This is a genomic window from Streptomyces macrolidinus, from assembly GCF_023887685.1.
Classification (GTDB): domain Bacteria; phylum Actinomycetota; class Actinomycetes; order Streptomycetales; family Streptomycetaceae; genus Streptomyces; species Streptomyces macrolidinus.
The window spans coordinates 1-54858 of the sequence record NZ_JAMWMR010000031.1 but is presented as its reverse complement, the minus strand read 5'-3'; the positions used below and the strand labels follow the sequence as shown (position 1 = coordinate 54858).

The following is a 54858-nucleotide window of genomic DNA, read 5'->3' as shown; positions in this document are numbered from 1 at the left end:
ATATGCCGCTTCCTCCCGATTTATCGTTTCTGCGAGTGAAGGCAGGGCCATCGCGGGAACCACTCATACAGAACAGATGTATGGAGGCGAGAGGAATGGCTCAGCAGAAGTCGTCGTCGGACCTTCCCGAGCCGCTGCGGACCATGGTCTCCGCGCTGCGCAGGGTGCCCGGTGCGGAGACCGTCGGCAGGGCCACCGAAGGTGCGCTGAACGCGGTCGGATCCGTGTCTCCGCGCGGGCGGCGGCTGGCCGTGTACACAGGCGCCGGGGTGCTCGGTGCCGTAGGCCTCGTGGAGTGGCCCGTCGCGGTCACCGGTGCGGCCGTGGCCTGGCTGACCCAGTCGCGGCCCGAGCAGTCGGAGCGGTCCGCGCAGGCGGACGGCTCCCGGAGCGCCCAGCGCTCGGCGTCCGGCGCGCGCAAGGCCGCCTCGGCTCGCAGCACCGCCTCCGGCCGCAGTGCCGCGAAGAGCGCAGCGAGGAGTGCCACGAGGAACGCCGCGAAGGCGGCGAAGGCCGCGAAGAGTGCTGACAGCGCCAGTACGACGCGGCACCGCCGTACCGCCGTCGCCAGCTGAGGGCGCGCGATGGGGCCAGGAGCGGGGGTGATGCTTCCCTCGACCGCCACCGGCCTCGTCCGGGCCGCCCCCGGGCGGCTGGTGCGCGGCGCCCCGGCCGCGGTGGGAGCGGCGGCAGGGGCCCTCACGGCGGCGGCGCGGGCCGGGGTCCGCGGCGCCGACAGCGCGGTACGGGTCGCCCGGGTGGTGCGCAACGCTCTGCCCGGCGACACCGGCCAGTGGCGGTCCGGTGCGAGGGCCCACCTGGCGCTGCGGCTCGCCGAACCCGGCCGCGCCGGGCGCGGGAACGCCGTACGACGCGTGGCACAGGCGTCCCGCAAGGTGGCCGAGGTGCTGGCCGAGCGGTCGGACGTGGTGTCCGCGTACTGGGACGGCGGGCTGACCCGGCTGGTGATCACGGCCACCGAGGCGGAGCTGACCGACCAGGTGGTGGAGCGCGCCACCGGCCTCGCCGGACGGTGGGGGCTCGCCGTCGCGGCCGACCCGGAGGAGGAGTTCTCCCACCCCGGCGACCCCGCCGCCGTACGGACCGCCGCGGCGGCGCTCGCGGCCGACGTCCTCGGCGCGGGCACCGCGATCGCCGGAGCCGTCCTGCGGCTGCCGCACACCCCGCGCGTCCTGACCGCGGTGGTGACCCTGCTGCGCGAGAACCCGCGCTTTCGCACCTGGCTCACCGGCCGCCTCGGCCGCTCCGGGATGGATCTGGCGCTCGGCCTCGCCAACGCGGCGGCGCACACCGCGGGCGGTACGCCGACCGCGCTGGTGCTCGACGGCGGGCTGCGCGCCTGCCAGTTGACCGAGCGGGTGGCGCGCGCGGTCGCGTTCGAGGCGACGCACGACCAGTGGTGCGGGCCCGAGCGGACCGGCGTGCCCGCCGATCACCATCCGCGCCCGCCGCTGCGCATCTCCCCGACCCAGGAGTACGCCGCCCACACCTCCGTCGGCAGCGTGCTCGCGGCGGTGGCGACGGAACTGGTCAAGCGTGACATCGAGGAGGCCGCGGAGGCGGTGCTCGCGGGCTCGCCCAAGGCCGCCCGCTACGGCCCCGCCGCCTTCCACTCCGTCCTGAGCGGCGCCCTGGCCAGGCAGGGCGTACTGGTCCGGGAGCCCGAACGGCTGCGCCACCTGGAACTGGCCGAGACGCTCGTCCTGCACCCCAGCGCGCTGCTGACCTCGGGCGGCGCGGACCCGTGGATCGAGGCCGTCCTGGACGCGGCGCGCCACGCCGGGCTGCGGGTGGTGATGGTCGACCATCCGGCGCTGGCTGACTTCACGGGGCTCGCCGACCGGGTCGTCGGCGGCGACCGGCCGCTGGACGAGGTGGTGGAGGAGCTGAGCGAGGGCGGCGAGGGCGGGACCGTCGTCACCGTCGCCCGGCCCGCCTCGGCCGAGCAGGACGAGGTGCTCGCCGGTCTGCTGGGCAGTGATGTCGCCCTCGCGCTCACGGACCGGGACGGGGTGGTCGTCTGGGGCGCGGATGTGCTCGCCCCGCACGGTCTGGCCGACGCCTGGCGGGTGTTGACCGCGATTCCGGCCGCGCGGAGGGTCGCCGGCCGGTCGCAGACGCTCGCCCGGTCCGGGGCGGCCCTGTCCGGGCTGCTGGTGGCCGTGCGCGGGGCCCGTCCCTCGCCCCGCTGGCCCCTGCCCGGACTGCGGCACATCCCGGTCGACGCGGCCACGGCCGCCGCCCTGCTGATGGGCGTACGGGCGGCGCTCCGCGTGGCCGCGGCCCCGCCTCCGCAGCCGCGCCCGCGGATCGCCTGGCACGAGCTGGAGCCCGAGGAGGTCCAGGAGCGGCTGGAGCGGCAGCCCGAACCGGAGGCCGAGCGCGCGAGCGACCGGGCGCGGAGCATGGCGCGGGCCCTGGCCCGGCACCCCTGGCTGCGGCCCGCGAGCGGCCCGGTGCGCTGGACGGTGCGGCTGGCCCGCGCCGTCCGCAGAGAACTCGACGATCCGCTCACCCCGGTGCTGGCGGTCGGCTCGGCCGCGTCGGCGATCCTCGGCTCCGCCGCGGACGCGCTGCTGGTCGTCGGCGCACTCGATCTGAACGCCCTGGTCGGCGGCGTCCAGCGGCTGCGGGCGGAGCGGGCGCTGTCCGGGCTGGTGGCCGAGCAGAAGCGCAAGGCCCGCCTGCGGCAGCGGCGAGGGGCGCACCGGCCCCGCAGACGGGGCGCGCGGACGGTGGACGCCGCCGAGCTGCGCCCGGGGGACATCATCGAGCTCGAGGGCGACGACGTCGTACCGGCCGACGCGCGGCTGCTGTGGGAGGACGGCCTGGAGATCGACGAGTCCGCGCTGACCGGGGAGTCCCTGCCCGCCGACAAGCAGACCGACTCGACCCCGCGCGCCGCCGTCGCCGACCGCCGCTGCATGGTCTTCGAGGGCACCACCGTGGTGGCCGGGCGCGCCCGCGCGGTCGTGGTGGAGGCCGGCGACCGCACCGAGGCGGCCCGTGCCGTCTCCCTCGCCGCCCGCAAGCCCGCGGCAGCCGGGGTGCAGGCCAGGCTCCAGGAACTCACCCGCAAGGCACTGCCGTTGACGCTCGCGGGCGGGGCCGCGGTGACCGGCCTGTCCCTGCTGCACGGCACACCGATCCGGCGGGCGGTCAGCGGCGGGGTGTCGGTGGCCGTCGCCGCCGTTCCCGAGGGGCTGCCGCTGGTGGCGACGGTGGCCCAGCTCGCCGCCGCCCGGCGGCTGAGCAGACAGGGCGTCCTGGTCCGTACCCCGCGCACGCTGGAGGCGCTCGGCCGGATGGACACGCTCTGCTTCGACAAGACCGGCACGCTCACCGAGAACCGGCTGCGGGTGGTGCGGGCCGCGGACGCCGACGGCGCCGTACGGGCGGCCGATCACCCCGGATCGGCGCGGACCCTGTGCGTCGCCGCGCGTGCCTGCCCACGCCTGACCGGCGAGGAGGACGGCAGGCCGGCTCACGCCACCGACGAGGCCGTCCTGGACGCGGCCGGGTCCGATCCGCACTGGACGCAGACCGAGGGGCGCCCCTTCGAGGCCGGTCGCGGGTACGCCGCCGCGGTGGGGCGGCCCGACGACAGCGACGACGGCACCCGGGTGCTCGTGGTCAAGGGCGCCCCCGAGATCGTGCTGCCCGCCTGCGCCGGGCTGCCGGACCGGGTCTTCGCCGCGGCTCAGGCGCTGGCCGGCGCGGGGCTGCGCGTGCTGGCGGTGGCCGAGCGCCCGCTGACCGGGGACGAGAACGACGAGGAGGTGCTGGAGCAGGCCCTCGCGGGGCTCCGGTGCACCGGACTGCTGGCCCTGTCGGACGTGCCCCGGGAGACGTCCACCGCCCTCGTCCAGGGCCTGCGGCGCATCGGCGTACGGCCCGTCATGCTCACCGGCGACCATCCGCAGACCGCGCGGGCGATCGCCGTGGAACTGGGCTGGCCCGGGGACACGGCCGTGGTCACCGGTGACGAACTGGCCGCCGCGGACCGGGCGGCACGGGCCCGGATGCTGCGGGACGCGGACGTCGTGGCCCGGGTCGCGCCCGAGCAGAAGCTCCAGGTGATCGAGGCGCTGCGGGACGCGGGCCGGGTCGTCGGGATGGTGGGCGACGGCGCCAACGACGCCGCGGCCATCCGCGCCGCCGACGTCGGCGTGGGCATCAGCGCCCGCGGCTCGGCCGCCGCCCGCAACGCCGCCGACCTCGTCCTCGTCGACTCCGATCTGACCGTGCTGATCGAGACGGTGGCCGAGGGCCGCGCGCTCTGGCACGGCGTCGCCGACGCCATCGCCATCCTCATCGGCGGCAACGCGGGCGAGGTCGGCTTCGGCATCCTCGGCGGGCTGCTGTGGGGCGCGTCCCCGCTCTCCACCCGCCAGATGCTGCTGGTCAACCTGTTCACGGACCTGTTCCCGGCGGTCGCGGTGGCGGTGACCCCCGACCGGGAGCGGCGGAACGGGGCCGAGCCCGGGAGCGAGCCGGGCGGACGGCTGCTCACCTCTCTCCTCGGGCCCGCGCTGATCCGGCAGATCCGCCACCGCGCCCTGGCCACCTGCCTGGGCGCGAGCGTGGCCTGGCTGATCGGCCGCTTCACCCCGGGCACCGCCCGCCGCGCCACCACGATGGCCCTGTGCGCGCTCGTGGGCACCCAGCTCGCCCAGACCATGGCCGACCGCCGGGACAGCCTGCTGGTGCGGGCCACGGCCCTCGGTTCGGCCGCGGCACTCGTCGCCCTGGTGCAGACCCCGGGCGTCAGCCAGGCCCTCGGCTGCACCCCGCTCGGCCCGGTCGCCTGGGCGGGCGTGGTGGCGGCCATCGCGGTCGCCGTGGCCGGGCACCGGACGCTGCCGGGGGTGGAGCGGGCCGTCCTGCGGTGGTGGCGCTCCTCCGAGAGCGCCCCGCCCGAGACACCGGCGGGCAACGCGGCGCGGTCCGTCTCGGAGGCGGCACGGTCGGTCTCCCACCTGGCGCGCAACGCCTCGGACATCCTGCGCAAGGCCTCCAGCGCCGGTCCGCCGCCCACCGCCGAGCCCACGGACGACAGGTGAGGAGCCCGCGCAGCCGCGGCCCGAGGCCGCCCCGGACGGGCCGGTGGCCGTCGGGCGCCCCCGAAAGGGGGGAAGCAGCCGTGGGCCGAATGCGCGCGGCACTCCGCGCCGGTGCACCCTCACAGTGGAATTTCACGTCGCTCACGGCGAAATTCCCCCCGGTGTGGTTCACAGTAAGAGGCGATGAACGCCATCAGACGCCCCCACGGCAACCGCCGGCTCGCCTTCCTCGGTGCCCTGGTCCTGCTGGCCGTCACGACGTCCTCCGTGGCGGCGGCCGACGGCGGCAGCGGACCGCTGGGCGCGACCGTCCAGGCGGAGGCCGGTCTGGACAACGCGCGCATCGGACCGCTCTTCGGCTCCAGCGCCCTGGAGGGCGGCCACTTCTGCACCGCCTCCGTGGTGCACAGCGAGCGCGGCAACCTCATCGTCACCGCGGCGCACTGCCTGATGAGCAAGGGCGCGCTCTGGTTCGCCCCCGGCTACCGGGACGGCAAGGCGCCGTACGGGGTGTGGAAGGTGACCAAGACGTTCCTCGGCGGCGGCTGGAGCAGCGGCGACCCGGACGAGAACAGCGACGTCGCCTTCGCCGCCCTGGAGTCCGTCGGCGGCGCGAACGTCGAGGACATCGTCGGCGGCAACAAGTTCGTCACCGGGCGGAAGACCGGCGCCACCGCCGTCACCGTCACGGGATACCCCAACTCCGAGGAATCCCCGATCACCTGCACGAACAAGCCGACCGCCCAGACACCGACCCAACAGCGCATCGAATGCCCCGAGTTCACCGGCGGCACCAGCGGCAGCCCCTGGGTGAACAGCGACGGTGAGGTCGTCGGCATCCTCGGCGGCCATGAACAGGGCGGCTCCACCTCCGACATCTCCTACAGCGTCGTCCTCGGCAGCGAGGCCGCGGCCCTGTACCGGACCGCCTTGCGCGGCTGACACCGGCCGCACCCGCCACCGCGGTTCCCACACAGGCTCTGTTCGTCCTGGTCCCCTCCGCACACGCGCCCCTACACTGACCGTCGGCGTACTCCCAGGCGGCGAGGGGCGGTTGACGGTGCGTAAGGCGTGGGTGTGGGGCACCGCTACCGTCGGCGCCGGGCTCGGCTTCGTGCTGCTGCTCGTCATCGGGGTCTATCTGAACGCCGCGAACCTCTCGGGTGGCGGCGGCGCCCAGGGGTCCGTCGGGCTCGCCAAGAACGCCGTGCCCGCCGCGTACTCCTCGCTCGTACAGCGCTGGGGCAATCTGTGCGGCGCGATCAACCCCGCGCTGCTCGCCGCCCAGCTCTATCAGGAGAGCGGCTTCAACCCGAGCGCCAAGAGCCCCGCGCAGGCCGAAGGGATAGCGCAGTTCATGCCCGGCACCTGGGCCACCCACGGCCTCGACGCCAACGGCGACGGGAACGCCGACGTCTGGGACCCGGCCGACGCGATCCCGTCGGCCGCCTCGTACGACTGCAAGCTCGCCTCGTACGTGAAGGACGTGCCCGGCGACCCGACGAAGAACATGCTGGCGTCGTACAACGCGGGGGCGTACGCGGTCATCAAGTACGGCGGTGTGCCGCCGTACAAGGAGACCCAGAACTACGTGAAGACCATCACCACCCTGGCGCAGAGCTTCGCCGCGCCCGTGCGCCGGGTCGACCCCTCCAAGCAGGCGGCCGGCGCGATCTACTACGCCCAGAAGAAGCTCGGCACGCCCTATCTGTGGGGCGGCAACGGCACCAGGGACCAGGGCGGGCGCTTCGACTGCTCCGGGCTGACCAAGGCCGCGTACGACAGCGTCGGCATCACACTGCCACGCGTCGCCAACGACCAGTACAACGCGGGGCCGCACCCGAAGCGGAACGAACTGCTCCCGGGCGACCTGGTGTTCTTCTCGGACGACGCGACCGATTCGCGGGCCATCCGGCACGTCGGGATCTACGTCGGCGGCGGTTACATGATCGACGCGCCCCGGCCGGGGGCCGTGATCCGTTTCGACCCCATCGACACCCCGGACTACTTCGGCGCGACGCGGGTCACCCAGGACGGCGCGAAGGCACTGCCGACGACGGTGTGAACCGGACGACGGTGTGAACCGGGGGGCGCGAACGGCGCGTGCGAGGGCGCACGCATCCGTAACCCTCCGCCGCGCCCCTTCTTCTGAGCTGCGAGGACGAGTCTCTCTTCGGTAACGTCTGCGTGATCGTTCGGTTGAGTGCGGAACGCGGACCACCGGCCTGTGCGTTGCTTCTCACGTAGAGCGTCGACGTACGGCAACCGGTCTGACGTGAAGCGGATCTACGACCACGGGGGTGGTGGGCGGCGCGCACAGGCGCGTCCGCGGTACAGGGACAGACGAAGGGGCCGCACACGATGGCTGGACTCGCCGCATCCGGTTCGAACCCCGACGTCGAACTGCTCTACGACATCAACGGCCTGGCCCAGGACGCCCCGCACTGGCTCGACCGCGTCGTGACGTTCATCGGCGAGTACGGTCTGCTGCTCGCGATGGTCCTGCTGGTGCTCGGTTGCTGGTGGAGCCTGCGCCGACGCGGCGGCGAGCACGCGGCACCGTCCATGGCCGCGCTGCTCTGGGCCCCGCTCGCCGCGGGCGTGGCAGTCCTGGTGAACGTGCCGATCCGGGGCTTCGTGGAACGTCCCCGGCCGTTCGTCGACCATCAGGGACTCGATGTCCTCGTCAGCGGCAAGAACGACTACTCCTTCGTCAGCGACCACGCCACGCTCACGATGGCGATGGCGGCCGGACTGTTCCTGGCGCACCGTAAGTTCGGGATCATCGGCCTCGGGCTCGCGCTGCTCGAAGGGTTCTGCCGGGTCTACCTGGGCGTGCACTACCCGACGGACGTCATCGGCGGCTTCGCCCTCGGCACGGCCGTGGCCCTGCTGCTCTCGCCGCTCGCCACGGCCCTGTTGACCCCGCTCGCCGAGGCGGCCGAACGCTCGTCCCGCTTCGGCACGCTGATCCGGGCACGCGGGGCGCATCCCGCGCGGGCCGTGATCCCGGGCGCGCGGACGGAGGCGGCGGCCGAGGAGCGGGATCTGGCGGCCTGATCAGTACGTCGGGCCGTCGGCGTGACCCTGCGCGTCCGTCCTGGCGAGGCTGCGGGCCCTGCGGGCCGGGCCGCGCCAGCCGCAGGCGCAGCGAGCGAAACAGAAGCGGCCCTGTTCGACCGTGGTCGTGCGATGCTCGCCATGAGAGGCGGCGCTGTCCTGCTGGTCCACTCCCGCAGGTTACCCAAGGCAGATACGGCCGGTGCGCCGACCGCGTGACGGGTGCCGTCGGCCGTCGTTAAGCGGAACGACAGGAGGGACACCGGGACGGACCTGCTGGGGGTAGGGCGATGGTGGTGCGGCGGCTGCATGGTCGGGCGAGCGCGGCATGCGCCACGACGGTGGCACTCCTGGTCTGCGCCGCCTCGGCCACGGGCTGCTCGAACAGCGGCGCCGCCGCCGAGGACGCGCGCTCGGCCAGCGGCTCGCTCGCCCTGCTGCGTCAGGCCTCCGCGGCCCTGGTGCGCGCGGGCAGCTCCCGGGCCCGTACGTCGATGGAGATGGCCACGGGCGGCACCCGCGTCACCATCCGCGGCGAGGGCGTGTACGACTTCCGCGGCCGGCTCGGCCGACTGACGGTGACCCTGCCGCAGGACCCCACGGGCGCCCAGGAACACCGCCCGATCACCGAACTGCTCGCCGCGGGCGCCCTGTTCATGAAGAACCGGGGCGCGGGCGTGCCCCCGGACAAATGGGTACGGGTCGACACGGCCACGCTCTCCGACGGCAACCTCGTCACCGGCGGCGCCACCGACCCGTACACCGCGGCCGAACTGCTGCGCGGGGTGCGCGAGGCGACGTACGTCGGGCGGACCGAGATCGACGGGACGGCCGTGCGGCACTATCGGGGGATCACGGACATCGGGCGCGCGGCGCGCCGCGCGGCCGAGGGGGACAAGGGGGCGTTGCGCGCGGCGGCGCGGGGGTTCGCCACGGCCGAGGTCCCCTTCGACGCCTATCTCGACGCCGAGGGGCGTATCCGCAAGCTCCGCCAGCGGTTCGGCTTCGTCAACGGCGACCGCAAGACCACGGTCGCTGTGACCTCGACCACTGTGCTGTACGGCTTCGGGGCACCGGCCGAGGTGGTGCTCCCGGCGGCGGGGGACATCTTCGCCGGGAAGATCGCGGAGCGGTGAGGGGGCCCGTGGGGCCGGTGGGCGGGTCCGGAAGTGGCGCGGCTGAGGGGCTGGAAATGGTCCGTCCGTGCCATGCGCCGGGCGTGGGCCGCTCCCTACCCTAGGAGGTCGGTGGCGGCAGAAAGAGGTGATGCGCGTGGCTTTGCTGGGCGGTACGGCAGTTCATGACCACGTGGCCCTCGCCGAGATCGAGCTGTGCGGCGACCTGATCATCGCGGCCTCGAGCGCGCGCGAGGACCGGCTGAGTCTGGAAAGCATCGACGAGGTGCTGCGGGTGGCCAAGGAGCGGGACCGCTTCGGCGGCTGAGCCGCCGAAGCGGTCCCGCCCGCGCAGCGCCGTCGTACAGCGGCCAGAGGCGTCAGGTCCGCAGCAGGCGCGCGATCGCCTTCGTCGCCTCCTCGACCTTCGCGTCGATCTCCGTGCCGCCCTTGAGCGCGGCGTCCGCGACGCAGTGGCGCAGATGCTCGTCGAGGAGCTGGAGCGCGAAGGACTGCAGGGCCTTCGTCGAGGCGGAGACCTGCGTGAGTATGTCGATGCAGTACACGTCCTCGTCGACCATCCGCTGCAGCCCGCGGATCTGGCCCTCGATACGGCGCAGCCGCTTGAGGTGCTCGTCCTTCTGGTGGTGGTAGCCGTGGACGCCGTGGTCGTGGTCGGTCATCACGGCCTCGGCACCCTCGGAGGGCGCCGGCGCGCCGGCCTCGGTGGTCGTCATCGCGTCCTCCTGGAGACGGTGGGCCCGGCGAACCGGGCGTGGGACGGTGCACCCGCGGACGCGGCTCCCGCGTCGCGAAACGGACATATACCCCTGACGGGTATATGGTAACGAACTTTGCCGAGGAGCAGGATCCCTTCGTAGGCCCTGGCCACGGGCCTCGGCCGCCCTCGGACCCCCCTCGTACGGCCCCCGTGCCGACCACGACGGCCGATGGGCGACACTGGAGACGACCCGTAGCCGTGGCCGGATGATGTGCTTAGCATCAGCCTGACCGAAACCGAAGCATCTGAGGACCCCACGTGCGCTTTCGTCTGACCCCCAGGGAGACGAGCTTCTACGACATGTTCGCCGCATCCGCGGACAACATCGTCACGGGCTCGAAACTCCTGATGGAACTGCTCGGGGCTGACCCCTCCGACCGGGCCGAGATCGCAGAGCGTATGCGGGCCGCGGAACACGCCGGTGACGACGCCACACACGCGATCTTCCACCAGCTGAACTCCTCGTTCATCACGCCCTTCGACCGCGAGGACATCTACGCCCTCGCCTCGTCCCTCGACGACATCATGGACTTCATGGAGGAGGCCGTCGACCTCGTCGTCCTCTACAACGTCGAGGAACTGCCCAAGGGCGTCGCCCAGCAGATCGAGGTGCTGGCGCGGGCGGCGGAGCTGACGGCCGAGGCGATGCCCAACCTCCGCACGATGCAGAACCTCACCGAGTACTGGATCGAGGTGAACCGCCTGGAGAACCAGGCGGACCAGATCCACCGCAAGCTGCTCGCCCATCTCTTCAACGGCAAGTACGACGCGATCGAGGTGCTGAAGCTCAAGCAGATCGTGGATGTGCTGGAGGAGGCCGCGGACGCTTTCGAGCACGTGGCCAACACGGTGGAGACCATCGCGGTCAAGGAGTCCTGAGGCGTCGATGGACACCTTTGCTCTGATCCTGACCATCCTGGTCGCACTCTTCTTCACCTATACGAACGGCTTCCACGACTCGGCGAACGCGATCGCGACGTCGGTGTCGACGCGCGCGCTGACCCCGCGGGCGGCGTTGGCCATGGCCGCGGCGATGAACCTCGCCGGAGCGTTCATCGGCACCGGGGTCGCGGTGACGGTCAGCAAGGGCCTGATCCAGACGCCCGAGGGCGGGAAGGGGATGGCGATCCTCTTCGCGGCGCTGGTCGGTGCCATCTCCTGGAACCTGACCACCTGGTACTTCGGGCTGCCCTCGTCGTCCTCGCACGCGCTGTTCGGCGGCATGGTCGGCGCGGCGCTCGCGGGCGGTACGACGGTGTACTGGTCCGGCGTCATGAACAAGATCGTCATCCCCATGTTCCTGTCCCCGGTGGTCGGCCTGATCGTCGGCTACCTGGTGATGACGCTGATCATGTGGATCTTCCGGCGGACCAACCCGCACAAGGCCAAGCGGGGCTTCCGCATAGCGCAGACCGTGTCGGCGGCCGGTATGGCCCTCGGTCACGGTCTCCAGGACGCGCAGAAGACGATGGGCATCGTGGTGATGGCACTGGTCATCGCCGATGTCGAGGAGTACGGGGATCCGATCCCGGTGTGGGTGAAGATCGTCTGCGCGATGATGCTGTCGCTGGGCACGTACGCGGGCGGCTGGCGCATCATGCGCACCCTGGGCCGCAAGATCATCGAGCTGGACCCGCCGCAGGGCTTCGCCGCGGAGGCGACGGGGGCCTCGATCATGTTCACGACGGCGTACCTGTTCCGGGCGCCGATCTCGACGACGCATGTGATCACCTCGGCGATCATGGGTGTGGGCGCGACGAAGCGCGTGAACGCCGTGCGCTGGGGCGTCGCGAAGAACATCGTCCTGGGCTGGTTCATCACCATGCCGGCCGCGGCGATCGTCGCGGCGTGCGGGTACTGGCTGATCGATCTGGCGGTCCTGTAACGCCCGAGATGCGGTGGTCGGCGGCGCGAGAAGACTGGACCTATGACTACCAAGGCACTCCTCGAAGGCGGGCCGGACGATCTGGCGGGCACCCTGGCGCCGATCGTTCCGCCGGGACAAGAGCTGAAGATCCCTCACCGCGGCGGATACGAGCACTACAAGGTCACGTCGCGCCACGAGGACAGCCAGGAAGGTCGGGTCACCGTCTACCAGTGGTGGGAACGCACGGAAGTAGCCGAGTAGGAGGAGCAGAGGAGGAGAGGGCCCGCCCCTGGGAGCCAGGGGCGGGCCCTCCTTCCTCGCGGTGGCACCGCCATGCAGCACCGCGAGGGGTCTTCCGCCGCCGCGGCTCAGCCGAAGCGGCCCGAGATGTAGTCCTCGGTCGCCTGCACCGACGGGTTGGAGAAGATCCGCTCCGTCTCGTCGATCTCGATCAGCTTGCCCGGCTGGCCCACGCCCGCCAGGTTGAAGAACGCCGTACGGTCCGAGACGCGCGCGGCCTGCTGCATGTTGTGCGTCACGATGACGATCGTGAAGCGTTCCTTCAGCTCGCCGATCAGGTCCTCGATGGCCAGCGTCGAGATCGGGTCCAGGGCCGAGCAGGGCTCGTCCATCAGCAGGACCTTCGGCTCGACGGCGATCGCGCGGGCGATGCACAGCCGCTGCTGCTGACCGCCCGACAGCCCCGAGCCCGGCTTGTTCAGGCGGTCCTTGACCTCGTTCCAGAGGTTCGCGCCCTTGAGGGACCTCTCGACGATGTCGTTCAGCTCCGACTTGCGGTGGTCGCCGTTCAGCCGCAGGCCCGCCGCCACGTTGTCGAAGATCGACATCGTGGGGAAGGGGTTGGGGCGCTGGAAGACCATGCCCACCTCGCGGCGGACGGCGACCGGGTCGACGCCCGCGCCGTACAGGTCCTCGTCGTCCAGGAGCACCTTGCCCTCGACGCGTCCGCCCGGCGTCACCTCGTGCATACGGTTGAGCGTGCGCAGGAACGTCGACTTGCCGCAGCCGGAGGGGCCGATGAACGCCGTCACCGACCGCGGCTCGACCGTCATCGAGATGTCCTCGATCGCCTTGTGGGAGCCGTAGTAGGCGGTGAGTCCGCTGACGTCGATTCGCTTGGCCATGTCACTTCCAAAGTCTGATGGTTCGTAAGGGTCCGCGTGGCGGCAGCGGCACCTCGGTGCCCCACGCGGTGGGGGCCGCTGACGGTCAGCGTGGGGACTTCCAGCGGGCGATTCCGCGAGCCACCAGGTTGAGGATCATCACGAAGGCGATCAGTGCGAGCGAGGCCGCCCAGGCACGGTCGTACGCCGGCTCGGCGCCCGCACCGTACTGCTGATAGATGTACAGCGGCAGCGACGCCTGCGCACCGTCGAAGGGGTTGGCGTTGATGAACCGGTTGCCGAAGACCAGCAGCAGGACCGGCGCGGTCTCACCGGCGATACGGGCGATCGCCAGCATGACGCCGGTGGTGATACCGCCGAGGGAGGTCGGCAGGACCACCTTCAGGATGGTGCGCCACTTGGGGACACCCAGCGCGAGGGAGGCCTCGCGCAGCTCGTTCGGGACGAGCTTGAGCATCTCCTCCGTGGAGCGGACCACGACCGGCATCATCAGGATGGCCAGGGCGAGCGATCCGGCGAAGCCGAACGGCTGCATGTCGAGGATCAGCATCAGGCTGAGGATGAACAGACCGGCGACGATCGACGGGATACCCGTCATCACGTCCACGAAGAAGGTGACGGCACGGGCGAGCCGGCCGCGGCCGTACTCCACCAGGTAGACGGCGGTGAGCACACCGATCGGCGCGCCGAGCAGGGTGGCGAGGCCGACCTGCTCCAGGCTGCCGAGGATCGCGTGGTAGATGCCGCCGCCCGGCTGGGAGTCGGCGACCACGCCCATCGAGTGGCTCAGGAAGTAGAAGTCGAGGACCTTCACACCGCGCTGCACGGTCACCCAGATCAGGGAGACCAGCGGCACCACGGCGAGCAGGAAGGCGACCCACACCAGGGAGGTCGCGACCCGGTCCTTGGCCTGGCGGCGGCCCTCGACGCGGGCCGCGATGCCGTAGGTGGCCAGGACGAAGAGGAGTGCGGCGATCAGGCCCCACTGGACGTGGCTGTGCAGTCCGGCGGCGGCGCCGATGCCGATCGCGACGGCGACGGAGCCCGCGGCGATGGCCCAGGGGGACCAGCGCGGAAGGGTGGCGCCGCGCAGGGTGCTGCGCTTGTCGGTGACGGCTGCGGTGCTCATGCGTTGGCCCCCGAGTACTCCTTGCGACGGGCGATGATCATGCGGGCCGCGCCGTTGACCAGCAGGGTGATGACGAACAGGACCAGACCGGAGGCGATCAGCGCGTCACGGCCGAACTCCGAGGCCTCGCTGAACTTGCTGGCGATGTTCTGGGCGAAGGTGCCGCCGCCCGGGTTGAGCAGGCTGCCGTGGATGAGGAAGTCCGGGGAGAGCACGGTGGCGACGGCCATCGTCTCGCCGAGCGCGCGGCCGAGGCCGAGCATGGAGGCGGAGACGACGCCGGAGCGGCCGAAGGGCAGGACGGCCATGCGGACGACCTCCCAGCGCGTGGCGCCGAGGGCCAGGGCCGCCTCCTCGTGCATCCGCGGGACCTGCCGGAAGACCTCACGGCTCACATTGGTGATGATCGGCAGGATCATGATCGCGAGCAGGATGCCGACGGTGAGCATCGAGCGGGGCGCGCCGCCGTCCCAGGAGAAGACGCCGGTCCAGCCGAGGTAGGTGTCCAGCCAGCCGAACAGGCCGTTCAGGTTCGGTACGAGGACCAGGGCGCCCCACAGGCCGTAGACGATGGACGGCACGGCGGCGAGCAGGTCGATCACGTACGCGATGGGGCCGGAGACCTTGCGCGGGGCGTAGTGCGTGAGGAAGAGCGCGATGGCGACCGCGACCGGGACCGCGAGGACCATGGCGATGACCGAGGAGACCACCGTGCCGAAGGCCAGTACGGCGATGCCGAAGACCGGCGGGGTGACGCCGGTGTTCCACTCGAGGGTGGTGAGGAAGTTGCCGTGGTCCTTGGTGATGGCCAGGGACGCGCGGTAGGCGAGGAAGGCCGCGATCGCGGCCATGATCACCAGGAGCAGGATGCCCGCCCCGCGGGAGAGGCCGAGGAAGATGCGGTCTCCGGGCCGGGTGGCGGTGTGCTTGCGCCCGGGCGCGGGAGGCCGCGGAGCGGGGTGGGGCTCTTGGGTGTCGGGTGTTGTTATGTCCATCGGGTTCTCCGGTCTGCGGAGCCGCACGCGGTGTGCGGCTCCAGGCGGCGGTGCACCGGACGGTGCGGTCCGGTCTCTTGGGGGGACCGGACCGCACACTCAGGTCAGCTCAGGCCCTCGATGGTGCTGCGGACCTTGGTGATGATGGCGTCGGGGATCGGGGCGTAGTCGTTCTGGCTCAGCACCGACTGGCCTTCCGTGCCGGCGAGGTAGCGCAGGAAGGCCTTGGTGGCGGGCAGGGTGTCCGCCTTGTTGCCCTTGTCGCAGGCGATCTCGTAGGTGACCAGGACGATCGGGTAGGCGCCGTCGGCCTTGGTGCCGTAGTTCAGCTCCAGCGCGAGGTCCTTGCCGGTGCCGACGACCTTGGCGTCCGCGATGGCCTTGGTGGCGTTGTCGACGGTGGCCTTGACCGGGGCGGAGGCGCCCGTGGCGATGGACACCGTGGACATGTCCTTGGCGTACGACAGCTCGAAGTAGCCGATGGCGCCCGCGGTCTGCTTGACCTGCGCGGCCACACCCGAGGACTGCGGAGCGGACTGGCCGCCCTTGGCCTCCCATGCCTTGCCACCGGCGTACTTGCCCCAGACGGACGGGGCGGCGGCCTTCAGGTACTTGGTGAAGTTGTCCGTGGTGCCGGACTCGTCCGAGCGGTGGAAGGCCTGGATCTTGGTGGAGGGCAGCTTGGCGTCGGGGTTCAGCTTCTTGATCGCCGCGTCGTCCCACGTCTTGATCTGGCCGTCGAAGATCTTGGCCAGGGTCTCGGCGTCCAGCACCAGGTTGTCGACGCCCGGCAGGTTGTAGCCGACCGCGATCGGGCCGCCGACCATCGGCAGGTCGATGGCCTGGCCGCCCTTGCAGACCTGCTTGGAGGCCTCGATCTCCTCGGGCTTCAGCGCGGAGTCCGAACCGGCGAAGGCGACCTGGCCCTGGGTGAACGCGGTGACGCCCGCGCCGGAGCCGCCGCCCTTGTAGTTGATCTGCACACCGGAGCAGGCCTGGGAGAACTGCGCCACCCAGGCGTCGATCGCGTTCTTCTGCGCCGAGGAGCCGTCGGCGAGGAGCTGGCCCTTGGCGTCGTCGCACTTGATCGAGCCGGCCTTCGCCGCCGAGGAGGCCGACGGGCTGCTCTTGTCCCCCGTGTCGTCGGAGCCGCACGCCGTGAGGGCCAGGGCGCCGGAGACGGCGAGAGCACCGAGGGTGAGGGCCCGCCGGTTCATGCGCTGAAGCTTCACTTTCGGGTGTTCCTTCCAGGAGCCGCCATCCTGTTCGGCGGCGTGCGAAGTGGGGGAGGGGCGTCCGCGTCCTCGACGAGGCCGCGCCCGCTTCCTCTGGTAAGGCCGAAATTAGGCAGTTCAGGTGAAGGCGCCGATGGACGTGAGTGAACGGAGGGTGAACCCCTGCGGACGGTGTGGTGAGGTCACGGAACGCTTACGTCCGCGGCCGGGTACGCGGGGGCGACACGGGAGGACACCGCGGTGCGCGGGGCACGACCGTGGCCTATATCGGGTTCAACGCCTGGAGAACGATGTCCATGAGTTCGCGGTCACGCGGCCGTGTGAGACGGGTCCGGGTCGCGGCCGGCGGAAGCCACAGGATCCGGTCCACCTCACGGCTGGGCCTGAAGGAGCCGTCGCCCGCCTCGGCCGCCCAGTAGTAGACCTGCTTGGGGCGGCCGTTCGCCACGTAATGGACCGTGGGCAGGGCGGCGCCGGGCAGCGCGGCGTACCCCGTCTCCTCCGCCACCTCCCGCAGCGCGCCCGCGAGCGGGTCCTCGCCCGGCTTGAGCTTGCCCTTCGGATGCGACCAGTCGTCGTACTTCGGCCGGTGGACCAGGCAGATCTCCACCTCGCCGTCGACGGGGGAGCGGCGCCACAGGACACAGCCCGCCGCGCGGATGATGTCGTCGCTCATCGGGTGCTCACGGCTCCTTCCTCGTGACCGCGGCGCGCCGCGCCGCCGTACGGGTGCCTACGCGGTCCCCACCGTCTGCCTCTGCCACGACTGCTGGAAGGCGAAACGGGCGGCCTCCACTTCATGACGCTGGTCGGCATGCAGCACGCCGAGGGCGTACGCCGTGGCCGGGGCGATGCGCGGGGTACGCGCCGCCCCGGCCGCCGCGGCTGCTGCCTCCGCGGCGTCCCGGTGCCGCTCCAGGGCCTGGCCCGCGGCGGGCAGCCGTACGTCGACGGGCGTGTCCTCGCCCTGGACCTCCCGGGCGTAGCGGTACAGCCGCAGCAGCAGCCGGGCCTGATGCCAGGGGCCGTCCTGCGGATGCGGGGCCGGGTCCGGGGACAGGCTGCCGACCAGGGCCGCGGCGGTGTACGGCTGGCCCGAGGTGATCAGCGGCAGCGCGGCCACCGCCTCGTACAGCCGCTCCTGTGCCGCTGCGACGGGTCTGCACAGATCGGCCCCGGCCGCGGCGGACGTGAGCGGGACCTCGCTGGCGAGGACGGCGACGCTGTCGGCCACCGCGTGGAAGCGGCTGGACCCGAGGGCCTGGAGGGCCGCCGAGTGCGCGCGTGTGCGGGCCAGGGTGAGCTGGCGGTCCAGCAGGGCGCCCGCCTTTGCCGCGCCGACGGTCAGGGCGCCGCGCTCGGGGGCGCCGGATGTCCTGCCCGTGCTCCCCGGCTGTGCGGGAAGCGCCGAGGAGCCGGACAGCCGGTGCAGGGCGGTCAGCAGCCGTTCGAGCCGGGCCGCGTAGGCGTGCTCGCGGGCCAGCGTGCCCGACAGCCAGGCCAGTTCGGCGCGCATCCGCTCGGACCAGTCGGCGTCGAGCAGGGGGCGGAACGTGTGGAGCGTGCCGCTGATGCGGCGGGCCGAGCGGCGCAGCGCGAGCGCCGCGTCCCCGAGGTCCTCCGCGCTCCCGGCCTCCCCGCTGTCCTGGTGATGGCGCAGCGCGCGGAGGAACCCCGTGGCCTGGGCCCTCAGATAGTCGGCGAGAGCCTCCCCGGGCCGGTCCTCCCCGGGCAGGGTCGGGGCCGCGCGGCCGATGGTGGACGGATCAAGGTGCTGCTGTGCCACGCCGGCGCCTCCGGGCGTCAATGAGCATCTCCTGGATGTTGCGCAGGGGCTGGCCGTCCGCGTCGGTCGCGTGCCGGGTCCACTCGCCGTCCGCCCCCAGGTGCCAGGAGGAGGTGGTGTCGGACATGCCGGTCTCCAGGAGCCGGTTGAGGGTCGCCCGGTGCGCCGGGTCGGTGACCCTGACGAGTGCCTCGATACGGCGGTCGAGGTTGCGGTGCATCATGTCGGCGCTGCCGATCCACACCTCGGGTTCGCCGCCGCCCGCGAAGACGAAGACGCGGGAGTGTTCGAGGAAGCGGCCGAGGACGGACCGTACGCGGATGTTCTCGGACAGACCGGGGACGCCGGGCCGCAGCGCGCAGATGCCGCGCACCCAGACGTCGACCGGGACACCGGCCTTGGACGCCCGGTAGAGCGCGTCGACGACCGCCTCGTCCACCATCGAGTTGACCTTGATACGGACGTACGCGGGCCGTCCGGCGTTGTGGTGCTGGATCTCCTTGTCGATCCGGGAGATCAGACCGTCGCGCAGGGACCTCGGGGCGACGAGCAGGCGGCGGTAGGTCTCGCGGCGCGAGTAGCCCGAGAGCCGGTTGAAGAGGTCGGACAGATCCGCGCCGACCTGCGGATCGGCGGTCAACAGCCCCAGGTCCTCGTACAGACGTGCGGTCTTGGGGTGGTAGTTGCCCGTGCCCACATGGCTGTAGCGGCGCAGCGTGTCGCCCTCCTGCCGTACGACGAGCGACAGCTTGCAGTGGGTCTTCAGGCCCACGAGGCCGTACACGACATGGCAGCCCGCCTCCTCCAGCTTGCGGGCCCAGCTGATGTTGGCCTGCTCGTCGAAGCGGGCCTTGATCTCGACCAGGACGAGGACCTGCTTGCCGGACTCCGCCGCGTCGATGAGCGCGTCGACGATCGGCGAGGTCTCCGAGGTCCTGTACAGCGTCTGCTTGATGGCGAGGACGTCCGGGTCCCCGGCGGCCTGCTCCAGGAACGCCTGGACGGAGGTGGAGAAGGAGTCGTACGGGTGGTGCAGCAGCACGTCCCGCTCGCGCAGCGCCGCGAAGATGTCGGGCGCCGACGCCGACTCGACCTCGGAGAGGTCGCGGTGGGTGCCCGCGACGTACTTCTGGTACTTCAGCTCGGGGCGGTCGAGGTTGGCGATGCCGAACAGGCCCGTGAGGTCCAGGGGGCCGGGCAGCGGGTACACCTCGGCCTCGGAGATCTTCAGCTCGCGCACCAGGAGATCGAGGACGTAACGGTCGATCGACTCCTCCACCTCCAGCCGCACCGGCGGCCCGAAGCGGCGCCGCATCAGCTCCTTCTCCAGGGCCTGGAGCAGGTTCTCGGCGTCGTCCTCCTCGACCTCCAGGTCCTCGTTGCGGGTGATCCGGAAGGTGTGGTGCTCCAGGACCTCCATGCCGGGGAACAGCTCCTCCAGATGGGCGGCGATGACGTCCTCGATGGGGACGTAGCGCTGCGGGGAGGCCTCCAGGAAGCGGGAGAGCAGCGGCGGGACCTTGACGCGCGCGAAGTGGCGGTGGCCGGAGACCGGGTTGCGCACGACGACCGCGAGGTTCAGGGACAGCCCCGAGATGTACGGGAAGGGGTGCGCGGGGTCCACGGCCAGCGGGGTCAGCACCGGGAAGATCTGGTGCCGGAAGAGCGTGAACAGGCGCGCCTGCTCCTTCTCGGTCAGCTCGCTCCAGCGCACGAGCTGTACGCCCTCGTCCGCGAGTGCCGGGGCGACGTCCTCGTGGAAGCAGGCCGCGTGCCGGGCCATGAGCTCGCGGGACCGGGCCCATATCATCTCCAGCACCTCGCGCGGCTGGAGACCGGAGGCGGAGTGGGTGGCGACCCCGGTGGCGATACGGCGCTTGAGGCCCGCGACCCGGACCATGAAGAACTCGTCCAGATTGCTCGCGAAGATCGCCAGGAACTTCGCGCGTTCGAGCAGCGGGGTGTGCGGGTCCTCGGCCAGTTCCAGCACCCGCTCGTTGAACTGGAGCCAGCTCCGCTCCCGGTCGAGGAAGCGGCCCGGGGGGAGCTGGGCGCCCTCGGGCTCCTCGTACACGTCCAGGTCCGCGTCGAGGTCCGGCTCCAGGTCGGAGACCGCCCCGGCCACGGCGTGGGGGCGGCGCGCGGTGAGGGAGCCCACGGAGGGCTGCCGGGTCCGCGCGCTCGCCCGCTCCGAGGACTCTGCCTCGGTGGGGACCGACCGGTCCTGCGCCGACGGCTCGTCCTGTGCCCGCCGGTCCTGTGCCCGCTGATTCTGTGCCCGCTGTGCTGCCTCGGCATTCTGCTGGCTCATGAACCCATTCTTCCGCGCCGAACGGGTGACGGGCGCGTCGGAGCGCGAAGGCGGCGGCGCGGCGAGGCGGCGCCCGCGCTCCGCACCGGCCCCGGATCGCGGGGGCGGCAGGGGCTCTGGGGCGGCATTCATTGGCCGAGCGTCGCAAGCCCGTCTGAATCACTGGTTACGGCTACATGACGTGCGGGATAGCGGGGGGAGGCCCGCGGACGTCCGCAGCCCTCTGCCTTCGCCGTCCTGCGGACGGGGTTGTGGGAGGAAGCGCTGTCTGTGGACGGGGGGCTGTGGGAGGAAGCGCCGTCTGTGGACGGGGGCTGTGGGAGGAAGAGGAGCGGCGGTACGGAGCCCTGCGGGCGCGCGGCGCGTGGAAATTCATCCGGCGGGCGGAAATTCTTCTCGCGGACGTGAACCGATCGCGGGGGCTCGTCCGATGAAGGGGCGTGAGGGAAACGAGAAGTGACGGGGAGCTGCTGCGTGCCGCGGCAGACGGGGACCGTCACGCCTTCGAGGAGCTGTACCGGCGGTATGCGCCGTGGCTCACGGCACGCCTGCGCGGCAGATGCGCCGACCCGGGGCTCGTGGACGACGTCGTGCAGGAGACGTTCCTCGCGGTCTGGCGCGGCAGTGCGCGCTACCGCGAGGACGGCGACGTGGCCGGCTGGCTCTGGCGCGTGGGCGCCCGGCGGCTGGTGGACGCGCTGCGCGGCGACGGCGCGCGGGGCCGGCTGCGCCAGGCGCTGGCGCGGCTGCGGCACCGCCATGAGGCCTCCGCGGAGGAACGCGTCCTGGCGGGAGTGCAGCACGGCGACCTGGCGGGGGCGCTGATAAGGCTCTCGCCGGAGCTGCGCGCGGTCCTCCAGGCGACGGTGGTCGACGGACTGACGACCAAGGAGGCGGCCGTGGTCCTCGGCATTCCTCCCGGCACGGTCAAGACACGGGCGCAGCGTGCGCGAAGGCGACTGCGGGAGGAGCTGGCATGAGAGACACCGGGCACGACGGCACGGGATGGCACGCGGACACCGACGACCTGCGCGCCTACGCGCGCGGCGAGCTGGAGGCGCCCCGCCTGTGGTCGGTCGACACGCATCTGCTGGCATGCGCGCCCTGTCGGCTGGCCCTCGCGGAGGCCACCGACTCGCGCGCCCTGGACCTCGGCTGGGAGCGGCTGGACGCCGAGCTGGACGCTCCCCGGCCGGGCGTCTTCGAGGCCCTGCTGATGCGGTGCGGCGTCGCCGACCACACGGCGCGCCTGCTGGCCGCCACGCCGGTGCTGCGCGCCTCCTGGCTGGGCGCGGTCCTGCTGGTGCTGCTCATGACGGTGATCAGCGTGTACACGGTCCACTCGCCCTCCCTCTTCCTCGCCCTGGCCCCGCTGCTGCCGCTGGCGGGCGTCGCGCTGTCCTACGGTCCGGCGCTCGACCCGACCTACGAGATGGCGCTCGTCGCCCCGCTGCACGGCTTCCGCCTGCTGATGATCCGCACGGTCGCGGTGCTGGTCGCCAGCCTCGGGCTCAACGGCCTGGCGAGCCTTGCCCTCCCCGGGTACGGGCTGCGCGCGCTGGCCTGGCTGCTGCCCGCCCTCGCCCTGACCGCGACCGGACTCGCGCTGACCGCACGGCTGGGCCAGGTCACCGCCCCTGCCCTGGTCAGCGGTGCGTGGATCGCCCTGCTGGCCGCGGCGGCGGCGACCGGCCACAAGACGCTCCCACCGTTCACGGGCGTGGGCCAGGGCGTGGCGGCCCTGGTCGCCGTGATCGCGGCCGTCCTGCTGCACCGCCTGCGCGACAGGTTCGACACCGCCTCGGCCCCGTCCCTTCCCACCGACCTCGCCCACAGGAGCGTCGCATGACCACCCGTCCCACCGTCTCGGGCTCCGGCCTGACCGTGCGCTACGGCGGCAGCCCGGCGCTCGACAACGTCTCCGTACGTCTCCAGGAGGGTGTCACCGGGCTGCTCGGGCCCAACGGCGCGGGCAAGACGACCCTGTTGCGGGTGCTCGCCACCGCCGTGCCCCCCGACCGAGGCGCCTTCACGGTGCTCGGGCACGACCCGGGCACGGGCGCGGGCCGCCAAGAGGTGCGGCGCCGCCTGGGCTATCTGCCGCAGAACCCCGGCTTCCACCCGGACTTCACGGCGTTCGCGTTCGTCGACTACGTGGCGATCCTCAAGGAGTTCGCCGACCGGTCCGCCCGCCACCGCGAGGTGCGGCGCGTGCTGGACGCAGTGAACCTCTCCGAGGTGCGCGGCAAGCGCATCAAGCGGCTCTCCGGCGGAATGCGCCAGCGTGTGGCCCTGGCCGCCGCGCTCCTCGGGGATCCGGGCCTGCTGCTGCTCGACGAACCGACCGTGGGCCTCGACCCCGAACAGCGCATGCAGTTCCGGGAGGTGATCGCCGAGGCGGGCCGGCACAGGACGGTGCTGCTGTCCACGCATCAGACCGAGGACGTGGCGATGCTCTGCCAGCGCGTCATCGTCATGGCCCAGGGCCACGTCCGCTTCGAGGGCACCCCGGCCGAGCTGACCGCACGGGCGGCGGGTCGGGTGTGGAGCAGTACGGAGCGCGACCCGCAGGCCCGCGCGGGCTGGCGGACGGGCCTGGGCACCTTCCGCAACGTCGGCGACCCGCCCCAGGGCGCCGATCTTCTCGAACCCACCCTGGAGGACGGCTACTTGCTCGCTCTCGACGCGCAGTCGGTGGAGGCGATGTCCGCATGAGCGCCGTCATCGACCAGGCCCCCACGGTCTCGGAACCCCTGCGGACCGGACGCCGCCCGGCCGCGGCGGTCCTCGCGCTGGCCCGCTTCGAGGCCCGCGAACTCCTGCGGCAGCCCACGGTGTTGGTCGTCTTCCTGCTGTACGCGGGCTATACGTACTGGCAGTTGCTGTTCCCCGAGAACGGCATGGACCGCTACCCCGTCCTGCACTACGCGGACCGCGCGACGCAGCCCGGCACCCTGGCCCTGGCCCTCGTCGTCCTCCTCGCCGCGAACATCACCGCGCAGCGCTCCCGGCGCCAGGGCACCGACCAGCACTTCGACATCCTGGTCATGGAGCCCTGGCGGCGCACGCTCGCGCACGCGCTGTCGGTGGTGCCGCTCGCCGCGCTCACCGCGCTGATCGTCGCGGTCGAGTTCGCCTGGACGGCGCTGAAGCCGGGCGCGGTCGGCCACGGTTCGGTCGCCGAGCTGGCGGTGGGGCCGCTGGTGACGCTGGCCGCCGGGATCGTGGGGGTGCTGGCCGCGCGGGTGATCCCGAGCGTGCTCGGCGGTGCCGTCGTCGTGGCCCTGGGCGGCATCGCGTCCCTGGCCGCCTCCCTCTTCACCGGCCCGGACCCGGAGCACTCGCAGTGGCTGGACTGGCTGAACCCCGTGGTCTCCGAGAACGGGCTCGACCCGATCCCCTCCGCGCTCCTCGGCCGCCCGGCCGGCTGGCACGTCCTGTATCTGGCGGGCCTGACCGCCTTGCTGCTGTGCGTCACGCTCCTGCTGAGCGGGGGACGTACGCGCCTGGTGAAGGCGGGCACGGCAGTGGCCCTCGCTGCCACGGTCGGCGGGGTCGCCGGGCAGTCCCCGAGCCATGACGCCGCCCTGACCGCGGCCCGGACGAAGGCGAGCCATGCGCCGGTCACCGCCCAGTCCTGTGTGACGCACCACCGGTCGACGTACTGCTCGTTCCCGGAGTGGACCGCCTGGCGGGACGACTGGGCGCAGGTCGTGGACCGCGTCCAGGGCCTCACGGGCGGGGGCGCCCGAGGAGCACGGCTGACGATCCGGCAGCGGATACCGGTCGTCTACAACCTGACGGACGACTCCGCCATCATGCCGCTGCGGACCCCGGGCGAGATCACGGCCGGTACGCGCTGGGGCGGCACCCGCGTCCCCGAGTTCGCCGTCGGAGTCGCGTCGGTCCTGGTGGCGGGGGACGAGGAGGCGGCCTCCAAGATGTGCGACGCCCGCGTGGTGACGGTCATGTGGCTGGCGCTGGCCGCGCAGGACGACCCGATGACGGCGCTCCGCGACGTCCGCATCGACAACAGCGTCACCGGCTCCGCCGGCGCGCTGAGCATCACGGACCCGGTCCTGATGAGCACCGAACAGACCCGGATCGTCCGGGACCTCCTGAAGCGTCCGCGCTACAGCGTCACGGCCCGGATGAAGACGCACTGGGCGGAGCTGACGTCCCCGAAGACCTCGCTGACCCAGGTGGCGGAGCTGCTCGGGGTGCCGGCCGGCAAGGCAGCCGCCGAGGAGAAGGGAGCCGCTGGGGAGGAGGGGTCGTGCTAGGGCGTGATGCGAAAGTAGCGTCGTCCGCCCGGAGGGCGGGGCAGAGGGGACTTAGATGCGCGGGGATCGCGGCCCTTGTCCCGCCCGTGGGGCGGTCGCTGCCCTGGGGGGTGCTCGGTGCCGCCGCCGGGCTGGGCCCGGTCCTCGGCTGGTTCACCCGGCTGACGCAGGAGGGGGTCGGTACCGCCTTGGCCGTCTTCCTCCTGCGGGTCGCCGCGGTCGGCCTGGCCCTGGGCCTGGCGTTCCTGCTGGACGATCCGGCGCGGGACACCACCGCCGTGGTGCCGATCCGGCGGGTGGTGCGCAGCGGAGTGCGGCTGGTGCTCGTCGCCCCGCTCGCGGCGTCGAGCTGGGCAGCGGCCCTGCTGCTCGTACCGGAGCGGATACGGCCCCCGGCCGGCGACCTCACCCTGGAGGCGGCGGCGCTGGTGGTCCTGGCGCTCTCCGGTGCCGCGTGCGCCGTACGGTTCAGCGACACGCCGCGGCCCGGGGTGGCGGTGGCGGGGACGCTGCTGACCTGCACGCTGCTGGCGACGCTGCTCCCCACGTCAGGGGCGCTGTTCGTCCAGGCGGACGCCGCGAGCTGGGCGGTGGCGCATCAGCGCTGGGCGGCCCTGCTGACGCTCGCCCTTCTGGCGGGCGCGGCCCTCCAGTCGGAGCCGGTACGCAAGCACCGGCTCCGGCTGGAGGACACGCACCGGTCGGCGGCCCGCGCCGCCCACCGTTGACGCCGCCCGCGCAGGGGCCCTCAGGTCTCCGTCCGGTACATCAGGTCCGTCTCGTGGGTCGTGAAGCCCAGCCGTTCGTAGACGGTGAGCGCGGCCTTGTTGTCCGCGTCGACGTACAGCATCACGGTCGGCAGGCCCTGGGCCGCCAGATGCCGCAGGCCGATCGTGGTGAGGGCGCGGCCGAGGCCGCCGCCCTGGGCGCCGGGGCGGACGCCGAGGACGTACACCTCGCCGAGCTGCTCCTCGGCGTGGACCTTGGTCCAGTGGAAGCCGATGAGTTCCGGGCCGTGCTCGCCCTCGCGTTCGGCGAGGAAGAAGCCCTGCGGGTCGAACCACGCCTCGGCCATCCGGTCGTCCAGGTCGCGCTGGGTCAGCGAGCCCTGCTCGGGGTGGTGGGCGAACGCGGACGCGTTGAGGGCGAGCCAGGCCGCGTCGTCCCGGCCGGGCACGAAGGTGCGCACGGTGACGCCGTCGGGCAGCTTCGGCTCGGCCAGGTCGAGGTCGGTCAACGGGCGGCGCATCTGGCGCAGTTCGCGGAAGAGGGTGAGGCCGAGCACCTGGGCCAGATGCCGGGCCGCGGAGTGACCGCCGTGCGCCCACACCCGCAGTCGCTTGCCGGAGGCGGCGAGGAGCGCGGAGCCGAGGGCCCGGCCGTGCCCATGGCCGCGGTACGAGGGGTGCACGACCAGCTCGGCGGCCGGGGCCTCCACCGGGTCGGTGTCCTCCAGTTGCGCGTATCCGACGAGTGTGTCGCCGGTCGTCAGCAGAAGATGGGAGACGCCCTCCCGCTCACCGCCGCGCAGTTGCAGGCGTCCCTGCTCGGACACGGCCGGCTGCCCGTCGATCCGGGCGGCCTCGGTGAGCAACGCGAGCACGGACTCGGCCTGTTCGGGCGAGAGCGCGCCGACGGTGTCGATGGAGCGGGGCGATGCCGGGCGTGCGGAGTCGTCGCTGGTCATGAGTACGAGAGTAAAGGGGCCACGCGGGAATCGAGAGGCATATGACGCCTTGTTGTAACCCAGGACCCCTGTTCCGCTACGCGCGTTGACCCTAGGCTGCGCGAGCGACGGTTTCGGCGCGCTCCTCATGCGGCGCACGCGAGACGGTCAGGTCCGGACAGACCGGACAGCACAGTCGCGGCCGGCGGGTCCGGCCGCGCACACCTGGCGGAACAGCGCGCACACCTCAGGGGAGCACATGCCACCGACGACAGACCGGCACAGACGTATGCACCGCATCCTCGGGGCCGCAGCGAGCCTCGCCACCGTGGGCGCCCTGGTGTCGGCGCTGCCGGCCGACGCGCAGGAGAACAGGACCGGTCAGGGCAACCCGCAGTCGGGTCGCTACCAGGATGTGCAGTTGCTGTCGTTCAACGACCTGCACGGCAACCTGGAGCCGCCCACCGGCTCGTCGGGCCGGGTCACCGAGCACGAGGCCGACGGCACCACCAAGACCGTCGACGCGGGCGGCGTGGAGTACCTCGCCACGCATCTGCGGCAGGCGCGCCAGGGCCACGCGTACTCCGTCACGGCCGGAGCCGGTGACATGGTCGGCGCCTCGCCGCTGCTGTCCGGGCTGTTCCACGACGAGCCGACCATCGACGCGCTCAACAAGCTGGACCTGGACGTCACCAGCGTCGGCAACCACGAGTTCGACGAGGGCGCGAAGGAACTGGCGCGACTCCAGAACGGCGGCTGCCACCCCGAGGACGGCTGCTACGACAAGAGCCAGAAGTTCAAGGGCGCGAACTTCCCCTATCTGACCGCGAACGTGACGGACGAGAAGACCGGCAAGCCGCTCCTTGCGCCGTACTGGGTCTGGAAGAAGTCCGGCGTCAAGATCGGCTTCATCGGGGTGACGCTGAAGGGCACGCCGAACATCGTCTCCGCCGAGGGCGTCAAGGGCCTGAAGTTCGGCGACGAGGTGGAGGCGATCAACAAGTACGCCAAGGAGCTGCAGAAGCAGGGCGTCCAGTCGATCGTCGCGCTGATCCACGAGGGCGGCATGCCCGCGTCGGGCGACTACAACTACGACTGCGACAGCCCGGGTCCCGGCGACGGCATCTCCGGCCCGATCGCGGACATCGCCAAGAACGTCACCCCGGCCGTGGACGCGCTGGTCACCGGCCACACCCACCAGGCGTACGTGTGCACGATCCCCGACCCGGCGGGCCGGCCCCGCATGGTGACCTCGGCGTCCTCGTTCGGCCGCCTGTACACGGACACGACGCTGACGTACGACCGCGCGACCGGTGACGTCGTCCGTACGGCGGTGAAGTCCGCGAACCACGTGGTCACCCGGGACGTCGCCAAGGCCTCCGACATCACCGGGCTGATCGACCGGTGGAACACGCTCGCCGCGCCGGTCGCCTCCCGGCCCGTGGGCTACATCGCGGGCGAGATCGACACCAAGGGCACCGAGTCCCCGCTGGGTGACCTGATCGCGGACGCGCAGCTCGCGTACGCCAAGTCCCTCGACCCCGGGACGGACCTCGCCTTGATGAACCCCGGCGGCATCCGCGCGCCGCTCACCTACGCGGCGAGCGGCAGCGAGGGTGACGGTGTGGTGACGTACGGGGAGGCGTACACGGTCCAGCCGTTCGCCAACACCGTGAACCTGGTCGACCTGACCGGCACCCAGGTGATCACCGCGCTGCAGCAGCAGGTCAGCGGCGCGAACGAGGCCTCGCCGAAGATCCTTCAGGTGTCCGAGGGCCTGACCTACACGCTGGACCTGACGAAGTCGGGTGCCGCGCGCGTGGTCACGGACTCGGTCAGGCTGAACGGCAGCGCGATCGACCCGGCCGCCACCTACCGTGTCGCGATGAACTCCTTCCTCGCGGGCGGCGGCGACGGCTTCACCGAGCTGGGCAAGGGCACGAACATGCTGATCGGCGGCGACGACCTGGAGGCGTTCGGGACGTATCTGACGGCCAACTCGTCGGCCTCGGCGCCCTACGCGGTGCCGACCGCGGACCGGATCACCGTCCAGCAGTGACACCCGGCGGTCCCTCCCCGTCCCGCGCACAGGCGGTGACGGGGGCGGACCGCTGCGGTCTTCAGGGAAGCGCTTCCCGCGCCACCGCAGGCGGCGGGGTCGGCGCCCCCGGCAGCCGTACCGTGGCCACCGTCCCCCCGCCCTCGGCCGGGGTCAGGGCCACCTCGCCGCCCGCCTGCTGGACCGTGCGGGCCACGATCGACAGGCCGAGCCCCGAGCCCGGCAGCGCGCGCGCCGTGGGCGAGCGCCAGAACCGGTCGAAGACATAGGGGAGTTCCTCGGCCGCGATCCCGGGACCGTGATCGCGCACCGTGAGGGTGCCGTCCGCCAGTGAGACCTCGACCGTGCCGCCGTCGGGGCTGAACTTCACCGCGTTGTCCAGGATGTTCACGACCGCCCGCTCCAGCGCGGACGGCTCCGCGCGGACGTACCACGGCCTGAGGTCGGCGTTGATCGTCAGTTCCGGGCCGCGCAGCCGGGCGCGGCCCAGGGCGGTCTCGACGATGTCCTGCCAGGCCAGCACCTGCGCCTTCCCGGTGTGCTGGCCCTTCTCCGGCCGCGAGAGCTCCTGCAGATCCCCGATCAGGGACGCCAGCTCCGACATCTGCGCCGTCACCGAGGTGAGCAGCGCCCGGCGGTCCTCCGCGGGCAGCGGGCGGCCCGTCTCCTCGCTGCGGGAGAGCAGTTCGATGTTGGTGCGCAGCGAGGTGAGGGGCGTCCGCAGCTCATGGCCCGCGTCCGCGATCAACTGCTGCTGGAGGTCGCGCGAGCTGGCCAGGGCCGATGTCATGGAGTTGAAGGAGCGGGAGAGACGGGCGATCTCGTCCTCGCTGTGCTGGTCCACCGGGATCCTGGTGGTCAGGTCCTCGGTGCGGGCGATGTGCTCGACGGCCGCCGTGAGCTTGTCGACGGGACGCAGCCCGGCGCGGGCCACGGCGAGGCCCACGGCCCCGGCGCCCATGACCCCGAGACCGGACACGATCAGCAGGAGCAGCGCCAGATCGCTCAGGGTCTTCGTGGTGTCCTGGAGCGGGTAGGCGACGAGCAGCGCGTAGTCCTGGTAGAGCTGCGGGCCCGCCGGACCCTCGCTGACCAGCGGTGTCGTCAGGACCCGTACCGCGTTGCCCTTGCTGTCGGTGCCGTTGTGGAGCACGCCCCGCACCGGGTTCCTCGCGATGTCGGTGTCGCTGCCGGTGACCTGGACGAGGCCCGCCGAGTTCGGGTAGACGCAGGAGTCGCCGCTCGTGGTGACCACCTGTGTGTAGTACGTACGGGGCTGGGGGCCGCGGTCGTCCTGCGCGGAGGGCGTGGTCGTGCAGTCGCCCAGCACGGTCGCGAGGGCCCCCGCCCGCACGGGCTGGCTCGTGTTCTTCAGATTGCTGTCCACCTGCTGGTACAGCTTCCCCTGCACGATGAACCAGCAGCTCACCGACACCGCCGCCACACCGAACGCGACGGCCGCCGCCACCAGCAGGGCCAGCCGGGAGCGGAGCGGAAGGGCGCGGAATCGTCTGATCACTCGGCGCCGCCCTGCCGCAGTACATAGCCGACGCCGCGGACGGTGTGCACGAGGCGCGGCTCGCCGCCCGCCTCCGTCTTGCGCCGCAGATACATCACATACACATCGAGCGAGTTCGACGACGGCTCGAAGTCGAAGCCCCAGACCGCCTGGAGGATCTGCTCGCGGGTGAGCACCTGGCGCGGATGGGCCATGAACATCTCCAGGAGCGTGAACTCCGTACGGGTCAGTTCCACGGCCCGCCCGCCGCGGGTGACCTCGCGTGTCGCCAGGTCCATCCGGAGGTCGGCGAACGTCAGCGCCTCGTCCTCCGCGGCGCCGAGCGCCGTGGCCGCGTACGAGCTGCGCCGCAGCAGGGCCCGGATACGGGCGAACAGCTCGTCCAGCTCGAACGGCTTGACCAGGTAGTCGTCGGCCCCCGCGTCCAGGCCGGTGACGCGGTCGCCCACCGTGTCGCGGGCGGTGAGCATGAGGATCGGGGTGGTGGTGCCCGCGCCGCGCATCCGGCGGGCGGCGGTGAGGCCGTCCATCCGCGGCATCTGGATGTCCAGGACGACCAGATCGGGCCCGTACCCGGTCGCCTTCTCCAGGGCGTCCGCGCCGTCCACGGCGACCGCGGTGTCGTACCCCTCGAAGGCGAGGCTGCGCTGGAGGGCTTCGCGCACCGCGGGCTCGTCGTCGACGATCAGGATGCGCTGGGATTCACGGTCGCCTTCGGCGGGGCTCATGGCTGTGGAGTTCCTCAAGGTGCGATCGGACGGGGCTGCACTCATTCAGACTCGCACGTTTCCGGGCAGAGGCGGAGAGATCGTCCAGGTGCTGTGGCGGGGACCGCTCCACGGCGGACGGCGGACGGCTCAGCCCAGGACGGCGGTGAGCCGGTTCAGCGGCACCTTGCGGCGGTGGGTCCGCCGGGGGCCGGTGCGCAGGCCCATCAGTTGCGGGACGGCCACTTCCGGGGTCCGCACCACGGTGGTGCGCAGCTCGCAGGCCAGCGGCCGACGGGGCGCGGGGACATGGAGGTCATGGGCCACGGCCAGGGCCAGGGTGAGGCCGGCGGGGCCGACGGGACCGGTGACGTCGTGGACTATCCGCCTGATCATGTCGTACTCCTTCTCACTTGCTCACTTGCTCACTTGCTCGCTTGCCCGGCAGGTTCCGCGGTCCGGCTCCCGGAGTCGGTGTTCAGCTCTCGGAGCCGGCGCGAAGCTTCGCCAGGTCGGACGTGACGGTGTTGATCGGGATGGCGAAGCCGAGGCCGACGCTGCCCGCGCTCGACGAGGTCGAGCCCGAACCGGCCGAGTACATCGCCGAGTTGATGCCGATGACGTTGCCGTTCATGTCGATGAGGGCGCCGCCGGAGTTGCCCGGGTTCAAGGACGCGTCCGTCTGGATCGCCTGGTACGTCGTCGTGGACGAGCCCGTGTCGCCGTTGAAGTGGCGGCCGTCGAACTCGAAGGGCCACTGGCCGTCCGGGTCCTGGCTCCGGCGCTCGTCGGTCGAGACGGTGACGCTGCGGTGGAGGGCCGAGACGATGCCGCTGGTGACCGTGCCGCTCAGCCCCTCGGGCGAGCCGATCGCGACGACCTGGTCGCCGACCTGGACGCCGGAGGAATTGCCGAGCGTGGCGGCCTTCAGACCGGTGGCGTTCTCCAGCCTGATCAGCGCGAGGTCCTTCGCGCTGTCGGTGCCGACGACCCGTGCGGCGTACGCCGTGCCGTCGCTCGTCCGTACCTTGACCGAGGAGGCGCCGGAGACGACGTGGTTGTTGGTGATGACCTCGCCACCGCTGGTGATGATCACACCGGAGCCGGTCGACCGACCGGACTCGGAGGTGGCGCTGACCTCCACGATGCTCGGGCTGACCGCGGCGGCCACCCCGGCGACCGTGCCCTTCTTGCCGACGGGCACCACATGGGTGTCGGTGGAGCTGGAGGAGACCGTGTTCTTGCCGGTCAGCTCCTGGATGCCGTACGCCGTGCCGCCTCCGACGGCCGCGGCGGCGATCGCCACGGCGGCGAGGAGGACGAACGGGCCCTTCGAACGCTTCTGCGAAGCGGGGGCGGGCGCGTACAGCGGCGGTGCCGGCCACTGCGGGGTCGCGGGGGAGGAGGGGTGCTTCTGCTGGGGGTACGCGGACGCGGACTGCCGTCCGTCACCTTCGGGGTCGTCGTACTCGCCACTGTGGCGGAAGCTCTCGGTCGTCATGCAAGAGAGAGTGTCCCGCGATCATGAGAGCTTCGTGAGTCGTCCCTGAGAAGCCCGACAGAACCATGTATGTCCGACATAAGAACCCTCAGGGACCCGACATAAGAACCCCTCAGGAAGGGGCCGCGCACCGGGCGGCCCCGGAGGTCATGCGCAGCCGCAGGACTGCCGTACGACCAGGCGCGAGGGGAACAGCCGCAGCCGCTCGCGGCGCGAGCCCGTCACCCGGAGGCTGTCGTCGAGCACCAGGTCGACGGCGGCGCGGGCCATGGCCGAGCGGTCGGTGGCGACGGTGGTCAGCGGCGGGTCCGTGAGCGCCGCCTCCTTGACGTCGTCGAACCCGGCGACCGCCAGCTCGTCCGGCACCTCGAGACGCAGCTCGCGCGCGGCGCGCAGCACCCCGATCGCCTGGTCGTCGGTGGAGCAGAAGACGGCGGGCGGGCGGTTCGGTCCCGACAGCAGGTCCAGGGCCACGCGATAGGCGTCGTAGCGGTTGTACGGCGCCTCGAAGAGGCGGCCCTCCGTGGGGATCCCGGCCTCCTGCATGGCGCGCCGCCAGCCCTCGACATGGTCGGAGACCGGGTCGCCGACCGCCGGGGTCTGCTCGGTGCCGCCCATGCAGGCGACATACGGGTAGCCGTGCTCCAGGAGATGGCGTACGGCGAGCTGGGCGCCGCCGATGTCGTCCGTGACCACCGCGACGTCGTCGATCGCCTCGGGGCGTTCGTGCAGCAGCACCACGCGGGCGTCCCAGGCGTCGATCTCCGCGGCGGCGTGATCGCTGAGCGCGTGGCTGACCAGGATCAGACCCGAGACGCGCATACCGAGGAAGGCCCGCAGATAGTGGACCTCGCGCTCGGCGACGTAGTCGGAGTTGCCGACCAGCACCATCTTTCCGCGCTCGGCGGCGGCCTGTTCGACCGCGTGCGCCATCTCCCCGAAGAAGGGCTGGCGCGCGTCCGGCACGATCATGCCTATGAGGTCCGTCCGCCGCGACGCCATGGCCTGGGCGACCCGGTCGGGCCGGTACCCCAGCTCCTTGATCGCGGCGAGGACACGCTCGCGCGTGGCCGGGGCGACCGGCCGGGGTCCGTTGTTGATGACATAGCTGACGACGGCGGTGGACGTCCCCGCCAGTCGCGCCACATCATCCCGAGTCACCTTGGCCACGCGCGGAGTCTACGCGGATGGAACGCCACTGGGCAGGGCGTACGCCTGTTCCTGTGTCTTCGCCGTGCCCGTTCCTATGCCCCGGCGGCGGCCTCGGGCGCCGCGACGCGTGCCGAACCGCCCGCGTTCCGCTGCCCCGCCCGTGCCGCCCCGGCCTTCGTGTCCTCCGGCTTCTCCGGGGTCACGAAGCGGTACCCGACATTGCGTACGGTGCCGATCAGTGACTCGTTCTCGGGTCCGAGCTTGGCCCGCAGCCGCCGTACATGGACGTCGACCGTGCGCGTGCCGCCGAAGTAGTCGTAGCCCCAGACCTCCTGCAGGAGCTGGGCGCGGGTGAAGACCCGGCCGGGGTGCTGCGCCAGGTACTTCAGCAGCTCGAACTCCTTGAACGTGAGGTCGAGGACGCGGCCCTTGAGCTTGGCGCTGTAGGTCGCCTCGTCCACGGACAGGTCGCCGTTGCGGATCTCCATCGGGGAGTCGTCGCCCGCGAGCTGCTGCCGCCCCACGGCCAGCCGCAGCCGGGCCTCCACCTCGGCGGGCCCCGCCGTGTCCAGCAGCACGTCGTCGATGCCCCAGTCGGCGGTGACGGCCGCGAGACCGCCTTCGGTGACGACGAGGAGGAGGGGGCAGCCGAGGCCGGTGGAGCGCAGCAGGCGGCACAGGCTGCGCACCTGGGGGAGGTCGCGCCGCCCGTCGACGAGGACGACGTCGGCGCTCGGGGTGTCGACCAGCGCGGGGCCTTCGGCCGGGGCCACGCGTACCTCGTGCAGGAGCAGGCCGAGGGCGGGGAGCACCTCCGTCGACGGCTGGAGGGCGTTGGTCAGCAGCAGCAGGGAACTCATCGGGCGCCTCCCGCGTGCTCGGCGTACTCGGACAGGGGTGAGCCCCCGGCCTCGGCCGTCCTGCGCTCGTGCACGGTTCGCTCGCCCATAACGTCTGGTTCCTCCTCGGTCCCTGCGTCTGCGGCACGGCAATGCTTGCCGAAAGCACAAAAGGACCCGGGGGCAACGCTGCCCGAGTCCTCTGCCCAGCAGAATAGCCCACATGAGCACCGGTCGGTCAGGTCAAAGGGGACAATCTACCATTCGTCCTACCATTCGTTCGAATTCCCGCCCGGGGTGTCGAGGTCCTGTGCGAACGTTCCTGCGCACGGTCGACGGCGTGACGATCGACGCGGCCTACGATCCGGGCGCCGCCGCCCCCGGCGCGCCCGCGATCGTCGTCGCGCACGGCTTCACCGGCGATCTGGAGCGCCCCCACGTCCGCCGGGTGGCGAGCACCCTCGCGCGGTACGGCGCGGTGGTCACGTTCTCCTTCCGGGGCCACGGCGCGTCGGGCGGACGCTCGACCGTCGGGGACCGCGAGGTCGAGGACCTGGCGGCGGCGGTGGCGTGGGCGCGCGAGCTGGGCCACTCCAAGGTGGCCACCGTCGGCTTCTCGATGGGCGGCTCCGTGGTGCTGCGGCACGCGGCCCGGCACCACGAGGACGCGCATCCGGACGCGGTGGTCTCCGTCAGCTCGCCCGCCCGCTGGTTCTACCGGGGCACGGCCCCCATGCGACGCCTGCACTGGCTCGTCCTGCGCCCCGAGGGCCGACTGGTGGGCCGCTACGGCCTGCGCACCCGCATCGACCACCGCACCTGGGACCCCGTACCGCCCTCCCCCACGGAGTCGGTCCCGCTGATCGCGCCGACGCCCCTGCTGATCGTGCACGGGGACCAGGACGGCTACTTCCCCCTCGACCACCCCCGGATGCTGGCGCACGCCGCCCCGGACGCCGAGCTGTGGCTGGAGCCCGGCATGGGCCACGCCGAACACGCCAGCGACGAGGCCCTGCTGGCGCGGATCGGCGCCTGGGTGGTCTCGCATGCGGGTGACCTCGGGCGGGGGCCGGGGCACTAGCCTGGCGATGTTCATGACGGACCGAGTGAGGAAGCAGATGGCAAAGGGCACGGTGCGTTACTGGGCCGCCGCGAAGGCGGCTGCCGGGACCGCCGAGGAGCCGTACGACGCGATCACGCTCGCGGAGGCGCTCGGTGCGGCCCGCGAGCGACACCCCGGCGAACTCGTCCGCGTGCTGCGGCGATGCTCCTTCCTCGTCGACGGTGACCCCGTGGGGACCCGCGCGCATGAGACGGTACGGCTGGCCGAGGGCGGCACGGTCGAGGTGCTCCCGCCGTTCGCAGGAGGATGAGCGAAGCGATGAGCAACCAGCCGTACGAGGGCTACGACCCGTACCAGCAGCAGCCACCGCGGCAGCAGGGGCAGGGGTGGTACGACCCGAACACGGGAGCCGCGTACCCGCAGCAACCGCAGCCTCACCCGCAACAGCCGTACCAGCAGCAGCCGTATCCGCAGCAGCCGTACGCGCAGCAGCCGTACGCGCAGCAGTGGGACGGGCAGGCGTACGCGGGCGCGCAGCCGTTGCCGCCGGAGGCGTCGCCGCACGAGTCCCACGGTTACGCGACCCCCGGCGCCGAGGGCCTCGCCCACCCGTCCGCGACGAGCGGCGGTGGCGGCATCGGCACGACGACGCCGGAGGCGCCCGCCGTCGACCTCTCCCGCCTCCCGGCCAACCAGCGCGCCCGGCTCGAAGGCCGTTCGCCGATCATCGAGCCGGGGCTCCAGCCCGCCGCGCTCACCGCGGTGCTCGGGGCGCTGCTCGCCGGGGGCGCGGCCCTCGGGTCGTACGCCCTGGTCGTGCCGCTGGTGATCCTTCAGGCCGTGACGGCCGCCGGATGGTTCCGGCTGAACGGCATGTGGCCCGCCCGGCAGGGCATCGCGCTGGCGTTCCTCGGCGCGGTCGTCTCGGACGTCGCGCTGCTCGCTGCGGGCCGGGACAACGGGCCCGCGGTGATCCTCGGCACCCTCGGCGTCTGGCTGCTGCTGACCCTCGTCCTGCAACTGCGCTCGCACGCCGACCCGGACACCCGGATGTACGGCCTGATGGCGACCGTCGTCTCGGCCGCGCTGGCGATCATGGCGACCGGCCATCTGGCCGCCCCGCACACCGCCGTCACCGTCGGCGCGCTCGCCGTCGCGGCAGCGGTCCTGGTACGGGCGCTGCCGCTGCCGACCGTGCTCTCCGTGGTCGTCGCGCTGGCGGCGGCGGGCGGCGCGGGATTCGGGCTGGGCCGGGCGACGAGCCTCGGCACGTCCGGGGTCTACCTCGGCCTGGCCGCGGGCGTCTGCGCCCTGATCGGCCACCGGGTCGCCTCCTACGACTACCCGTCCCGCTTCGTCCACTTCACGGCGGGCGTCGCCCTGCCGCTGACGGCGGCGGCCCCGGTGGTCTGGGTCCTGGGACGCGCGCTGGTCTGACGCGCGCTGTTGTCCCGGGGTCGGCGCCGCCCGGCCCCGGGCGCCCACGGTCGGTGGGTCGTCTGTCACAGGTGATCCACGATTTCCCCGATCCTCCTCCCCGGAGCGTTACAGTCGCGCTCGACGGCTGTCCGTTCCTCGGCGGCCGTCGCCGACGACCGCAGAGGGTGGGGACTCCGAGCATGCGCGCACTGCGAATACTGCTGATCACGGCAGTGATCCTGGGCGGCCTCCTCGCGATCGGGGACCGGGTCGCCGTCCACTTCGCGGAGGGCGTGGTGGCCGACCAGATCAAGAGCCACGAGAACCTGTCCACCACCCCGGACGTGTCCATCAACGGCTTCCCCTACCTCACCCAGCTCGCCGCCGGTGAGCTGGACGACGTCGAGATCGGCATCAAGAGCTACGAGGCGGCCACCGACGAGGGCGGCGGGGCCGGGGGCGGCGGGGCCGGGGGAGGCGAGAAGATCCGTATCGACGATCTGAACGCCCGGATGAAGGGCGTGAGGTTCTCCGGGAACTTCAGCTCGGTCACCGCCACCGAGGCCACCGGCACCGCGCGCGTCACGTACGACGAGCTGCTGAAGACGGCCAAGTCGGAGGCCACGCAGGTCGCCCCCGGTGTCACCGCCCGGGTCGTCGGCCTCTCGGACGGCGGCAACGGCAAGATCAAGGTCGCGGTGGAGGCGACGGTGCTCGGCGCCAAGCTGCCGAGGCCGGTCTATGTGCTCAGCTCGCTCGAGGTCCGGGACGGCGAGGTGAAGGTGCACGCGGACGCCCTGCCCCGGTTCGGCGGTATCCAGCTCCCCGAGTCCCGGATCCGGGGGATCACGGACTTCCGGCAGAAGATCGAGGGACTCCCCTACGGCATACGGCTCGACAAGGTCGAGGCGGCCGAGGACGGCGTGGAGATCACGGTCAAGGGCTCGGACATCAAGCTGGCCGGGTAGCCGGAGCGGTTCGGACAGCGGCGTCCGTAGAGCGAGACAACTACGTCCGCATGTGCAGACACGATGGGGGAAGGCACCGGGTCCGGGCCCCCGGAAGCTCCTCCGGACCCCACCCACGTCCCGCATTCCGGACGATCGCGTCTCATATCGCGACACAACGGTGACACGCCCGCCTCTCCCTCCCTACGATCGAGCGCATGCGACGACAGGCGGATCTCACGAAGCGACGGGCAGTCGATCTGTGCCGCGTCGCCGCCATGCTCTGTCGCCCGTACTGAGCTTCCCGAGCGGGAGAGCGGACTCCCGCGGCCCCCGGCCCGATCTGGCGCCCGGATGCCGATGCCCTGATGCTGGAGACAGGGCCCTTCGGATCCCGGCCCCGGGGCCATGCGCGCCTCACGAACGCCATCGCTGAACGGCGTATCCGCAACCCTTCTCTCGCATGTCCCCGCCGCAACGCCCGGAGGAGAAAGAGCATGAGCCGTAGCGACGTCCTGGTCGACGCAGACTGGCTGCAGGACCACCTGGACGACCCGGACATCGCCGTCGTCGAGGTGGACGAGGACACGTCCGCGTACGACAAGAACCACATCAGGAACGCCATCCGGATCGACTGGACGAAGGATCTCCAGGACCCGGTCCGCCGTGACTTCATCGACCAGGCCGGCTTCGAGAAGCTGCTGTCGGCCAAGGGCATCGCCAACGACACGCTGGTGGTCCTCTACGGCGGCAACAACAACTGGTTCGCGTCCTACGCCTACTGGTACTTCAAGCTCTACGGCCACGAGAACGTCAAGCTGCTCGACGGCGGTCGCAAGAAGTGGGAGCTGGACGCCCGCGAACTGGTCGACGGCGACGAGGTCCCCGCGCGCCCGGCCACCGACTACAAGGCCCGGCCGCAGGACACCTCGCTGCGCGCGTTCCGCGACGAGGTGATCGCCGCGATCGGTACACAGAACCTCGTCGACGTCCGCTCGCCCGACGAGTTCTCCGGCAAGCTGCTCGCCCCCGCGCATCTGCCGCAGGAGCAGTCGCAGCGTCCGGGCCACGTCCCGAGCGCGCGCAACATCCCGTGGTCCAAGAACGCCAACGACGACGGCACGTTCAAGTCGGACGACGAGCTGAGGAAGCTCTACACCGACGAGAAGATCGACCTGGCCGTGGACACCATCGCCTACTGCCGCATCGGTGAGCGCTCCGCGCTGACCTGGTTCGTGCTGCACGAGCTGCTCGGCGTCCAGAACGTCAAGAACTACGACGGCTCCTGGACCGAGTACGGCTCGCTCGTCGGTGTTCCGATCGAGCTGGGCGCCGCCAAGTAACCCCCGGGACCCCCGGACCCCGGACCGACCAGGAGGAAGAACCATGTGTGGAGCGAAGGCCGGTGGCCCCGACGCCTCGACGATCAAGCCCGGTGAGACCACGATCCAGGGCCAGGTGACCCGCGACGGCGAGCCCGTCTCCGGGTACGTGCGCCTGCTGGACGCGACGGGCGAGTTCACCGCCGAGGTCCCCACCTCGGCGACCGGACAGTTCCGCTTCTACGCGGCCGAGGGCACGTGGACCGTCCGCGCCCTGGTGCCGGGCGGCACCGCGGACCGTACGGTCGTGGCGCAGAAGGGTGGTCTCGCGGAGGTCGCGATCGCCGTCTGACCGACTGATACTCCACGGCGGTCCGAGACCGTCCGTGTGCGCCGAAGGGCCGCACCCCCGGGGGTTGGACGCCATTCCGGTCGGGGCGCGGCCCTTCGGCGTGCCCGGAACAGGTCCTAGCCTTGGAGATATGTACGCACGGCGGCGGCACGTCTACTTCGCCATGATGGGCACCTGCGTCGGGCTGTTCGTCCTGGCCTGGGGTGTCGTACGGCTGTGGTCGGTGCCCGCGGCCGTGGCGATGTGCGTGGTCGCGATGGTCATCCCGCCGCTGGCCGCGATCGTGGCGAACCGGCGCGGCCCCGAGGACCGCTGGTGGGACGACCCGTCCGGGGACCCGAAGTCCGACGAGTGGTGGGACGAACTGGACGGCAAGAAGCGCCGCTAGGGCCTTCCGGGGCGAGCGCCCCGCCTCGGCCTCAGTAGACGAGCGCCTGAGTGTCGTCCGCCAGCGCTTCCTGGACGAACACCTGGGACCCGGCGATCCGTACGCCCTCGATGACGTCCTTCTCCGTGATCTCGCGACGGGTCGCGCACTGCGTGCACAGGGTGATCCGGCCCGCCGCCAGGACCGCGTCGATCAGGTCGGGCAGCGGAGCCGCGTGCGGCAGCTCGAACTCGGCGGCCCGGCCCGGCAGCGCGAACCACGACGACTCACCGGTCAGCCACAGCGAGACATCGACACCGCTGGCCACCGCCACGGCCGCCACGGTGAACGCCTGCGAGCAGCGCTCCGGGGCGTCCGCGCCGGCCGTCACCTTGATCACGAGCTTCTTCGCCATGCCCGCAGCCTAGTGCGGCCGGGCGCGCCGGGTCATGCGCGGTGCTCCTCCCGAAGGTGACGGCACAGCAGGACGTTCGCGTCGGTCTCCGCGCTGCGGTCGTACTCGGCCAGCGCGGCCTCGCGTCGCTTGGCCAGCTCCGTACAGTCCGGACAGCCGGGGACCGGCAGCGGCGGGCGGCTCAGATCAGCGGGGTCCGGCGCGCTCGCCCCGGCCGCCCAGGTGCGCTCGTTCGCCGCCCGCACCCCGGCCCGCATCCGCTCCCGTGGGGTGGCCGGGCGGAGCACGGCCGGGTCGGCCTGCCACTCCCGGCCACCGCCGACCGGGCGCAGCAGTGCGTACGGGCCCGCCGCGTCCTGGTACTCGCCGACCCGCTCCACCGCCGGGTCGTAGACGAGCGCCCCACGCTCCAAGGGCTCCGACTCCGTTGTCGACTCCGCCGTCATCCGTTCCGTTCCTTTCCCCGAACGCCTGCGCACAGCGCGATGGCTGAACTACGCTCCGTATTCTCGACAGTACGAGCATGACCCCTGAGCAGGGACTCAACCGCCGTGGCCCAGGTCACTTTCTGCGCCTCTCGGCGCTCTTTCCACACGTGCCACGGCCTCATCCATGAAGGAGCACGATGCCGCCGAGACGGGTGATTACGGGCCGCAGCCAGGAGCCGCGCAGGCGCTTCGCGGAGGAGCTGCGGTTGCTGCGTACGGAACGGGGGTTGAGCCTGCGCAAGCTGGGTGAGGCGCTGGGCTGGGACTGGTCGCTGTTCGGGAAGATGGAGAGCGGCCAGACGCTGGGGAGCCCGGAGGTGGTGCAGGCGCTGGACCAGTACTACGGGACGCCGGGGTTGCTGCTGGCGTTGTGGGAACTGGCGGTGGGGGATCCGTCGCAGTTCAAGGAGCAGTATCGGCGGTACATGATGCTGGAGGCCGAGGCGGTGAGCCTGTGGCAGTACTCGGTGAGCAGGCCACCGGGCCTCCTCCAGACCGCTGGGTACGCGCGCGAAGCACTGGCGGCAGGTGGCCTCAAGGGCAAGGAACTTGACCAACAGGTCGACGCACGCATCGGACGAGGGAAGGTGCTGGAAGGGGACGATGCGCCACCGTTCCGTGTTCTCCTCTCCGAGATGGTGCTACGGAACTCGTTGCGCGATTCTCGGGCATGGCGGGAGCAACTGGAGCACCTGGCAGAGGTTTCGGAGCGCCCGAACGTCACGCTTCACGTGCTGCCGTTCGGCGCGGGACTGCACGGCCTGGACAGTACTGACGTGATGTTCCTGCGGCTGCTGGACGGACGCACGGTGGCTTACGCGGAGAACGACGTACGAGGCGAACTGGTCGAAGAATCAAGCAAAGTTGAACGCTTGCACCGCACCTATGATGCTGTACGCGACCTGGCTCTTTCCCCGGCCGAGTCGCGGAAGTTCATCCTGCCGATGTTGGAGGAAGTGCCGTGCGAGTCATCGACCTGAGCAACGCGACGTGGCGCAAGAGCAGCTACAGCAACTCGGACGGCGGCAACTGCGTCGAGGTCGCCCCCAACATCCCCTCCATCGTCCCCGTACGGGACAGCAAGGACCCCGCCCGCGGCGCGCTCGTCTTCGAGGTCGCCGCCTGGGCCTGCTTCATAGCCGACGTCAAGCGCGACTGAATCGTGATCAACTCCCGTACAACTTCATGAACTTGGTGTGAGTCTCCTGTGAAGCGCGGAGATCGGAATCCGTGCTTCCCGTTTCACAGGGAGACGTCTTGGAAACGCCTGAAAGATCCCGCCGCGGGCGCACCACCGCGTTGATCGCAGGGGCTGCCGTCCTGGGTGCCGTGGCCGGTGTCTGCACCGGCTACGTCGTCCAGGCCGGGCGCCCGCCCGCCCAACTTCCCCCTCTCTCACAGCCCGTCGTCCACCAGGCCAAGGGGGAGGTGGAGCCTCTGACGGCGGCGCAGGACCGGCGTGTGAAGACCGATGGCGACCTGCGCAAGCTGCTGCTGCCGCGACCGAAGGGCGCGAGGGACAACGACTACCCGGCCAGTGACGACGGCTGGATCGAACTGGCCGACTACGCGGAGTTCCACGGAAGTGCGACCGAGGGCTTCGTGGACGAGATCGGCAACGAGTTCCGGCGCGCCGCCGCCACCAGTTGGCGGGTCGGTGGCACGTACGTGGTCGAGATACGGCTCGTCCAGTACCGCGAGGTGAACAGGCCGGGCGCCTCCAATGGGGCACCGGAGCTGGATTACTTCACGCAGTCGGACTCCGACGTCGACAGTTGGCCCATACCCGGTACGAACAGCGGCAAGGTCTTCGTGCACCACAAGCGCACGGCCGACGGCGACTACGAGGCCAAGGCGGTGGCCGTGCGCGGTGACATCCGTATGGAGATGTGGGCCATCGACACGAAGCCGGTTCCCAAGGAGAAGATCATCGACCTCGCGAAGCGACAGGTGGCCCGGCTGTGAACGAGTCCTCTCACCGGCGGGTGGGCCGGATACTCGGGGCCGGGCTGTTGGCCGTCGCGGTCGTCGGCGGGGTCGGATTCACCGCCGTACGCGTCGAGGGCGCCGACCGGGACGCCGGGAAGCCTGTCTGGAAGTTCCCCGCGACCGCCAAGGGCGACCACGGCGAGCGGGAGGCCAAGGACCCCTCGGGGCTGCGCGCGTTGCTGCGGCCGTACGACTTCAAGGAGTACGGCCCGGGGCCGGACATCGGAGAGTTCGGCTCGGAGGCCGTACTCAACGGGCGCGAGGCGACTGCCCTGATGAAGCAGGGTGTTCGCGATATGCCGTTGCGGGTCCGGCGGAAGCTGGAAGAGGCGATCGACAAGCAGCACATCCAGGGCATGGCGATGCGGAGCTATGCGCCCGTCGATGTCGTCCTGGGGGCCTCGCAGGCTTTCACGATCGACTTCCAACTGGTCCGGATGCAGAGCCCGGCCGCCGCACGCGATGTCTCGACCTCCCGGAGAGAGGTTGCCGAAAGGCTCGGGCTGTTCTCCAAGGGCCCGGCGATCAAGGGGTATGAGAAAGCGTCCTGCTATCTGATGCCCAAGGAACTGGGTATGAAGATCGACCGTATGTCCTGCACCGCCTACGTGGGCGACGTGGTCGTCAGCGTCAACGCGTCCGGGCCCCGCCCGCTCGGCACCGAGCACGTCGCCGCCTTCATCGGTGGACAGCTCGACCGCATCAAGGACACGGGGAAGGCCGTATGAGCGAGCAGCAGACTCCCGAGCGCGAGACGGAACCCGCCGAGGTCACTCCCGAGGTTCCCGCGCCCCCTGCGGCGGCCTCGGAGATTCCCCCGCCTCCCGTGGCTCCAGAGGTGCCCGCGGCCTCCGCGGCCAAGAGCCGCCGTCGCCTGTGGTCCGTGCTGCGCTGGACCGCCGCCGTGCTGGTCTTCGCGGCGACCGGCGCGGCGACGGCGTACGGCGTCACGGGGATGGAGCGCGACGACGTCCCCGGCCTCGCCACCCGCTCGGACGGCCGCTGGGAGTACCCGCAGATCGTCCGCCCGCCGCTGCCCGCGGGCCGTCCGGGCCCGACCGCCGACCGCAACCCGGCCCTCGTCCACTACGCCGACCTGCGCAAGCTGGTCCTGCCCGCGCCGAAGGGCGCCAAGGCGGATCCGAAGCTCGTCGGTGACCATGGGTGGGTGAAGCCGGAGGTGTACCTCGCGGAGTACGCGAGCGAGACCGACCGGGACATGCTCAAGACGGTGCTCGTCGACGCCGGCCTCCGCCACATCGCCGCGCGCGGCTGGACCATGCCGGACGGGACCCGGACGCGGATCTACCTCCTTCAGCTCGAGAACGGCAGGGCCGCGGACGGGTTGCAGCGGTCCGAGTTCTCCGGCTTCAACGAGCCTCCGCACCTCCTGCGCGGGTCACCCGCGACCAAGATGGACCAGTCGTTCCCCGAGTCCGCGAGCAAGGGGGTCGTGCTGAGCACGTATGTCGAGACGAAGCCGTACGGCGCCGAGCAGGTCCGGCACGCCTACCTCACCTCCGGTGACGTGATCGCGCTGATCGTGCAGTCCCGCAAGGGCGGGGCGGAGCAGATCCCGTTCCAGCAGACGGTCGTGCTCCAGAGGCAACTGCTGGACTGAGACCTCGCCACGAGGGCCGGAGCCCGGCCGCGTAAGCTGGGCTCCGGCCCTGTCGTATGCCCACCCTCGCTCAAGGAGCACCCGTGGAGATCTTCTTCGAAACCCTGCTGGTCCTGGTCTGCGTCGGCGTTCTCGCCTTCTTCGGCCTGACCATGAAGAAGCTGTACCAGGGCCAGCGCTGACCATCCACCCAGGAAAGCTCCGCTCATGATCGAGATCCCGTCCGACCTCCACAAGGACCTGGTCCCCCTCGCCTTCCTGCTCGGCAACTGGGCGGGTGCGGGCGTGCACGACTTCCCCGGTGCCGAGAAGTGCAACTTCGGGCAGGAGGTCTCCTTCACCCACGACGGCCGGGACTTCCTGGAGTACCACTCCCGCACCTGGGTGCTGGACAACGAGGGCAACAAGGTCAGGCCGCTGGAGAGCGAGTCCGGCTACTGGCGGATCGACGCCGACCGCAAGGTCGAGGTCACCATGGTCCGCAACGACGGGGTCGTCGAGGTCTGGTACGGCGAGCTGGCGCACAAGAAGCCGCAGATCGACCTCGCGACGGACGCCGTCGCCCGCACGGCCGCCTCGGGCCCGTACACCGGCGGCAAGCGTCTGTACGGCTATGTGAAGGGCGACCTCATGTGGGTCGGCGAGAAGCAGACCCCCGAGGTCCCGCTCCGCCCCTACATGTCGGCCCAGCTCAAGAAGGCCGTCACCCCGGAAGACGTCGAACGCTGGGCCAAGGCCCTCCCGGACGACCTCCCGGACGACGGCATCGCGTTCTTCAAGTAAGGCCTTCGCTCACCCGGTCCAGACGATGGCGCAGACGTAGACGCACTCGTGCCGGGGGACCGCGAGGCACTGGATGAAGCCGCGTCCGCCGAAGACGGGGAAGTTCCGGAGCCCGCCGGGCTTCCCCTCAGGACGGGTGCCCGCAGTCTCGGCGTCATGCCCGAGGGCGGCGAGTTCGGTGGCGATGCGTTCCACCTCTGTGACCACGCCGACCGGGAGTCCTGCGGTCAGGTGCTCCTCGCTCGGGCTGTAGTCCCACTTCCAGTCGCTCACAGACCGGCCTCCGCCTCGGCCTCGGCGTGGATCCGCCGGATCTCGGCGATGGCGTCCGTCGGATCCTCGACGCCCGCGCTGATCAGTTCCTCCAGTCGACGCAGGTGTGCCGCGCGGGAGGGATACCGCTGGATCGCGACGAACACTCCCCAGGTATGGACGAAGGCGCGCAGCGGCGCGAGCGACTGCGTCTGCTGCGCGTTGGTCGTCGCCTCGACGAGATCCTGTACGAACGCCGGTACGCGGCTCGGTGTCAGCCTCTCGACCGCGGTACGCAGTGCCTCGGGCGTGAGCGCAGGCATGGGAAGCAGCGGCTCGGGGCGCGGTTCCGGGTGCTGAGCGGTCACGGGAGATTCCTCTGCATCGAGGGCCGGGTAGCTGTGCCGACAGTATTCGTTCCGCAGCTTCGGGGTGCGGTGAAGAACCGGTGCCGGGCAACGGGACGCCGACCGCACCCGGCCCTCCTACACTGGGCCTGTGGTGAGCACCGACTGGAAGAGTGATCTGCGGCAGCGCGGCTACCGGCTGACCCCCCAGCGGCAACTCGTGCTCGAAGCCGTGGACACGCTGGAGCACGCGACCCCCGACGACATCCTCGGCGAGGTGCGCAAGACCGCGTCCGGGATCAACATCTCCACCGTCTACCGGACCCTGGAGCTGCTGGAGGAGCTGGGGCTGGTCAGTCACGCGCATCTGGGGCACGGCGCCCCGACGTACCACCTCGCGGACCGGCACCATCACATCCACCTGGTCTGCCGCGACTGCACGGCCGTCATCGAGGCCGACCTCTCGGTGGCCGCCGAGTTCACCGCCAAGCTGCGCGAGACCTTCGGCTTCGACACGGACATGAAGCACTTCGCGATCTTCGGCCGGTGCCAGGACTGCTCCCCCAAGAGTTCAACTACCCCGTCGTAGGCTTGGATCCATGAAGAGTCCCCTGCTGTCCCTGCCCGGCGCCGTCCCCGCCGAGGGCGTGGACGAAGGCGTCGCCGCCCACTACGGCGACCTGTTCCGCGAGCAGCGCGCCCTCGCCGAGGGCGCCGGGTTCGTGGACCTCTCGCACCGGGGCGTCATCACCGTCAGCGGCGCCGACCGGCTGAGCTGGCTGCATCTCCTGCTCACCCAGCACGTCAGCGAACTCCCCCCGCACCAGGCCACCGAGGCCCTCGTCCTGTCCGCGCACGGCCACGTCGAGCACGCGCTGTACCTGGTCGACGACGGCGAGACGGTCTGGGCCCATGTCGAGCCCGGCACCCAGGACGCGCTGCTCGCGTACCTGGAGTCGATGAAGTTCTTCTACCGCGTCGAAGTCGCCGACCGCACGGGCGAGTTCGCGGTGGTGCATCTGCCGGCCGGTTCGATCACCGAGGTCCCGGCGGACGTCCTCGTCCGCGAGACGCCGTACGGCCGCGATCTCTTCCTTCCGCGTACGGACCTGGAGGCGTACGCCGAGGAGCACGGCCCCGCCGCCGGACTCCTCGCCTACGAGGCGCTGCGCGTCGAACAGCACCGCCCCCGCCTCGGCTTCGAGACCGACCACCGCACCATCCCGCACGAACTGGGCTGGATCGGTACGGCCGTTCACCTCCAGAAGGGCTGCTACCGCGGGCAGGAGACGGTCGCCCGGGTCCAGAACCTCGGCAAGCCCCCGCGCCGTCTGGTCTTCCTCCACCTCGACGGCAGCGAGGTCCATCTGCCGCCGCACGGCGCGGAGTTGCGCCTCGCGGACGAGGGCCCCGAGGGCCGCAAGGTCGGCTTCGTGACGACCTCCGTACGCCATCACGAGCTGGGCCCGGTCGCCCTCGCCCTGGTCAAGCGGAACGTCCCGGTCGACGCCCGCCTCCTCGCGGACACCACGGCGGCGGCCCAGGAAGTGATCGTCGAGCCCTAGGGTCTTTCGTTTGGATCAGGCCGGATCAGGGAGCGGGCCCTGGTGCCGTGCATCGCAAGGCGGAGGAGGGCGGCAGGGCGGAGCCCTGCCAACCGACGACAACGCGGCGAGGTGCGGTGCCAGGACCCGCGAGCCCGGCATGATCCAAACGAGAGGCCCTAGGGTCTGTCGTTTGGCCGGGCCTGGCGGTTCAGATCTCCAGCAGCACCGTGAACGGGCCGTCGTTCGTCAGCCCCACCCGCATCCGCGCACCGAACCGGCCCGTCGCGACCGTCGCGCCCAGCGCGCGGAGCTGCGCCACGACCTCCTCCACCAGCGGCTCGGCGACCTCGCCCGGAGCCGCCGCGTTCCAGGTGGGCCGACGGCCCTTGCGGGCGTCCCCGTAGAGCGTGAACTGGCTGATCACGAGGAGCGGTGCGTCGATGTCGGAGCAGGACTTCTCGTCGTGCAGCATCCGGATCGACCAGAGCTTGCGGGCGAGCTGGGCCGCCTTCTCCTTGGTGTCCTCGTGCGTGACCCCGACGAGGACGCACAGCCCCTCGCCGCTGATCTCGCCGACCGTCTCGCCGTCCACGACGACGCTCGCGCCGTCCACCCTCTGCACCACCGCTCGCATGGGGACCATGATGCCGTGCGCCCCCGAGGCGCCCGAAAGGGGCCGACGCAACCCCGGTCCCTCCAAGGCGCCACTCCCTGATGCGCGCGGGCTCGTTGTGCATCGGTGATGCCTCTGTGCCCCGTGTTGCCGCCCGGTTCTCTTCCGGTTCTCTTCCGGACGCGTCCTCATTGGTCCATAACGCCCCCATCTGGGGCTGATCGGGGGCACTCGGTCACACAACGGCCACTCACGGTGGCACGATGCGTGTGTTGCGGCGTATCCGTGGGGTGCCGCGCCGGTCGAGGGGACGGTTGAGAGGTACATGAGCACACCGAGTACCGGGCTGCCGCCCGGGGTCGTGGCGCCCGCTTGCACGGGCAGTACGGGGGAGATCCGGCCGTCCGTGGGCACGTCCGTGGGCAGCGCGGGCGAGATCCGTCCGCCCGTGCAGCGTACGGACAGTTGCCTGCCCGCGGACCCTCCCGAGGACGACGGCTTGTCCTCGCTGCGCCTGGCCGAGCTGCGCACGCTGCGCCGGGACGCCCAGCGGGACGAGGCCGACCTCAGCTACGTACGGCGGCTGCTCCAGGGCCGTATCGACATCCTGCGGGCCGAACTGGCCCGGCGCGGCGGACGGGCCGCCTCGGAGGGGGTCGTGGAGCGGCTCTCGGAGATCCTCGCGGACACTCCGGCCCGGCAGCGCTCCTCCGCCCGTCATGTGACGCTCGGCACACCGCGCGGTGAGGAGTACCGGCGGCTGGCGGCGGAGATGCTCGCCGAGGTCGAGCTGTCCGACCTGTTGGCGCGCACGGACGAGGAGTTGGCCGCGGGCCTGGGCCGTCTCGTGGCCTACGAGCAGCAGGCGTCCCGGCGGCGGCAGCGGTTGCAGCGCACGGCGGACGACTGCAGTGCCGAAATCGCGCGCAGGTACCGTGAAGGAGAAGCACAAGTAGACGACCTGCTCATGTGACGTGGTGGGCTCCGGCGAACCCGGGGCCCACCAGCGCGCACGGCGGCCCCGGAACCCTGGCGCCTTACGGCCCGGTGGCGCCCCCGGGCCGTACGCGGTGCCGAGCCCGGTGGGATCCCACCGGGCCAGGAAGCGCCGGGCGGGTCCCCCCGTCGACCCGAAGGCCACCGCCCATGTCCACCGCTGTCCAGATCACCACCCCGTCCGCTCCGTCCGCCGTCCCCCCGGTCCTCGCCGAGGTCGTACGCTCCGGGTTCGTCGAAGGGCGCCACCGGGGCAGCCTCGTCGTGCTGGCCGCCGACGGCAGCGTGGAGACGGCACTCGGGGACGCGACGGCGCCGGTCTTCCCGCGCTCCTCCAACAAGCCGATGCAGGCGGCCGGTGTGCTGCGGGCAGGCCTGGAGCTGACCGGGGAGCGGCTGGCGATCGCCGCCGCGAGCCACTCGGGCGAGGCCTTCCACCGGGACCTGGTGCGCACGCTGCTCGCGGAGCATCACCTCACCGAGGCGCAGCTCCAGTGCCCGCCGGACCTTCCGCTGGACCCGACGGAGGCCGAGGCGTACCTGGCCTCGGGCGCCGTACGTGAGCGGGTCACCATGAACTGCTCCGGCAAGCACACGGCGATGCTGGCGGCGTGCGCGCTGCGCGGCTGGCCGCTGGACTCCTACCTCGACCCCGCCCACCCGCTGCAGCGGTTGATCCACTCCGTGGTGGAGGAGGCCGCCGGGGAGCCTGTGACGGCGGTCGGTACGGACGGCTGCGGCGCCCCGCTGATGGCGATCAGCCTCGTCGGCCTGGCCCGCGCCTTCCGCTCCTTCGTCCTCGCGGCGCCGGGCACGGCGGAGCGCCGCGTGGCCGACGCGATGCGCGCGCACCCCGAGTACGTGGCGGGCACGCGCCGCCCCGACACCTGGCTGATGCGCGAGATCCCCGGCGCCCTGTCGAAGATGGGCGCGGAGGCCGTCCAGGCGGTGGCCCTGCCGGACGGCCGGGCCCTGGCCTTCAAGGTGGACGACGGCGCGGTCCGCGCGCTCGGCCCGGTACTGGCGCGCGCCCTGCCCCTGCTGGGCGTCGAGGGCCCGGTGCTGGAACGGATCGGCAAGGCACCCCTGCTGGGCGGCGGCCGTGAGGTGGGGGAGATACGGGCGGTGTTCTAGGACCTAGGCGTTCCAGAACCTGCCTGGCCAGGGGTTTCGCGGCCCGGTGGCGCCGCGAAACCCCCGCGACAGGCCCGTGGCGTACGTCTAGCGTGACCCCATGAGCCGTCGCACCCACGACATCGACGTACGCCCCGTCACCGAGGGCGACATCCCCGACTGGACCCGCGCCCTCAACACCGGGTTCCTGCGTTCCTCGGCCTCCACCGAGGCCGAGTTCGCCGACCGCGGCAGCTATCTCGTCCCCTCCCGTACCCTCGGCGCCTTCGACGACGGCCGCTGTGTGGCGACGTTCCGCTCCTTCGCGCAGGAGTTGACCGCGGTCGGCGGCAGGCCCGTCCCGGCCGATGCGATCAGCAACGTCACGGTCACCGCCACGCACCGCCGCCGGGGCCTGCTCACGCGCATGATGGCGCTCGACCTCGCCGCCGCGAAGGAGCGCGGCGATGTCGTGGCGACGCTCATCGCCGCCGAGTACCCGATCTACGGCCGCTACGGCTTCGGCCCGGCCACGCATGCCGCCGAGTGGACCATCGACGTCCCGCGCACCGGCCTCGACCGCCACCGCCCCGTCCCGGACGACGGCGGCCGGATCGACCTCGTGGACCCCGCCGAGGTCCGCAAGCTCGGCCCCGAACTCTTCGAACGCCTGCGGAGCACGCAGCCCGGCGCCATCAACCGCGACGACCGCTGGTGGCGGGTGAACACGGGCGAGATCCGCCTGGCCCGCACGCCCTGGAGCGAGCCCTTCTACGCCGTCCACCGCGGCGCCTCCGGCGAGGTCGAGGGGCTCGCCGCCTATGTGTGCGACGACCGCTGGAACGACGACAAGCGGCCCCGGAACACGGCGACCGTCAAGGGCCTGATCGCCACGAGCCCGGCCGCCGAGCGCGCCCTGTGGCACTACCTGTGCTCCATCGACTGGATCACCACGGTGAAGTCGGGCTACCGCGCCCCGGACGACCTGCTGCCGCACCTCCTGCCCGACCCGCGCGCCGCTCGCCTCACCACCTACGCCGACTGGCTGTGGGTACGCGTCCTGGACGTCCCACGGGCCCTGGAGGCACGGACGTACGCGACCTCGGGCACGCTCGTACTGGACGTGGTGGACGAGGCGGGCCTGACCGGGGGCCGCTATCTCCTGGAGGCCGGGCCGGACGGCGCGCGGTGCACGCGGACCGGCCAGGACGCCCAATTGACCTTGCCCGTGGGCGAGTTGGGCGCCCTGTGGCTGGGCGACGAGTCCGCCGTGCGGCTCGCGGCGCTCGGGCGGGTGCGGGAACAGCAAGAGGGCGCCGCCGTGGTCGCCGACGCCCTGCTGCGTACGTCCAGGCGACCGTGGTGCCCGGACATGTTCTGAGCCTCGCGGCTCGTGGGAGGGGTGGGGGTACTCCTTCCGCGCGCGTGGGTGGCCGCTGTCCTGGTGCCGTTCATCCGTAGCGATTCGAGCGATTCGAGCGATTCAGTTGTGGTGGTGCGGCAGGACGCGGACCGGCGGGGCTCCCGGCTCCCCTCTGGAAGGGAGCCTCGTCGGCAGTACATCCGGGACCTGGCAGAAGTCGGCGACCAACTCCCCGTACTTATCTCCGCGTCCACATGTCTCATAACCACCTTTCACGGAACTATCCCAAGATGGCGCCAAGTTGAAGGCGCCGTGCGGACGCGTGGCATCGGGACCACCGAATCGGCCGGTCCGCGACGTGGTCCGTCTGCGCCAACCCTGACTCCACAACTCCCCACGGATACAGGCTGGTTGTAGCGTCAGAGGCGTGGCCCAGGAGGAGAACGGTGCAGTGAACGGCAGCGGAAGGTTCTCGCCCGAGGACATCGCCGACGCCCTGCGGACCCGTATTCGTACCGGCGACCTGAAGACGGGCGACCGCCTGCCGACCCAGGCCGAACTCGCCGAGGAGTTCAAGGTGGAGCGCGGCGCGGTCCGCCAGGCCCTGCGCGTCCTCCAGGGGGACGGCCTGCTCAGCGATGTCAGCAAGGGCAGCCCGCCCCGGATCGCCGAACCCCGGCCGACGAGGGACGAGCCTCAGTCGCCGCTGGTCGGGCTCGCGCCGAGAGTCACGGCGGCGTTCGCCGCGCCGCATGTGCGCATCGACGCCGCCTGTCTGACCGCCGAGACGCTGACCCTGGCACTGGGCGAACCGGTACGGCTGATCCACGAGGGCAGGATCCGCCCGGTGTCGATCGACGTCCGCATCCTGCTTCCGTCCCGCGACATCAACCTGGCGTTCCCCGTCCCGGTCGACGCGGGAGGCGAGGACGCCCCGGTCCACAAGCGCTGGCTGGACCAGCGCAACGCACAGGGCCATGTCCTGCGCCACAACCTCCAACTCCTGCGCTCCTCGCACGACATCGACGTCCGTGTGACGTTCCGCGCGCTGCCGTTCACCCCGCCGGTGAAGCTGTACCTCCTCAACGGAACGGAGGCGCTGCTCGCGTACTACATGCTCACCAAGCGCGAGGAACAGGTGGAGAGCCGGACGCTGGAGATGTACGACACCCTGGGCGCCAAGTCCCTCCTCTTCTCCTTCGAACGCCGCACCGGCCGACGGGACGCGGCGTTCGTGGACCAGTCCCAGAAGTGGTTCGACGCCCTGTGGGAGACGATCACCACGGACCTGACGCTCTCCTCGTGACGGGGAGCCGCGATCAGATCGCCTCCACGTTCCTGTACGTGCACTGCCTCGGCTCCACGACATCGGCGACCACGCAACTGACGTTGTCGGGGCCACCGGACTCGTTGGCGAGGGCGATCAGTTCGCGGACCGCCCGGTCGGGCTCGCCGCTCTCGGTGAGCACCCGGCGGATCTCCTCGGTCGGCGCGACGGTGGACAGACCGTCGGAACAGAGCAGATACCGGTCTCCCGACAGGGCGTCCTGGAGGCGCAGTTCGGGGGTGCCGTCGGCGCCCTCGCCCAAGCCCCGTACCAACAGGGACCGTTGGGGATGCGAGGCGGCCTCCTCCGGGGTGAGGCGCCCCTCGTCGATCATCGACTGCACCAGGGTGTGGTCATGGGTGATCTGGAACAACTCCCCGTCGCGCAGCAGGTAGACGCGCGAGTCACCGATGTGGACGAGGGCCAGATGCGAACCGGTCCAGAGCATCGCCGTGAGGGTCGTACCGGCACCCTTCGGCCATGCTCCGGCCCCGGCGACGCCCCGCACGGCTCGCCCGGCCTGTTCGACGGCGTCCTCCAGGACGTTGAGGAGATCGCCTGCCGGGATGCTCTCGGTCTCCAGACGCTTGAGTGCGTCGACGGCTGCGGCGCTCGCGGGTGCCCCCGCGCTGCCGAACCCGTCGGCGACGGCGAGCAGCCGGGAGCCCGCGTAGGCGGTGTCCTGGTTGCTCTCACGGACGAGCCCGGTGTCGGACAGCGCGGCGTAACGGATGCCCAGGGGCTTCGCGGTCGCGGTCATGAGGGGGTCCTTCCAGGTCAGATGGTCGATGAGGAAGGTGGCCAGGTCCCGCCGCGCGGCGGTGTCGGCCTCGACCGCGGCCCAGTACGCGCGGACCTCGCGAGCCGCCGGGCCCGCCTCCAGCGTGCAGACGTACTGGATACGGGCCAGCGGCATCCCGATCCGCCGGAGCCAGGCGACCAGTCGGGCCTGGTCCAACTGCTCCGGCGCGTAGAGGCGATAGCCGGTGACCGGGTCGACGCGAGCGGGGGCCAGCAGACCGAGTTCGTCGTACAGCCGCAGTGCCTTCGGCGACAGCCGGGACGCCTTCGCGAACGCCCCGATGGTCAGCAGCCCCATGCCCCGCCCCTTCCTCGTACCGAGCGCTTCGCCCGGCCCCACCGATGCTGTGGCTTCCCCCAAGGTGAAGGTCAACCAAGCCTGCGCGCCGGTCGGACGCGTCAGTCCTCGCCGCGGGTGGCCACAACGGCCCAGGTGCGATGCGGGACGTCGAGAACCTCACCGGGGAAGCGGTCGCGCAGCACCCGGCCGAGGGCGTCGTCGAACCGTTCCACCTCGTCCGGCGGCAGGGCGGCGGCGACTCCGGCACTGGCCCGGATCCGGCCCCGCCACGCCGTGGGCGAGTACGGCACGGCGAGGTCGAAGGAGAAGGTCTCGATACCGGTGAAGCCCGCGGTCGCCAGGTCGGTCAGCCAGCGCGGGTACAGGCCGGTGCCGCCGCCCATCGTCCAGGCCGGGTTGGCGGAGAGGATCAGCTCCTCGGTCGCCTCGACCACGTTGCCCGGCAGCGGCAGCCAGTCGAAGTGGGCGATGACGGCCCGGCCGCCGGGCCGCAGCAGCCGCCGCACCTCGGCGGCGGCCTTCGGCGCGTCGAACCAGTGCCAGCACTGACCGGCGCTCACCACGTCGTACGACTCGTCCGGCAGCCCCGTCGACTCCGCCGTGCCCACCCGGTAGTCGATCTCCACTCCGGCTTCCCTGTCCAGCTCCCGAGCCTGCTCGAGCAGCGGCTTCGCCGGGTCCAGACCGGTCACCCGCGCCCCGGCACGCGCGAACAGCCGGGCAAGGGCGCCGGTACCGGTCCCGAGGTCGAGCACGTCCTTGCCGGGGAAGGCGATGCCGTGCCGGTACAGATGAGCGACGATCTGCGGCGGGAATCCGGCACGGTGGCGACCGTAGTCCTGCGCGGTGAGCCCGAAGTCGGGACGGAACGTGGTGGTCATGGCGATTCTCCTGGCAGCGGAAGGGGGGCACGCGGGATTCGCCCCGCGGCTGTTGCTGTTCTGGCTGGTTGGATCCCGGCATGACGGATTGGTCGCGACTCAGCCATGCCTACGGCTCCGCGCAAGACATACCCATGTTGTTGGACCGGATCGCCTCGGAACCGAAGCCCGAGCTGTGGAGCGACCTGTGGTCGGCGCTGTGCCATCAGGGCAGCGTCTACTCGGCCGGCTTCGCGGCGCTGCCCTGGCTGGCCGACATGGCCGACATGGCCGACAGCGAGGACCGCGGTCAGGCGGTGAACGCGCTGGCCCTGGCA

General features: G+C 71.7%; 59 protein-coding genes and 1 pseudogene. 37 read left to right on the top strand and 23 right to left on the bottom strand.

All coding sequences use genetic code 11. The annotated features are described in order from the left end of the window. Positions 1–95 precede the first annotated feature (95 nt). From NGF19_RS26080 to NGF19_RS26060, 5 genes are all read left to right on the top strand, one after another. Complete coding sequence (locus NGF19_RS26080; protein WP_252427932.1) at positions 96–575, top strand: hypothetical protein; 480 nt, start codon at positions 96–98, stop codon at positions 573–575. Positions 576–584: 9 nt separating this feature from the next. After that, complete coding sequence (locus NGF19_RS26075) at positions 585–5084, top strand: cation-translocating P-type ATPase (RefSeq protein ID WP_372505863.1); 4500 nt, start codon at positions 585–587, stop codon at positions 5082–5084. Between the two features lie 183 nt (positions 5085–5267). Beyond that, positions 5268–6026: a trypsin-like peptidase domain-containing protein gene (locus NGF19_RS26070; protein WP_252427928.1), complete on the top strand. Its 759-nt coding sequence runs from the start codon at positions 5268–5270 to the stop codon at positions 6024–6026. A gap of 112 nt (positions 6027–6138) precedes the next feature. After that, on the top strand, positions 6139–7149 hold the full coding sequence (locus NGF19_RS26065) for a C40 family peptidase (RefSeq protein WP_252427926.1): 1011 nt from the start codon (positions 6139–6141) through the stop codon (positions 7147–7149). 296 nt (positions 7150–7445) lie between these two features. Beyond that, a complete protein-coding gene (locus NGF19_RS26060; RefSeq protein ID WP_252427924.1) occupies positions 7446–8144 on the top strand; it encodes a phosphatase PAP2 family protein in 699 nt (232 codons plus the stop codon). Here NGF19_RS26060 and NGF19_RS26055 read toward each other — a convergent pair whose 3' ends face one another. After that, the gene (locus NGF19_RS26055) at positions 8145–8315 is read right to left on the bottom strand and encodes a hypothetical protein (RefSeq protein ID WP_252427922.1); all 171 of its coding nucleotides are present in this window, start codon (positions 8313–8315) and stop codon (positions 8145–8147) included. It abuts the gene before it with no gap. Positions 8316–8434: 119 nt separating this feature from the next. Here NGF19_RS26055 and NGF19_RS26050 point away from each other — a divergent pair, with 119 nt between their 5' ends. Then, a complete protein-coding gene (locus NGF19_RS26050) occupies positions 8435–9280 on the top strand; it encodes an SCO4651 family lipoprotein (protein WP_252427920.1) in 846 nt (281 codons plus the stop codon). 136 nt (positions 9281–9416) lie between these two features. Further along, the gene (locus NGF19_RS26045) at positions 9417–9587 is read left to right on the top strand and encodes a hypothetical protein (RefSeq protein WP_252427953.1); all 171 of its coding nucleotides are present in this window, start codon (positions 9417–9419) and stop codon (positions 9585–9587) included. 52 nt (positions 9588–9639) lie between these two features. Here the strand turns inward: NGF19_RS26045 and NGF19_RS26040 are convergent, their stop codons facing one another. Beyond that, positions 9640–9996, bottom strand: coding sequence for a metal-sensitive transcriptional regulator (locus tag NGF19_RS26040; RefSeq protein WP_252427918.1), 357 nt, complete (start codon positions 9994–9996; stop codon positions 9640–9642). A gap of 302 nt (positions 9997–10298) precedes the next feature. Between NGF19_RS26040 and NGF19_RS26035 the strand changes: the two genes are divergently transcribed. From NGF19_RS26035 to NGF19_RS26025, 3 genes are read left to right on the top strand one after another with little or no spacing between them, the layout of a single operon-like run. Then, the gene (locus NGF19_RS26035; RefSeq protein WP_252427916.1) at positions 10299–10919 is read left to right on the top strand and encodes a DUF47 domain-containing protein; all 621 of its coding nucleotides are present in this window, start codon (positions 10299–10301) and stop codon (positions 10917–10919) included. 7 nt (positions 10920–10926) lie between these two features. Further along, positions 10927–11925 (top strand): inorganic phosphate transporter, encoded by a 999-nt coding sequence (locus NGF19_RS26030; protein ID WP_252427914.1) that lies wholly within the window; start codon positions 10927–10929, stop codon positions 11923–11925. 42 nt (positions 11926–11967) lie between these two features. After that, positions 11968–12168 carry a DUF5988 family protein gene (locus NGF19_RS26025; protein WP_252427913.1) on the top strand — a complete coding sequence of 67 codons (201 nt, stop codon included), beginning with the start codon at positions 11968–11970 and terminating at the stop codon, positions 12166–12168. A 107-nt stretch (positions 12169–12275) separates the two neighbouring features. On the opposite strand, the gene pstB is transcribed toward NGF19_RS26025, so the two are convergent. The 7 genes from pstB to NGF19_RS25990 all read right to left on the bottom strand — a co-directional run bounded on the left by pstB (position 12276) and on the right by NGF19_RS25990 (position 20640). After that, a complete protein-coding gene (pstB, locus tag NGF19_RS26020) occupies positions 12276–13052 on the bottom strand; it encodes a phosphate ABC transporter ATP-binding protein PstB (protein WP_252427911.1) in 777 nt (258 codons plus the stop codon). A gap of 85 nt (positions 13053–13137) precedes the next feature. Further along, the gene (gene pstA, locus NGF19_RS26015; protein ID WP_252427909.1) at positions 13138–14181 is read right to left on the bottom strand and encodes a phosphate ABC transporter permease PstA; all 1044 of its coding nucleotides are present in this window, start codon (positions 14179–14181) and stop codon (positions 13138–13140) included. Further along, positions 14178–15176 carry a phosphate ABC transporter permease subunit PstC gene (gene pstC / locus NGF19_RS26010; RefSeq protein ID WP_252427907.1) on the bottom strand — a complete coding sequence of 333 codons (999 nt, stop codon included), beginning with the start codon at positions 15174–15176 and terminating at the stop codon, positions 14178–14180. The genes pstA and pstC overlap by 4 nt, the downstream gene beginning before the upstream one ends. A gap of 104 nt (positions 15177–15280) precedes the next feature. Continuing rightward, entirely contained in the window at positions 15281–16408 is a 1128-nt protein-coding gene (gene pstS / locus NGF19_RS26005; protein ID WP_252427905.1) for a phosphate ABC transporter substrate-binding protein PstS, read from the bottom strand. 265 nt (positions 16409–16673) lie between these two features. Next, a complete protein-coding gene (locus tag NGF19_RS26000) occupies positions 16674–17087 on the bottom strand; it encodes an NUDIX hydrolase (RefSeq protein WP_252427903.1) in 414 nt (137 codons plus the stop codon). A gap of 57 nt (positions 17088–17144) precedes the next feature. Next, complete coding sequence (locus tag NGF19_RS25995; protein ID WP_372505859.1) at positions 17145–18197, bottom strand: CHAD domain-containing protein; 1053 nt, start codon at positions 18195–18197, stop codon at positions 17145–17147. Beyond that, complete coding sequence (locus NGF19_RS25990) at positions 18178–20640, bottom strand: RNA degradosome polyphosphate kinase (RefSeq protein WP_252427901.1); 2463 nt, start codon at positions 20638–20640, stop codon at positions 18178–18180. The genes NGF19_RS25995 and NGF19_RS25990 overlap by 20 nt, the downstream gene beginning before the upstream one ends. A 308-nt stretch (positions 20641–20948) precedes the next feature. On the opposite strand from NGF19_RS25990, the gene NGF19_RS25985 reads away from it, so the two are divergent. From NGF19_RS25985 to NGF19_RS25965, 5 genes are all read left to right on the top strand, one after another. Then, on the top strand, positions 20949–21488 hold the full coding sequence (locus NGF19_RS25985) for an RNA polymerase sigma factor (protein ID WP_252427900.1): 540 nt from the start codon (positions 20949–20951) through the stop codon (positions 21486–21488). After that, the gene (locus tag NGF19_RS25980) at positions 21485–22357 is read left to right on the top strand and encodes a zf-HC2 domain-containing protein (protein WP_252427898.1); all 873 of its coding nucleotides are present in this window, start codon (positions 21485–21487) and stop codon (positions 22355–22357) included. The genes NGF19_RS25985 and NGF19_RS25980 overlap by 4 nt, the downstream gene beginning before the upstream one ends. After that, positions 22354–23223 carry an ATP-binding cassette domain-containing protein gene (locus NGF19_RS25975; protein ID WP_252427896.1) on the top strand — a complete coding sequence of 290 codons (870 nt, stop codon included), beginning with the start codon at positions 22354–22356 and terminating at the stop codon, positions 23221–23223. The genes NGF19_RS25980 and NGF19_RS25975 overlap by 4 nt, the downstream gene beginning before the upstream one ends. Beyond that, a complete protein-coding gene (locus tag NGF19_RS25970; protein WP_252427894.1) occupies positions 23220–24791 on the top strand; it encodes an ABC transporter permease in 1572 nt (523 codons plus the stop codon). The genes NGF19_RS25975 and NGF19_RS25970 overlap by 4 nt, the downstream gene beginning before the upstream one ends. Before the next feature lie 86 nt (positions 24792–24877). Then, positions 24878–25519 (top strand): ABC transporter, encoded by a 642-nt coding sequence (locus tag NGF19_RS25965; protein ID WP_252427893.1) that lies wholly within the window; start codon positions 24878–24880, stop codon positions 25517–25519. Positions 25520–25539: 20 nt separating this feature from the next. On the opposite strand, the gene mshD is transcribed toward NGF19_RS25965, so the two are convergent. After that, positions 25540–26478 carry a mycothiol synthase gene (gene mshD / locus NGF19_RS25960; RefSeq protein WP_252427891.1) on the bottom strand — a complete coding sequence of 313 codons (939 nt, stop codon included), beginning with the start codon at positions 26476–26478 and terminating at the stop codon, positions 25540–25542. 238 nt (positions 26479–26716) lie between these two features. On the opposite strand from mshD, the gene NGF19_RS25955 reads away from it, so the two are divergent. Further along, positions 26717–28516: a bifunctional metallophosphatase/5'-nucleotidase gene (locus NGF19_RS25955; protein WP_252427890.1), complete on the top strand. Its 1800-nt coding sequence runs from the start codon at positions 26717–26719 to the stop codon at positions 28514–28516. A 61-nt stretch (positions 28517–28577) separates the two neighbouring features. Here the strand turns inward: NGF19_RS25955 and NGF19_RS25950 are convergent, their stop codons facing one another. The 6 genes from NGF19_RS25950 to NGF19_RS25925 form a co-directional block, all read right to left on the bottom strand. After that, positions 28578–30035 carry a sensor histidine kinase gene (locus tag NGF19_RS25950; RefSeq protein WP_252427888.1) on the bottom strand — a complete coding sequence of 486 codons (1458 nt, stop codon included), beginning with the start codon at positions 30033–30035 and terminating at the stop codon, positions 28578–28580. Next, positions 30032–30763 carry a response regulator transcription factor gene (locus NGF19_RS25945; protein WP_252427886.1) on the bottom strand — a complete coding sequence of 244 codons (732 nt, stop codon included), beginning with the start codon at positions 30761–30763 and terminating at the stop codon, positions 30032–30034. Before NGF19_RS25945 ends, NGF19_RS25950 begins: the two co-directional genes overlap by 4 nt. A gap of 129 nt (positions 30764–30892) precedes the next feature. Further along, positions 30893–31138 carry a hypothetical protein gene (locus tag NGF19_RS25940; RefSeq protein WP_252427884.1) on the bottom strand — a complete coding sequence of 82 codons (246 nt, stop codon included), beginning with the start codon at positions 31136–31138 and terminating at the stop codon, positions 30893–30895. Positions 31139–31220: 82 nt separating this feature from the next. Continuing rightward, positions 31221–32243, bottom strand: coding sequence for a S1C family serine protease (locus tag NGF19_RS25935; RefSeq protein ID WP_252427882.1), 1023 nt, complete (start codon positions 32241–32243; stop codon positions 31221–31223). 147 nt (positions 32244–32390) lie between these two features. Then, on the bottom strand, positions 32391–33413 hold the full coding sequence (locus NGF19_RS25930) for a LacI family DNA-binding transcriptional regulator (protein ID WP_252427880.1): 1023 nt from the start codon (positions 33411–33413) through the stop codon (positions 32391–32393). A 74-nt stretch (positions 33414–33487) separates the two neighbouring features. Beyond that, a complete protein-coding gene (locus tag NGF19_RS25925) occupies positions 33488–34255 on the bottom strand; it encodes a response regulator transcription factor (RefSeq protein ID WP_252427878.1) in 768 nt (255 codons plus the stop codon). A gap of 202 nt (positions 34256–34457) precedes the next feature. Between NGF19_RS25925 and NGF19_RS25920 the strand changes: the two genes are divergently transcribed. From NGF19_RS25920 to NGF19_RS25890, 8 genes are all read left to right on the top strand, one after another. After that, a complete protein-coding gene (locus NGF19_RS25920; protein ID WP_252427876.1) occupies positions 34458–35315 on the top strand; it encodes an alpha/beta hydrolase family protein in 858 nt (285 codons plus the stop codon). 37 nt (positions 35316–35352) lie between these two features. Beyond that, positions 35353–35607, top strand: a complete 255-nt coding sequence (locus NGF19_RS25915; RefSeq protein WP_252427949.1) for a MoaD/ThiS family protein — start codon at positions 35353–35355, stop codon at positions 35605–35607. A gap of 8 nt (positions 35608–35615) precedes the next feature. Beyond that, complete coding sequence (locus NGF19_RS25910; RefSeq protein ID WP_252427874.1) at positions 35616–36734, top strand: hypothetical protein; 1119 nt, start codon at positions 35616–35618, stop codon at positions 36732–36734. 182 nt (positions 36735–36916) lie between these two features. Next, positions 36917–37684, top strand: coding sequence for an LmeA family phospholipid-binding protein (locus NGF19_RS25905; RefSeq protein ID WP_252427872.1), 768 nt, complete (start codon positions 36917–36919; stop codon positions 37682–37684). Positions 37685–37881: 197 nt separating this feature from the next. Next, positions 37882–37962: an Ms5788A family Cys-rich leader peptide gene (locus NGF19_RS31180; protein WP_365625177.1), complete on the top strand. Its 81-nt coding sequence runs from the start codon at positions 37882–37884 to the stop codon at positions 37960–37962. 198 nt (positions 37963–38160) lie between these two features. After that, positions 38161–39006 carry a sulfurtransferase gene (locus NGF19_RS25900; RefSeq protein WP_252427870.1) on the top strand — a complete coding sequence of 282 codons (846 nt, stop codon included), beginning with the start codon at positions 38161–38163 and terminating at the stop codon, positions 39004–39006. 43 nt (positions 39007–39049) lie between these two features. After that, positions 39050–39337, top strand: coding sequence for a DUF1416 domain-containing protein (locus tag NGF19_RS25895; RefSeq protein WP_252427869.1), 288 nt, complete (start codon positions 39050–39052; stop codon positions 39335–39337). A gap of 100 nt (positions 39338–39437) precedes the next feature. Next, on the top strand, positions 39438–39725 hold the full coding sequence (locus NGF19_RS25890; protein ID WP_308288549.1) for a DUF3099 domain-containing protein: 288 nt from the start codon (positions 39438–39440) through the stop codon (positions 39723–39725). A 31-nt stretch (positions 39726–39756) separates the two neighbouring features. On the opposite strand, the gene NGF19_RS25885 is transcribed toward NGF19_RS25890, so the two are convergent. Both NGF19_RS25885 and NGF19_RS25880 read right to left on the bottom strand, forming a co-directional pair. Beyond that, positions 39757–40119: a DsrE family protein gene (locus NGF19_RS25885; protein WP_252427865.1), complete on the bottom strand. Its 363-nt coding sequence runs from the start codon at positions 40117–40119 to the stop codon at positions 39757–39759. Between the two features lie 32 nt (positions 40120–40151). Then, positions 40152–40565, bottom strand: a complete 414-nt coding sequence (locus tag NGF19_RS25880) for a hypothetical protein (protein WP_252427863.1) — start codon at positions 40563–40565, stop codon at positions 40152–40154. Between the two features lie 179 nt (positions 40566–40744). On the opposite strand from NGF19_RS25880, the gene NGF19_RS25875 reads away from it, so the two are divergent. The 6 genes from NGF19_RS25875 (at position 40745) to NGF19_RS25850 (ending at position 45000) form a co-directional block, all read left to right on the top strand. Then, the gene (locus tag NGF19_RS25875) at positions 40745–41587 is read left to right on the top strand and encodes a helix-turn-helix domain-containing protein (protein WP_252427862.1); all 843 of its coding nucleotides are present in this window, start codon (positions 40745–40747) and stop codon (positions 41585–41587) included. After that, entirely contained in the window at positions 41569–41766 is a 198-nt protein-coding gene (locus tag NGF19_RS25870) for a DUF397 domain-containing protein (protein WP_252427860.1), read from the top strand. Before NGF19_RS25875 ends, NGF19_RS25870 begins: the two co-directional genes overlap by 19 nt. Before the next feature lie 98 nt (positions 41767–41864). Beyond that, on the top strand, positions 41865–42572 hold the full coding sequence (locus tag NGF19_RS25865; RefSeq protein ID WP_252427858.1) for a hypothetical protein: 708 nt from the start codon (positions 41865–41867) through the stop codon (positions 42570–42572). Next, positions 42569–43324 carry a hypothetical protein gene (locus NGF19_RS25860; protein ID WP_252427856.1) on the top strand — a complete coding sequence of 252 codons (756 nt, stop codon included), beginning with the start codon at positions 42569–42571 and terminating at the stop codon, positions 43322–43324. The genes NGF19_RS25865 and NGF19_RS25860 overlap by 4 nt, the downstream gene beginning before the upstream one ends. Beyond that, a complete protein-coding gene (locus NGF19_RS25855; RefSeq protein ID WP_252427855.1) occupies positions 43321–44217 on the top strand; it encodes a hypothetical protein in 897 nt (298 codons plus the stop codon). The genes NGF19_RS25860 and NGF19_RS25855 overlap by 4 nt, the downstream gene beginning before the upstream one ends. A 207-nt stretch (positions 44218–44424) precedes the next feature. Then, on the top strand, positions 44425–45000 hold the full coding sequence (locus tag NGF19_RS25850; protein WP_252427853.1) for a heme-binding beta-barrel domain-containing protein: 576 nt from the start codon (positions 44425–44427) through the stop codon (positions 44998–45000). A gap of 9 nt (positions 45001–45009) precedes the next feature. Here the strand turns inward: NGF19_RS25850 and NGF19_RS25845 are convergent, their stop codons facing one another. Both NGF19_RS25845 and NGF19_RS25840 read right to left on the bottom strand, forming a co-directional pair. Then, positions 45010–45273 (bottom strand): hypothetical protein, encoded by a 264-nt coding sequence (locus NGF19_RS25845; RefSeq protein ID WP_252427851.1) that lies wholly within the window; start codon positions 45271–45273, stop codon positions 45010–45012. After that, positions 45270–45620: a DUF6247 family protein gene (locus NGF19_RS25840; protein ID WP_252427849.1), complete on the bottom strand. Its 351-nt coding sequence runs from the start codon at positions 45618–45620 to the stop codon at positions 45270–45272. The genes NGF19_RS25845 and NGF19_RS25840 overlap by 4 nt, the downstream gene beginning before the upstream one ends. A gap of 130 nt (positions 45621–45750) precedes the next feature. Between NGF19_RS25840 and NGF19_RS25835 the strand changes: the two genes are divergently transcribed. Both NGF19_RS25835 and ygfZ read left to right on the top strand, forming a co-directional pair. Further along, a complete protein-coding gene (locus NGF19_RS25835; protein WP_252427847.1) occupies positions 45751–46188 on the top strand; it encodes a Fur family transcriptional regulator in 438 nt (145 codons plus the stop codon). Positions 46189–46198: 10 nt separating this feature from the next. Further along, entirely contained in the window at positions 46199–47164 is a 966-nt protein-coding gene (gene ygfZ / locus NGF19_RS25830) for a CAF17-like 4Fe-4S cluster assembly/insertion protein YgfZ (protein ID WP_252427846.1), read from the top strand. A 190-nt stretch (positions 47165–47354) separates the two neighbouring features. Here ygfZ and dtd read toward each other — a convergent pair whose 3' ends face one another. Beyond that, positions 47355–47780: a D-aminoacyl-tRNA deacylase gene (dtd, locus tag NGF19_RS25825; protein ID WP_252427844.1), complete on the bottom strand. Its 426-nt coding sequence runs from the start codon at positions 47778–47780 to the stop codon at positions 47355–47357. Between the two features lie 304 nt (positions 47781–48084). On the opposite strand from dtd, the gene NGF19_RS25820 reads away from it, so the two are divergent. From NGF19_RS25820 to NGF19_RS25805, 4 genes are all read left to right on the top strand, one after another. Then, positions 48085–48732: an RsiG family protein gene (locus NGF19_RS25820; protein WP_252427842.1), complete on the top strand. Its 648-nt coding sequence runs from the start codon at positions 48085–48087 to the stop codon at positions 48730–48732. A gap of 173 nt (positions 48733–48905) precedes the next feature. Beyond that, positions 48906–49889 carry an asparaginase gene (locus NGF19_RS25815; protein ID WP_252427840.1) on the top strand — a complete coding sequence of 328 codons (984 nt, stop codon included), beginning with the start codon at positions 48906–48908 and terminating at the stop codon, positions 49887–49889. 100 nt (positions 49890–49989) lie between these two features. After that, a complete protein-coding gene (locus tag NGF19_RS25810; RefSeq protein ID WP_252427829.1) occupies positions 49990–51249 on the top strand; it encodes a GNAT family N-acetyltransferase in 1260 nt (419 codons plus the stop codon). Between the two features lie 433 nt (positions 51250–51682). Next, positions 51683–52537: a GntR family transcriptional regulator gene (locus NGF19_RS25805; protein WP_252427947.1), complete on the top strand. Its 855-nt coding sequence runs from the start codon at positions 51683–51685 to the stop codon at positions 52535–52537. Between the two features lie 13 nt (positions 52538–52550). Here NGF19_RS25805 and NGF19_RS25800 read toward each other — a convergent pair whose 3' ends face one another. Together NGF19_RS25800 and NGF19_RS25795 are read right to left on the bottom strand one after the other, a co-directional pair. Further along, positions 52551–53657: a MerR family transcriptional regulator gene (locus NGF19_RS25800; RefSeq protein WP_252427828.1), complete on the bottom strand. Its 1107-nt coding sequence runs from the start codon at positions 53655–53657 to the stop codon at positions 52551–52553. Between the two features lie 101 nt (positions 53658–53758). Beyond that, positions 53759–54541, bottom strand: coding sequence for a class I SAM-dependent methyltransferase (locus NGF19_RS25795; protein WP_252427826.1), 783 nt, complete (start codon positions 54539–54541; stop codon positions 53759–53761). Between the two features lie 80 nt (positions 54542–54621). Here NGF19_RS25795 and NGF19_RS25790 point away from each other — a divergent pair. Beyond that, positions 54622–54858 (top strand): annotated as a pseudogene (locus NGF19_RS25790) (hypothetical protein); the annotation flags it as partial.

Coding starts and splice junctions, on each gene's coding strand:
- NGF19_RS26080 (WP_252427932.1), top strand. CDS start 96: ATGGCTCAGCAGAAGTCGTCGTCGGACCTTCCCGAGCCGCTGCGGACC.
- NGF19_RS26075 (WP_372505863.1), top strand. CDS start 585: ATGGGGCCAGGAGCGGGGGTGATGCTTCCCTCGACCGCCACCGGCCTC.
- NGF19_RS26070 (WP_252427928.1), top strand. CDS start 5,268: ATGAACGCCATCAGACGCCCCCACGGCAACCGCCGGCTCGCCTTCCTC.
- NGF19_RS26060 (WP_252427924.1), top strand. CDS start 7,446: ATGGCTGGACTCGCCGCATCCGGTTCGAACCCCGACGTCGAACTGCTC.
- NGF19_RS26050 (WP_252427920.1), top strand. CDS start 8,435: ATGGTGGTGCGGCGGCTGCATGGTCGGGCGAGCGCGGCATGCGCCACG.
- NGF19_RS26040 (WP_252427918.1), bottom strand. CDS start 9,996: ATGACGACCACCGAGGCCGGCGCGCCGGCGCCCTCCGAGGGTGCCGAG.
- NGF19_RS26030 (WP_252427914.1), top strand. CDS start 10,927: ATGGACACCTTTGCTCTGATCCTGACCATCCTGGTCGCACTCTTCTTC.
- NGF19_RS26025 (WP_252427913.1), top strand. CDS start 11,968: ATGACTACCAAGGCACTCCTCGAAGGCGGGCCGGACGATCTGGCGGGC.
- pstB (WP_252427911.1), bottom strand. CDS start 13,052: ATGGCCAAGCGAATCGACGTCAGCGGACTCACCGCCTACTACGGCTCC.
- pstA (WP_252427909.1), bottom strand. CDS start 14,181: ATGAGCACCGCAGCCGTCACCGACAAGCGCAGCACCCTGCGCGGCGCC.
- pstC (WP_252427907.1), bottom strand. CDS start 15,176: ATGGACATAACAACACCCGACACCCAAGAGCCCCACCCCGCTCCGCGG.
- NGF19_RS26000 (WP_252427903.1), bottom strand. CDS start 17,087: ATGAGCGACGACATCATCCGCGCGGCGGGCTGTGTCCTGTGGCGCCGC.
- NGF19_RS25990 (WP_252427901.1), bottom strand. CDS start 20,640: ATGAATGCCGCCCCAGAGCCCCTGCCGCCCCCGCGATCCGGGGCCGGT.
- NGF19_RS25980 (WP_252427898.1), top strand. CDS start 21,485: ATGAGAGACACCGGGCACGACGGCACGGGATGGCACGCGGACACCGAC.
- NGF19_RS25975 (WP_252427896.1), top strand. CDS start 22,354: ATGACCACCCGTCCCACCGTCTCGGGCTCCGGCCTGACCGTGCGCTAC.
- NGF19_RS25970 (WP_252427894.1), top strand. CDS start 23,220: ATGAGCGCCGTCATCGACCAGGCCCCCACGGTCTCGGAACCCCTGCGG.
- mshD (WP_252427891.1), bottom strand. CDS start 26,478: ATGACCAGCGACGACTCCGCACGCCCGGCATCGCCCCGCTCCATCGAC.
- NGF19_RS25955 (WP_252427890.1), top strand. CDS start 26,717: ATGCCACCGACGACAGACCGGCACAGACGTATGCACCGCATCCTCGGG.
- NGF19_RS25945 (WP_252427886.1), bottom strand. CDS start 30,763: ATGAGCCCCGCCGAAGGCGACCGTGAATCCCAGCGCATCCTGATCGTC.
- NGF19_RS25940 (WP_252427884.1), bottom strand. CDS start 31,138: ATGATCAGGCGGATAGTCCACGACGTCACCGGTCCCGTCGGCCCCGCC.
- NGF19_RS25935 (WP_252427882.1), bottom strand. CDS start 32,243: ATGACGACCGAGAGCTTCCGCCACAGTGGCGAGTACGACGACCCCGAA.
- NGF19_RS25925 (WP_252427878.1), bottom strand. CDS start 34,255: ATGAGTTCCCTGCTGCTGCTGACCAACGCCCTCCAGCCGTCGACGGAG.
- NGF19_RS25920 (WP_252427876.1), top strand. CDS start 34,458: ATGAGCACCGGTCGGTCAGGTCAAAGGGGACAATCTACCATTCGTCCT.
- NGF19_RS25915 (WP_252427949.1), top strand. CDS start 35,353: ATGGCAAAGGGCACGGTGCGTTACTGGGCCGCCGCGAAGGCGGCTGCC.
- NGF19_RS25910 (WP_252427874.1), top strand. CDS start 35,616: ATGAGCAACCAGCCGTACGAGGGCTACGACCCGTACCAGCAGCAGCCA.
- NGF19_RS25905 (WP_252427872.1), top strand. CDS start 36,917: ATGCGCGCACTGCGAATACTGCTGATCACGGCAGTGATCCTGGGCGGC.
- NGF19_RS31180 (WP_365625177.1), top strand. CDS start 37,882: ATGCGACGACAGGCGGATCTCACGAAGCGACGGGCAGTCGATCTGTGC.
- NGF19_RS25900 (WP_252427870.1), top strand. CDS start 38,161: ATGAGCCGTAGCGACGTCCTGGTCGACGCAGACTGGCTGCAGGACCAC.
- NGF19_RS25895 (WP_252427869.1), top strand. CDS start 39,050: ATGTGTGGAGCGAAGGCCGGTGGCCCCGACGCCTCGACGATCAAGCCC.
- NGF19_RS25885 (WP_252427865.1), bottom strand. CDS start 40,119: ATGGCGAAGAAGCTCGTGATCAAGGTGACGGCCGGCGCGGACGCCCCG.
- NGF19_RS25880 (WP_252427863.1), bottom strand. CDS start 40,565: ATGACGGCGGAGTCGACAACGGAGTCGGAGCCCTTGGAGCGTGGGGCG.
- NGF19_RS25875 (WP_252427862.1), top strand. CDS start 40,745: ATGCCGCCGAGACGGGTGATTACGGGCCGCAGCCAGGAGCCGCGCAGG.
- NGF19_RS25855 (WP_252427855.1), top strand. CDS start 43,321: ATGAGCGAGCAGCAGACTCCCGAGCGCGAGACGGAACCCGCCGAGGTC.
- NGF19_RS25850 (WP_252427853.1), top strand. CDS start 44,425: ATGATCGAGATCCCGTCCGACCTCCACAAGGACCTGGTCCCCCTCGCC.
- ygfZ (WP_252427846.1), top strand. CDS start 46,199: ATGAAGAGTCCCCTGCTGTCCCTGCCCGGCGCCGTCCCCGCCGAGGGC.
- dtd (WP_252427844.1), bottom strand. CDS start 47,780: ATGCGAGCGGTGGTGCAGAGGGTGGACGGCGCGAGCGTCGTCGTGGAC.
- NGF19_RS25820 (WP_252427842.1), top strand. CDS start 48,085: ATGAGCACACCGAGTACCGGGCTGCCGCCCGGGGTCGTGGCGCCCGCT.
- NGF19_RS25815 (WP_252427840.1), top strand. CDS start 48,906: ATGTCCACCGCTGTCCAGATCACCACCCCGTCCGCTCCGTCCGCCGTC.
- NGF19_RS25810 (WP_252427829.1), top strand. CDS start 49,990: ATGAGCCGTCGCACCCACGACATCGACGTACGCCCCGTCACCGAGGGC.
- NGF19_RS25800 (WP_252427828.1), bottom strand. CDS start 53,657: ATGGGGCTGCTGACCATCGGGGCGTTCGCGAAGGCGTCCCGGCTGTCG.
- NGF19_RS25795 (WP_252427826.1), bottom strand. CDS start 54,541: ATGACCACCACGTTCCGTCCCGACTTCGGGCTCACCGCGCAGGACTAC.